50 protein-coding genes (2 of these 50 running past the window's edge) are annotated in these 57,671 nt (G+C 32.8%); 17 read left to right on the top strand and 33 right to left on the bottom strand.

Annotated features, from left to right (window positions below; genetic code table 11):
- Positions 1 to 469, bottom strand: partial view of a MotA/TolQ/ExbB proton channel family protein gene (locus LPB248_RS13750; RefSeq protein WP_177211948.1) — the 5' portion only. 356 nt of this gene lie to the left of the window's left edge; only the first 469 of its 825 coding nucleotides appear in the window; the start codon lies at positions 467 to 469; the stop codon falls past the left edge of the window.
- A gap of 381 nt (positions 470 to 850) precedes the next feature.
- Between LPB248_RS13750 and LPB248_RS13745 the strand changes: the two genes are divergently transcribed.
- Positions 851 to 2,368, top strand: coding sequence for a helicase HerA-like domain-containing protein (locus LPB248_RS13745; protein WP_177211947.1), 1,518 nt, complete (start codon positions 851 to 853; stop codon positions 2,366 to 2,368).
- 91 nt (positions 2,369 to 2,459) lie between these two features.
- On the opposite strand, the gene LPB248_RS13740 is transcribed toward LPB248_RS13745, so the two are convergent.
- Entirely contained in the window at positions 2,460 to 3,803 is a 1,344-nt protein-coding gene (locus LPB248_RS13740; RefSeq protein ID WP_177211946.1) for an FAD-dependent oxidoreductase, read from the bottom strand.
- Between the two features lie 216 nt (positions 3,804 to 4,019).
- Between LPB248_RS13740 and LPB248_RS13735 the strand changes: the two genes are divergently transcribed.
- Positions 4,020 to 4,613 carry a GNAT family N-acetyltransferase gene (locus LPB248_RS13735; RefSeq protein WP_177211945.1) on the top strand — a complete coding sequence of 198 codons (594 nt, stop codon included), beginning with the start codon at positions 4,020 to 4,022 and terminating at the stop codon, positions 4,611 to 4,613.
- Positions 4,614 to 4,676: 63 nt separating this feature from the next.
- Here LPB248_RS13735 and LPB248_RS13730 read toward each other — a convergent pair whose 3' ends face one another.
- Positions 4,677 to 6,161 (bottom strand): DUF1254 domain-containing protein, encoded by a 1,485-nt coding sequence (locus tag LPB248_RS13730; RefSeq protein WP_177211944.1) that lies wholly within the window; start codon positions 6,159 to 6,161, stop codon positions 4,677 to 4,679.
- A 195-nt stretch (positions 6,162 to 6,356) separates the two neighbouring features.
- Between LPB248_RS13730 and LPB248_RS13725 the strand changes: the two genes are divergently transcribed.
- The 4 genes from LPB248_RS13725 (at position 6,357) to LPB248_RS13710 (ending at position 11,113) form a co-directional block, all read left to right on the top strand.
- The gene (locus LPB248_RS13725) at positions 6,357 to 7,151 is read left to right on the top strand and encodes a helix-turn-helix transcriptional regulator (RefSeq protein ID WP_177211943.1); all 795 of its coding nucleotides are present in this window, start codon (positions 6,357 to 6,359) and stop codon (positions 7,149 to 7,151) included.
- A gap of 76 nt (positions 7,152 to 7,227) precedes the next feature.
- Complete coding sequence (locus LPB248_RS13720) at positions 7,228 to 8,736, top strand: serine hydrolase (protein WP_177211942.1); 1,509 nt, start codon at positions 7,228 to 7,230, stop codon at positions 8,734 to 8,736.
- Between the two features lie 323 nt (positions 8,737 to 9,059).
- Entirely contained in the window at positions 9,060 to 10,508 is a 1,449-nt protein-coding gene (locus LPB248_RS13715) for a serine hydrolase (protein WP_177211941.1), read from the top strand.
- A 161-nt stretch (positions 10,509 to 10,669) separates the two neighbouring features.
- Entirely contained in the window at positions 10,670 to 11,113 is a 444-nt protein-coding gene (locus LPB248_RS13710) for a hypothetical protein (RefSeq protein ID WP_177211940.1), read from the top strand.
- A 99-nt stretch (positions 11,114 to 11,212) separates the two neighbouring features.
- Here LPB248_RS13710 and LPB248_RS13705 read toward each other — a convergent pair whose 3' ends face one another.
- Complete coding sequence (locus LPB248_RS13705; RefSeq protein WP_177211939.1) at positions 11,213 to 13,603, bottom strand: penicillin acylase family protein; 2,391 nt, start codon at positions 13,601 to 13,603, stop codon at positions 11,213 to 11,215.
- A 108-nt stretch (positions 13,604 to 13,711) separates the two neighbouring features.
- On the opposite strand from LPB248_RS13705, the gene LPB248_RS13700 reads away from it, so the two are divergent.
- Together LPB248_RS13700 and LPB248_RS13695 are read left to right on the top strand one after the other, a co-directional pair.
- The gene (locus tag LPB248_RS13700; RefSeq protein WP_177211938.1) at positions 13,712 to 15,268 is read left to right on the top strand and encodes a hypothetical protein; all 1,557 of its coding nucleotides are present in this window, start codon (positions 13,712 to 13,714) and stop codon (positions 15,266 to 15,268) included.
- Positions 15,269 to 15,467: 199 nt separating this feature from the next.
- Positions 15,468 to 17,264 (top strand): hypothetical protein, encoded by a 1,797-nt coding sequence (locus LPB248_RS13695; RefSeq protein WP_177211937.1) that lies wholly within the window; start codon positions 15,468 to 15,470, stop codon positions 17,262 to 17,264.
- Between the two features lie 56 nt (positions 17,265 to 17,320).
- Here the strand turns inward: LPB248_RS13695 and LPB248_RS13690 are convergent, their stop codons facing one another.
- From LPB248_RS13690 to LPB248_RS13590, 21 genes are all read right to left on the bottom strand, one after another.
- Complete coding sequence (locus LPB248_RS13690; RefSeq protein ID WP_177211936.1) at positions 17,321 to 17,749, bottom strand: YMGG-like glycine zipper-containing protein; 429 nt, start codon at positions 17,747 to 17,749, stop codon at positions 17,321 to 17,323.
- Positions 17,750 to 18,106: 357 nt separating this feature from the next.
- Entirely contained in the window at positions 18,107 to 19,381 is a 1,275-nt protein-coding gene (gene kynU / locus LPB248_RS13685) for a kynureninase (protein ID WP_177211935.1), read from the bottom strand.
- Between the two features lie 343 nt (positions 19,382 to 19,724).
- Positions 19,725 to 20,774: a tRNA preQ1(34) S-adenosylmethionine ribosyltransferase-isomerase QueA gene (gene queA, locus LPB248_RS13680; RefSeq protein WP_177211934.1), complete on the bottom strand. Its 1,050-nt coding sequence runs from the start codon at positions 20,772 to 20,774 to the stop codon at positions 19,725 to 19,727.
- Between the two features lie 405 nt (positions 20,775 to 21,179).
- Positions 21,180 to 22,409, bottom strand: coding sequence for a 3-phosphoshikimate 1-carboxyvinyltransferase (aroA, locus tag LPB248_RS13675; protein ID WP_177211933.1), 1,230 nt, complete (start codon positions 22,407 to 22,409; stop codon positions 21,180 to 21,182).
- A 99-nt stretch (positions 22,410 to 22,508) separates the two neighbouring features.
- Entirely contained in the window at positions 22,509 to 22,835 is a 327-nt protein-coding gene (locus LPB248_RS13670) for a nucleotide pyrophosphohydrolase (RefSeq protein ID WP_012022600.1), read from the bottom strand.
- 3 nt (positions 22,836 to 22,838) lie between these two features.
- Positions 22,839 to 24,827, bottom strand: coding sequence for a DUF3857 domain-containing protein (locus LPB248_RS13665; protein ID WP_177211932.1), 1,989 nt, complete (start codon positions 24,825 to 24,827; stop codon positions 22,839 to 22,841).
- A 7-nt stretch (positions 24,828 to 24,834) separates the two neighbouring features.
- Positions 24,835 to 26,847: a DUF3857 domain-containing protein gene (locus LPB248_RS13660; RefSeq protein ID WP_177211931.1), complete on the bottom strand. Its 2,013-nt coding sequence runs from the start codon at positions 26,845 to 26,847 to the stop codon at positions 24,835 to 24,837.
- 34 nt (positions 26,848 to 26,881) lie between these two features.
- Entirely contained in the window at positions 26,882 to 28,789 is a 1,908-nt protein-coding gene (locus LPB248_RS13655) for a DUF3857 domain-containing protein (RefSeq protein ID WP_177211930.1), read from the bottom strand.
- Between the two features lie 65 nt (positions 28,790 to 28,854).
- Positions 28,855 to 29,307 carry a D-aminoacyl-tRNA deacylase gene (gene dtd / locus LPB248_RS13650; RefSeq protein WP_177211929.1) on the bottom strand — a complete coding sequence of 151 codons (453 nt, stop codon included), beginning with the start codon at positions 29,305 to 29,307 and terminating at the stop codon, positions 28,855 to 28,857.
- 156 nt (positions 29,308 to 29,463) lie between these two features.
- On the bottom strand, positions 29,464 to 30,441 hold the full coding sequence (gene rsgA, locus LPB248_RS13645; RefSeq protein WP_177211928.1) for a ribosome small subunit-dependent GTPase A: 978 nt from the start codon (positions 30,439 to 30,441) through the stop codon (positions 29,464 to 29,466).
- A 265-nt stretch (positions 30,442 to 30,706) separates the two neighbouring features.
- Complete coding sequence (locus tag LPB248_RS13640; protein WP_177211927.1) at positions 30,707 to 31,789, bottom strand: bifunctional 3-deoxy-7-phosphoheptulonate synthase/chorismate mutase type II; 1,083 nt, start codon at positions 31,787 to 31,789, stop codon at positions 30,707 to 30,709.
- A gap of 12 nt (positions 31,790 to 31,801) precedes the next feature.
- Positions 31,802 to 32,659: a prephenate dehydrogenase gene (locus LPB248_RS13635; protein ID WP_177211926.1), complete on the bottom strand. Its 858-nt coding sequence runs from the start codon at positions 32,657 to 32,659 to the stop codon at positions 31,802 to 31,804.
- A 43-nt stretch (positions 32,660 to 32,702) separates the two neighbouring features.
- The gene (locus LPB248_RS13630; RefSeq protein WP_177211925.1) at positions 32,703 to 33,848 is read right to left on the bottom strand and encodes a pyridoxal phosphate-dependent aminotransferase; all 1,146 of its coding nucleotides are present in this window, start codon (positions 33,846 to 33,848) and stop codon (positions 32,703 to 32,705) included.
- A gap of 171 nt (positions 33,849 to 34,019) precedes the next feature.
- Entirely contained in the window at positions 34,020 to 34,859 is an 840-nt protein-coding gene (locus tag LPB248_RS13625) for a prephenate dehydratase (RefSeq protein ID WP_177211924.1), read from the bottom strand.
- A gap of 540 nt (positions 34,860 to 35,399) precedes the next feature.
- Complete coding sequence (locus LPB248_RS13620; RefSeq protein ID WP_177211923.1) at positions 35,400 to 36,569, bottom strand: DUF1501 domain-containing protein; 1,170 nt, start codon at positions 36,567 to 36,569, stop codon at positions 35,400 to 35,402.
- A 12-nt stretch (positions 36,570 to 36,581) separates the two neighbouring features.
- Positions 36,582 to 37,979, bottom strand: a complete 1,398-nt coding sequence (locus tag LPB248_RS13615; RefSeq protein WP_177211922.1) for a DUF1800 domain-containing protein — start codon at positions 37,977 to 37,979, stop codon at positions 36,582 to 36,584.
- 148 nt (positions 37,980 to 38,127) lie between these two features.
- Positions 38,128 to 39,573, bottom strand: coding sequence for a hypothetical protein (locus LPB248_RS13610; RefSeq protein ID WP_177211921.1), 1,446 nt, complete (start codon positions 39,571 to 39,573; stop codon positions 38,128 to 38,130).
- A 101-nt stretch (positions 39,574 to 39,674) separates the two neighbouring features.
- Positions 39,675 to 42,068 (bottom strand): ribonucleoside-diphosphate reductase subunit alpha, encoded by a 2,394-nt coding sequence (locus LPB248_RS13605; RefSeq protein ID WP_177211920.1) that lies wholly within the window; start codon positions 42,066 to 42,068, stop codon positions 39,675 to 39,677.
- A 262-nt stretch (positions 42,069 to 42,330) separates the two neighbouring features.
- Positions 42,331 to 43,308, bottom strand: a complete 978-nt coding sequence (locus LPB248_RS13600; protein WP_109190762.1) for a ribonucleotide-diphosphate reductase subunit beta — start codon at positions 43,306 to 43,308, stop codon at positions 42,331 to 42,333.
- 337 nt (positions 43,309 to 43,645) lie between these two features.
- Positions 43,646 to 44,215 carry a DUF3109 family protein gene (locus LPB248_RS13595; RefSeq protein WP_177211919.1) on the bottom strand — a complete coding sequence of 190 codons (570 nt, stop codon included), beginning with the start codon at positions 44,213 to 44,215 and terminating at the stop codon, positions 43,646 to 43,648.
- An 86-nt stretch (positions 44,216 to 44,301) separates the two neighbouring features.
- Positions 44,302 to 45,084, bottom strand: coding sequence for a DUF4412 domain-containing protein (locus LPB248_RS13590; protein ID WP_177211918.1), 783 nt, complete (start codon positions 45,082 to 45,084; stop codon positions 44,302 to 44,304).
- A gap of 291 nt (positions 45,085 to 45,375) precedes the next feature.
- On the opposite strand from LPB248_RS13590, the gene LPB248_RS13585 reads away from it, so the two are divergent.
- The 3 genes from LPB248_RS13585 (at position 45,376) to LPB248_RS13575 (ending at position 46,872) form a co-directional block, all read left to right on the top strand.
- Positions 45,376 to 45,954 carry a MarC family protein gene (locus LPB248_RS13585; RefSeq protein WP_008465051.1) on the top strand — a complete coding sequence of 193 codons (579 nt, stop codon included), beginning with the start codon at positions 45,376 to 45,378 and terminating at the stop codon, positions 45,952 to 45,954.
- A gap of 107 nt (positions 45,955 to 46,061) precedes the next feature.
- The gene (locus tag LPB248_RS13580) at positions 46,062 to 46,265 is read left to right on the top strand and encodes a hypothetical protein (protein WP_095928256.1); all 204 of its coding nucleotides are present in this window, start codon (positions 46,062 to 46,064) and stop codon (positions 46,263 to 46,265) included.
- 1 nt (position 46,266) lies between these two features.
- Complete coding sequence (locus LPB248_RS13575; protein WP_177212548.1) at positions 46,267 to 46,872, top strand: FAD-dependent oxidoreductase; 606 nt, start codon at positions 46,267 to 46,269, stop codon at positions 46,870 to 46,872.
- A 101-nt stretch (positions 46,873 to 46,973) separates the two neighbouring features.
- Here the strand turns inward: LPB248_RS13575 and LPB248_RS13570 are convergent, their stop codons facing one another.
- The 5 genes from LPB248_RS13570 to LPB248_RS13550 all read right to left on the bottom strand — a co-directional run bounded on the left by LPB248_RS13570 (position 46,974) and on the right by LPB248_RS13550 (position 50,426).
- On the bottom strand, positions 46,974 to 47,291 hold the full coding sequence (locus LPB248_RS13570) for a hypothetical protein (protein WP_177211917.1): 318 nt from the start codon (positions 47,289 to 47,291) through the stop codon (positions 46,974 to 46,976).
- Positions 47,292 to 47,434: 143 nt separating this feature from the next.
- Complete coding sequence (locus LPB248_RS13565; RefSeq protein ID WP_177211916.1) at positions 47,435 to 47,800, bottom strand: nuclear transport factor 2 family protein; 366 nt, start codon at positions 47,798 to 47,800, stop codon at positions 47,435 to 47,437.
- A 17-nt stretch (positions 47,801 to 47,817) separates the two neighbouring features.
- Positions 47,818 to 49,395, bottom strand: a complete 1,578-nt coding sequence (locus tag LPB248_RS13560; protein WP_177211915.1) for a S41 family peptidase — start codon at positions 49,393 to 49,395, stop codon at positions 47,818 to 47,820.
- Positions 49,395 to 49,826, bottom strand: coding sequence for a deoxycytidylate deaminase (locus LPB248_RS13555; protein ID WP_012022621.1), 432 nt, complete (start codon positions 49,824 to 49,826; stop codon positions 49,395 to 49,397). Before LPB248_RS13555 ends, LPB248_RS13560 begins: the two co-directional genes overlap by 1 nt.
- A gap of 6 nt (positions 49,827 to 49,832) precedes the next feature.
- Positions 49,833 to 50,426 carry a HupE/UreJ family protein gene (locus LPB248_RS13550; RefSeq protein WP_177211914.1) on the bottom strand — a complete coding sequence of 198 codons (594 nt, stop codon included), beginning with the start codon at positions 50,424 to 50,426 and terminating at the stop codon, positions 49,833 to 49,835.
- A gap of 168 nt (positions 50,427 to 50,594) precedes the next feature.
- On the opposite strand from LPB248_RS13550, the gene LPB248_RS13545 reads away from it, so the two are divergent.
- Positions 50,595 to 51,026, top strand: a complete 432-nt coding sequence (locus tag LPB248_RS13545; RefSeq protein ID WP_177211913.1) for a TerB family tellurite resistance protein — start codon at positions 50,595 to 50,597, stop codon at positions 51,024 to 51,026.
- 114 nt (positions 51,027 to 51,140) lie between these two features.
- On the opposite strand, the gene LPB248_RS13540 is transcribed toward LPB248_RS13545, so the two are convergent.
- Positions 51,141 to 51,554, bottom strand: coding sequence for a BACON domain-containing protein (locus LPB248_RS13540; RefSeq protein ID WP_177211912.1), 414 nt, complete (start codon positions 51,552 to 51,554; stop codon positions 51,141 to 51,143).
- A gap of 231 nt (positions 51,555 to 51,785) precedes the next feature.
- Positions 51,786 to 52,790, bottom strand: coding sequence for a class 1 fructose-bisphosphatase (fbp, locus tag LPB248_RS13535; protein ID WP_177211911.1), 1,005 nt, complete (start codon positions 52,788 to 52,790; stop codon positions 51,786 to 51,788).
- A gap of 171 nt (positions 52,791 to 52,961) precedes the next feature.
- Here fbp and LPB248_RS13530 point away from each other — a divergent pair, with 171 nt between their 5' ends.
- The gene (locus LPB248_RS13530; protein WP_177211910.1) at positions 52,962 to 53,450 is read left to right on the top strand and encodes a GNAT family N-acetyltransferase; all 489 of its coding nucleotides are present in this window, start codon (positions 52,962 to 52,964) and stop codon (positions 53,448 to 53,450) included.
- Between the two features lie 154 nt (positions 53,451 to 53,604).
- Entirely contained in the window at positions 53,605 to 54,864 is a 1,260-nt protein-coding gene (locus tag LPB248_RS13525; RefSeq protein ID WP_177211909.1) for an aspartate kinase, read from the top strand.
- A gap of 347 nt (positions 54,865 to 55,211) precedes the next feature.
- Here LPB248_RS13525 and LPB248_RS13520 read toward each other — a convergent pair whose 3' ends face one another.
- Positions 55,212 to 55,565, bottom strand: a complete 354-nt coding sequence (locus tag LPB248_RS13520; protein WP_091135489.1) for a helix-turn-helix domain-containing protein — start codon at positions 55,563 to 55,565, stop codon at positions 55,212 to 55,214.
- A gap of 158 nt (positions 55,566 to 55,723) precedes the next feature.
- Between LPB248_RS13520 and LPB248_RS13515 the strand changes: the two genes are divergently transcribed.
- From LPB248_RS13515 to LPB248_RS13505, 3 genes are all read left to right on the top strand, one after another.
- Positions 55,724 to 55,987 carry a hypothetical protein gene (locus tag LPB248_RS13515; protein ID WP_177211908.1) on the top strand — a complete coding sequence of 88 codons (264 nt, stop codon included), beginning with the start codon at positions 55,724 to 55,726 and terminating at the stop codon, positions 55,985 to 55,987.
- Between the two features lie 508 nt (positions 55,988 to 56,495).
- Positions 56,496 to 57,131 (top strand): hypothetical protein, encoded by a 636-nt coding sequence (locus LPB248_RS13510; RefSeq protein ID WP_177211907.1) that lies wholly within the window; start codon positions 56,496 to 56,498, stop codon positions 57,129 to 57,131.
- A 165-nt stretch (positions 57,132 to 57,296) separates the two neighbouring features.
- On the top strand, positions 57,297 to 57,671 hold the 5' portion of the coding sequence (locus LPB248_RS13505; protein ID WP_177211906.1) for a TlpA family protein disulfide reductase. It continues 147 nt past the right edge of the window; the window shows 375 of its 522 coding nt (coding positions 1–375); it begins with the start codon at positions 57,297 to 57,299; the stop codon falls past the right edge of the window.

The raw sequence follows: 57,671 nt of genomic DNA, 5'->3' as shown, positions 1-57,671 counted from the left end.
GGATTACTTCTGAAGCTTCTTCGCTGTTGAATCCTTCTTTTTTAACATCTTGGTATTTTACCAAAGCAGATTTAATTGCGTTTGCAACTGAACCTTGTTGTTTGTCACATGAAGCGATAGCAGCCTCGATGTTTCCTTCTTTAATACTACCTTGAACGCTTTTCATGAATTTGTCAAGGTTAGTTTTTCCTGCAGCTTTACCGATAACAATAAATCTTTCAATAGAAAAAACAACAACCATTAAAAACATACCTAATAATACTGGTACGATGAAACCTCCTTTATATACTTGTCCTAATGTATTGATTGGATGTCCTGTTTCTGGATTACCTCCTTCGAAGTTCGCAGCATCTCCCATGATTACTTTCCAAATAAACACCCCTACTAAGATACACGCTACAATAATGATTCCTGTGATCATTCCTCCGCCATTTGAAGTGCTTTCTTTTTTAACTTTAACGTTTGCCATTTTTTTTAATTTTAATAGTTTTAAATAATTTTTATTTTTTAGTTATATTTAACTTGTAGAGGAGCAAATTTATACGTTTAGTTTAAATAAAAAAACTTTTTTTAATTTAATTGACCGAAATTTAACTTCAAATTAAAAAATATCTCATTAAATTGCCGGTATCATTTTTTAGATAAAACAAAAAAAAGGACGATAATTAGAAAAATTACAACGTTTTAGTAAATATTCAAAGATTCCTTTGATATCTTCTTAAAAAGCTGCGAATTTTTTTTTTATTAAATTTTCAATCAAAAAAAGCTTTTTCTTACTAAAAAAAACCACATAAAAAGTACCCAAAAACAAAGCAATACTCATATAACAATCTAAATTACAAATAAAAACATGAATAAAAAAGAGAATTTTATTGCAGATATAACTACAGGGTATTCTTCGAAGGGAGATAGCATTATACTTGGAGGGGCAATGCTTGACGGTGAGCCAATTGCGGAAGCACATGTCAAAATTCCTCTAAAAACTTTAAACCGACACGGACTAATTGCCGGCGCAACCGGAACAGGAAAAACCAAAACAATTCAGGTTTTTTCTGAGCAACTTTCTAATGCAGGAATTCCTGTATTAATGATGGACATTAAAGGTGATTTTAGCGGTATAGCCAAAGAAGGTAAAGAAGAAGGTTTTATCACAGAGCGTCATGCCAAAATAAACATACCTTATAATGTAGCCGCATTTCCTGTCGAGTTGATGTCTTTATCAAAACAAAACGGAGTTCGTCTGCGTGCTACTGTTTCTGAGTTTGGACCTGTTTTATTCTCGCGTATTTTAGATCTGAATGATACACAGGCTGGAGTTGTAGCGGTTATCTTTAAATATTGTGATGATAACAAGATGCCTCTGCTTGATTTAAAAGACATAAAAAAAGTAATCAATTATATTACAGAAGAAGGCAAAGATGAAATTGCTGCTAGTTATGGCAAAATCTCAACTGCAACAACTGGAACTATCCTTAGAAAGATTATAGAGCTGGAACAGCAAGGAGGTGATTTGTTTTTTGGCGAATTGTCTTTTGAAACGGATGATTTAATGCGAATTGACGAAAACGGAAAAGGTTACGTTAATATCATTCGCTTGACGGATATTCAGGATAAACCTAAATTATTCTCGACTTTTATGTTAAGTCTTTTGGCTGAAATTTACCAGAAGATGCCAGAAAAAGGAGATGCAGACCAACCTGAATTAGTCATTTTTATTGATGAAGCGCATTTAATTTTCAATGAAGCCAGCAAAGCCTTATTAGAACAAATTGAAACGATTGTAAAATTAATTCGTTCTAAAGGTGTTGGGATTTATTTTGTAACACAAAACCCAATGGATGTTCCAAGCGGTGTTTTGGCCCAATTGGGATTAAAGATCCAACACGCTTTGAGAGCTTTCACTGCAAATGATCGCCAGGCTATTAAAAAAACAGCAGACAACTACCCTACTTCTCCTTATTATAAAACGGATGAATTATTAACGAGTTTAGGAATTGGAGAAGCTTTGGTTACGGCGCTTAACGAAAAAGGAATTCCAACTCCTCTTGTGGCCACGATGATGCGTGCACCAATGAGTAGAATGGATGTTTTATCTCAAACTGAAATTGACGAAATAAACGGTAAATCGAAACTAGTTAAAAAATATGCTGAAGAAATCGATCGTGAAAGTGCTTTTGAAATCTTAACCAAAAAATTATCGGATGCAGCAGAAGTCGCTGCCCAACAAGAAGAACAAGCTCCTGCCAAATCATCAAAAGCAGGACCGAGTACAACAGAAGTTGTTACAAAATCTGTTTTGAAAGTTGTAACAAGCGCTACTTTTATAAGGGGTGTTTTTGGTGTGCTAACCAAAATCTTCAAAAAATAAAAAAATGAAACCATATAAGCGATATAAGTCAATATAATACTTTGTGTAAAGATTTTAAATGAACTTATATCGCTTATATGGTTTAAAAATTCTATCTATTTTCTAACAATTCCAGAATCTTATTTTCTACTTCAGGTGTGTTCCATATATTTTCGATATTATCGAGTTTTAAAACCTCTTCCATAATCGCATTTTGATAATCTCCGATTGCTAAAGCTTCGGCATACGGACGGTCACTAAAAGTAACACGGCTATAAAGCGGAATCCATTTATCTGGATGTTTGTCTGAAAAAACTTTTTCTATTTTCTTTTGCAGCAAGAATTTTTCATCTGCCGTTTTGGTGCTCATTTCTAAGAAATTTCGATATGAAAGCTCTGCAATGGCATCTGCATTTGGTTTTCTAGAGATCTGATATTCTGCAAATATTTTTTTCCAATCGTCTTGGTACTTTTCAATCATTTCACTCAAAACAGTGATATCTTCAAAACCAGCATTCATTCCTTGTCCGTAAAATGGAACAATCGCGTGACAGGCATCTCCAATCAAGGCAATTTTATTTTCGTAAGTCCACGGAAAACATTTCATGGTAACTAAAGTACTGGTTGGATTTTTAAAGAAATCATTTGCCAGTTCTGGAATTACTTCAATCGAGTCTGGGAAATTTTTCTCGAAGAAATCTTCGACCATTTTACGGTCTGTTAATGACTCAAACGAATTTTCTCCTTCGAAAGGCATAAACAAAGTACAAGTAAAACTCCCATCAAGATTTGGAAGTGCAATTAACATGTATTCGCCTCTTGGCCAAATATGAAATGAATTTTTATCTAATTTATGTGTTCCGTCTGAATTTGCTGGAATATTTAGTTCTTTATATCCCATATTCAAAAATTCCTGCGAATAATTAAACATGCTCTGACGCTGCATTCTGTGACGGATTCTAGAAAAAGCTCCATCGGCACCAAAAACCATATCAAATTTTCTTTCTTCCCACTCGCCTCTTTCGCTTTCACCAATATGAAGTGTCGCATCATTTAAAGTGACGTCCCAAACTTTCTGCTCAAAATGAAATTCGGCTCCAGCTTCTTCAGCAAGATCGATCATTTTTCTATTTAATTTTCCTCTTGAAATAGAATATATAGATTCGCCTTCCTGACCGTAATTCTGAAAATTTAATTTATCAACTAAGTGAATGGCACGTTTGTCCATCGGAATTGCGATTTCTCGAACCGAATCACCAACACCAACTGCATCTAAAGCTTTCCAGCCACGGTTGGACATTGCTAAATTAATAGAACGGCCAGAAAAATTTATTTTTCGGATGTCTGGACTGCGATCATAAACGTGAACGCTGTGTCCAGCTTTTTTAAGATAAATTGCCAGAAGCGACCCTACAAGTCCAGAACCAACTACAGCAATTTTTAATGATGTTTGCATCGAGGGAAAATCTAATATTGGGTCGTAAAAATAACTAATAATAATACATGAGCTGTAAAATAAATGAACAAATTGTTCGTAAATAGTGATTCACAAACATTATCCTGTTTTTTGGCGTTTCATAAATATAACAAATTGTTATTTTATTAAATTTATTTACAAAAATTAAACATTTAATTTCGTTATTAGATTTATACAATTAGTAAAACAGAAATTATGAACAGCGAAATTTTACAATCAGACATTATTTTAGAAAACGAGAAAGTGCTTTTGATTCCATTTGAAAGCGAAAGAAATATAGAACTCAAAGAAATCATTTTTGATGATGACATTTGGAAACATATGGGAATGTATGTTCGAAACGATCAGGATTTTGAAAACTATATTCAAAGTACGTTAAAACAGAAATCTGATGGAATTTGTTATCCGTTTTTGATTATTGATAAAGCTACAAACAAAGTAGCAGGAAGCACACGATACGGTTATTTAAATCATGCGAGTCAGAAATGTGAAATTGGATGGACTTGGTACGGAAAAGAGTTTCAAGGAACGGGATTAAATCAAGCATGTAAATTTGAATTGCTGAATTTTGGTTTCGAACAAATTCAATTTAGAAGAATTCAGTTTAGCGCAGATTTAGAAAACTTACGATCACAAAAAGCAATTGAAAAGCTAGGCGCTGTAAAAGAAGGTGTTTTTAGAAACAATTATGTCGATTCTGAAGGAAAAAGTAAAACTGATGTTTATTTTAGTATTATATCTGAGGAATGGTCGAAAACTAAAAAAGAATATTTCTCAGCGTTTCTTTAAAAAACAGAAGCCGATTTTAAAATCGGCTTCTGTTTGAATTAATTTACCTTTTAAAAGAAATACTTATTTTACTTCTTCAAAATCTCCAGGTTTCCAGCTTCCATCAAAAGCAGCTTTTTCAGGTCCATAGATACGTATATAAACAAACCAGCCTTTATTTGGAATTGTTTTTATCCATTGCCCTTCTTTGCCTGCAGGCATCTTTGGTCCAAAATACAAATCAACTGTTTTACCTCCTATTTTATCTTTAAGCTCAAACATAGAACGAAGCGCTGCCTTATTTTGGTCTGTAGCAATTTGGCTTCTAGTTTCGGCATCATAAACTGTAACCGACCAGAAAAGTTTTGCAGGTACAGGTGTAGGAAGTGTAAGTTTATAAGTCTTGCTTCCATCAACATATTTTCCTGTATTGTCTTTCAATCCTAACCAATATAAAGATCCTGAACCTTCTTGACGTCTAAACATAGCTGGAGAAGCACCAATTGCCTGGTAGAACCAAGTTTCTCTCGCATCTATATCAACATAATTCTCGGTATTAAAATCTCCATTTTCAGGACGAAGCCCAACCCATTCCCATTGGCGATCTTTCCAAACTATACGATCTGGACGACGATCGGCAAATGATTGCACACGCATTTGAGCATTAGCAATTTTTGCAGCTTTTGAAAGTATACTTTTCATACGCTCATCTGGCGTAAAAGGCTTTCCTTTTGCAATTCCAAGCACTGCCAATTCTCCATAATAATTGCGATATCCATCATAAGATGGTTCACGATCGATAATTTCTTTTAAAACTTCCCAATACTTAAAAGTTGTCTCATATTTTAACGGAGTGCTGTTTTGCGGTTTGTCAGTCAATTGAAGCCATGTTGGATCTTTCCAATCAGAAGTTTTATTAAACGGATAAACTTTTACTGTTGTCAAGCGTTCTAAGGCCCCTTTTACATCTCCGCCAACAGGAAGCGAACGCACACCAACAGTAAGATTATCAGATGAAGCGTGCCAAATGTAATACCCTGTTGATGGAATTGGCCCTTTGTAACCAAATGGAAGAATTAAGTGCTTGCCTCCTTTCCCTGCATCGGGGCCAGGAATTCCCATATCGGCAACCCAGCGCTGATTAACATCCATAGCAACAACAATAAGTGGACCTGTCGGAATTTCGACAACCATAGGACCTTTTGATAAATCTAAAACTACAGGTGCATAAGGTGTATCTGAATTTAATGTATATCCTATTTGACCTGGTTTTGTATCCAATGTTCCAAAAACGGAATTGGCTTTTACTCCTATTTCAAGATTTCCTAGACCAATTGCCGCGCCAGAAACTGTTGGATAGAAAAACTTATAGGTTTGTATCGCACGATTAAGATCGGCATCATCATATGCTTTTTGTATAGTTGCCTCTGTTGGATATCCGCCAACAAATTCATAGCCATCTACACTTGAAGAATCTGCAGAAACGCTTTCATTATTTACTACGGTTTCTTTCTTACAGGCTATTGCAAGAAGGAATAATGAAAACAAACAAGGAATGATTTTTTTCATAATAATTAGATTTAAACTTGAATTAGGGATAAAATTCCAATCAAATTTAAATCTAGTCCATACAATATTAGCTACTTACTATCTTCAAACAGGTTTCAAGTTATAAAATGAAACCTGTTTTTTATGGATACTCATTTTTGTTTCATTCTCTTTTTAGCCTAAATTTGAAATCAAATTGACAAATCAAACTTAAATATGCAGTTATACTCAGAACATTACGTAACTCAAAAAACGGAAAGATTTGTCAATAAAGTTTGGTGTCTAGATAATAGCATTGGCGAAAGCTTGATTGAAAACAAACTCGTTCTTCCAAACGGATGTTTCAATCTTGCTTTTATAACTGGAAATTCTATTGATGTTCATACAAGTAAGGCCAAATATGAAATGAACGAAGGCGTTTATTTTTGTTCGCAAATGACCAACAAAGTTTTGGTAAACATACATCCAAAAACTAAAGTTACAATTATTCAGCTTCATGCTTGGGCGCTTTCATTGTTTCCAAAATATGATTTAAGCGATTTCACAGATTCTATCATCAAAATTAATCCTGACGAACTGCCTTTTAAAATTAAGATTGATTCTGATTCTCATATTGTAGTAAATACAATAAACTCTTATTTTGAGGCATTATCTAATTCTCATTCTGAAAAAGATATAATTGAAAAAATCTGCGAAATCATAAAACTAAAAAACTTCGAAGTTTCGGTTTCAGATCTTAGCCAATCCTTAAATTCTTCTCAGCGTTTATTGCAAATAAAATTTAAAGTGGCGACTGGACTTACCATCAAAAAATACATTCAGATTTTAAAATTCAGAAAATCTGTAGATCAAATGCTAAATGCCAATTTAGAAAAATTAAGTCTTACAGAAATCGCACTTTATAACAAATACTTTGATCAATCCCATTTTATAAGAAAATTTAAAGATGTGACCAAAATGACTCCGAAAATGTTCAATCCTGATTTGTATTTTCTCTCAAAAAAAAGATAAATTTTCGCATTTGTACAATTTTGCGATTGTTGATTGATCTAATTTTGCCAAATCATCAATCAATAATCAATCACAAATGAAAATTAAATCATCCCTTTTTCAGTTAAAAATCCTTTTAATTGGAATCTTATTTATTCAAATCCAACTAGGATTTTCCCAAGAGGCTAAAAATTCTGCTTTATATAAAACCATTATGTCAAAAGACAGTCTTCTTTTCAACATTGGTTTTAATACCTGCGATATAAAACAATTTGAAAATCTTTATACTGAGGATTTTGAGTTTTATCATGACAAAGACAGTATTTCGGACAAGACAAGATTTCTAAAAACATTCCAAAACGGAATCTGTTCTCCAACAAGAAAATATAATTATCGAAGAGAATTAATAAACGGAAGCACAGAAATTTATCCTTTATATAAAAATGGTGTTTTATATGGCGCTATACAAATGGGAACGCATCGTTTTTATGAAAGCTCAGCCAGCAATACAGAACAGGCTGGAAGCTTTGCTAAGTTTACACATCTTTGGCTTTTAAAAAATAAAGACTGGAAATTAGCACGATCACTTAGTTATAATCACCAAATGACAAGTTCTATAGCTGGCATATCAAATCTTTTTGACAATAATCTGGAAACTGAAAAATGGCTAAAAGAAAATAATGTTCCCGCTCTAGGAATTGGAATTATTACAGATGGAAAACTAAAACAAATTAAAGTTTTTGGCGAACTTAAAAAAGGCGTTTCAGCACCTTACAATACCATTTGGAATGTCGCTTCGTTGACAAAACCCGTAACTGCTATTACTGTTCTGAAATTAGTAAGTGCCGGAAAATGGGATTTAGACGAACCGCTTTATAAATACTGGATTGATCCTGATATTGCAAAAGATCCATATTTAAAATTACTGACCACGAGAATTGTTTTGAGTCATCAAACAGGTTTTCCAAATTGGAGATCTTTTAACGAATCTAAAAAATTAGATTTCAAATTCAAACCTGGAACACAATACCAGTATTCTGGAGAAGGTTTTGAATATCTGCGAAAGGCGCTGGAGAAAAAATTTCATAAAACATTGGATCAACTGGCTTCAGAATTAGTTTTTGAACCATTAAAAATGAAGGATTCCCAATTAATTTGGAATGACAAAATTGATCTATCAAGATATGCAGATGGCTTTGATAATAAAGGAAATCTTTATGAACCAACAAAAAACAAAACCGCAAATGCCGCCGACGATTTATTGACGACAATTGAAGATTACGGCAATTTTTTATGTAGTGTTTTGAATAGTGATGGCTTAAGTAAAAAAGTTTCTGACGATATGAAATCGCATCAAATTGCTACCAAAAAAAATAAATATTTTGGTTTAGGCTTCGAAATTTACGATTTAGGAAACGGCAATTATGCCCTATCTCATGGTGGCGCAGACAAAGGTGTTCAGACCATTTTTATTTTACTTCCTAAAACAAAACAAGGTCTTGTAATATTTACCAATGTTGATGACGGCTATAAAATTTATGAAAATATTGTGGTGCATTACTTAGGAGAAAATGGCCAGAAAATAGTTGAGATCGAAACAAAATAATTCAGATTCAATTGGATATCAACTCAAATACAAAAACATGCTAAAGTTATTTATCCTTTTTTTATTATATATAAGTAAAGTTTTGACTGATTAATTGTGCTTAAAAATATTTGTTAGTTATGAGCATAGGCCTACTTTTAAAGTATTTGGTCTGTGCTCTGCTTTTTTATTTTGAAAAAAAAAATGAAAAAAGTAGGTCAATCTTGAAACCAAATCGCAAATCGATCGTCTAACATTTTAGGACATCTTTTTATTTCATTGAAGAAGTTTCAATCATCAATCAAAAACGAATTTCATTAATCTAAAACCATAATCAATCCATTATGAAAAAATCAATCAAACTTATTGCACTATTTGTCGCTTTTCAGCTTTCCTCATTTAGCGTTTTCGCTCAAGATAAAGCACAGCAAATTGAGCAGCTTTTAAGTAAGTATAACGAATACGGACAATTTAATGGTTCTGCTTTAGTAGCCGAAAACGGAAAAGTAATTTTCAAAAAAGGTTTTGGTTCTGCCAATATGGAGTGGAATATTCCCAATCAACCAGATACTAAATTCAGATTGGGATCCATAAGTAAACAATTTACTGCTCTATTAATTGTAAAGCTGGCAGAAGAAGGAAAAATAAAACTAGATGTTCCTATTACAACTTATCTTTCTGACTATCCGAAAGAAAACGGCGATAAAATTACTATTCATCATTTACTGACACATACGTCAGGTATTCCTAATTACACAAGCTCACCAAACTTTCTAAGAGACAAAGCAAAAAATCCTTATACGCCAGAAGCCTTTATAAAAACATTTTCTAGTCTGCCACTTGAATTTACTCCAGGCGAAAAATTCAATTACAGCAATTCGGGATATTTTTTATTGGGTTACATTATCGAAAAAATTACAGGCAAAACATATGAGCAGAATTTGCAAGAAACTATTTTCACGCCTTTAAAAATGGTAAATTCTGGTTACGATCATAGCGATGTGATTCTAAAAAACAGAGCAGCTGGTTATGAAAAAGAAGGCAAAAAAATTGTCAATGCCTCTTATATTGACATGAGCATTCCATATGCTGCTGGATCTTTATACTCTACTGTAGAAGATTTGTATTTATGGGATCAGGCACTTTATACTAATAAACTGCTTTCAGAAAAATCGATGGAATCTCTTTTCAAACCTTACATAAAAGCCTGGGATGGTTTTTATGGCTACGGATGGTCAACTTATGAGGTTCCAAACGGAGACAGCAAATTAACTGTTATTGAGCATGGTGGCGGTATTAACGGATTTAATACTGTTATCTCTCGTATTCCAAAAGATAAAATTCTTATCGTTTTATTGAATAATACTGGAGGAACTGTTTTGGGAGAAATGAACACAGCAATTCGTTCCATTTTATACAATCAGCCTTTTAATCAGCCAAAAAAATCTCTAGCTCTTGATCTATTAGATGTTTATAATGAAAAAGGCGCTGTTGCAGGAACAGAGACTTTTAAGAAGTTAAAAAACGATCCAACCTACGGAATTAAAGAAAGTGACATGAACAAAGTTGGGTATCAATTACTTCAAACTGGAAAAAAGAAAGAAGCTATTGAAGTTTTCAAAATCAATGTTGAGACTTTCCCAAAATCTGGAAATGCTTATGATAGTTTAGGCGAAGCATATTTGGCAGATGGAGACAAAAAACTAGCAATGGTCAACTATAAAAAATCTGTTGAATTGGATCCTACAAATGAAGGTGGAAAAAAAGTTCTGGAAGAGCTTTCTAAAAAATAAAGGCAAATAATTGTAAATTAATTTCTTAAAAAAACGACTCCGATAAAATAGCTCTAACAGTTATTCTATCGGAGTTTTTGTTACAACTTGGGACATACAAATTCGGTCAATTATTTTTTAAAAATACTATTTTAGCCTCACCCAAAATAATTGAATAACCTATGAAAAATTTGAAAAACTATCGTTTTCTAACTGTCTTGCTATGTCTTTTTATTTCTTCTAAATCTTTATCGCAAAGCAATCAGCCTTTAATGCCTAGCCAGCAGAACAAAATTATAATCGATAAAATTGTTGAAGCGACTCGTTACAAAAACTACGTTATTGATTTTTGCCTTTCAAAAATAAATGAAACTTCTGCAAAAGAAGGTTGGAATGACCAAAAGGCAATGGAAGTTACTCAAAGCATTAACTACAAAAACTTTAGAGATGCCATTTACAACAGTTTTGTAGTGTTTGACGAAGTTGAATTGGAAACTTTATTAAAAGCCTACGAAAAAGATCCTGCCTATCAAACACAAAATGTCATGACCAATAATAGGGTTCTTATTAATAATCTGAACATTTTTGCGAATGATATTGTTTTGGGGAAGTATATTTCTAAGTAAGGTTCAGAGGTGCAAAGCAACAAAGGTTCAAAGGTTTTCTAAATAGAAACCTTTGAACCTTTATTAGCATTTGAATCTACATGAAACTTAAACCAAAAACTACTTCTTAGGTTTTAAAATTAGTTTAGTTGAAGTCTTTATAATCTCTTCTTTGTTTAATTTCATTTTTCTGAACTTTCCTGCGTTGTACATTTCAGCTTGATCATCGTAGTGTTTACTAAACGGATTTCCTGATTGACCAGTTGGCAAAATACTCCAGCTGTTTTCTACATCGGAAAAATCGACAATTCTTCTAGTTGAAGGTCCGCCTTTGGTATAATATTTACCTTCATCGTTAAATCCGAAAAATAAATTATTGATTACTTCATTTGAACCTGGCGAATTAAATGGGCCAACATTAAACAATCCGCGAAGCGCTTTGACTTTTCCTAATGGATGTTCGTGTTCTACTGTATGTACTTTCCCCCAGTTCCATTCTGAAATGTTTTCTCCTAGCTGATTCTGCAAAGCAACAACAGCATCATGAAAAGATTTTGAAACAACATCTGTTCTGGTTTCTTTTATATTTTTTGTTTTGATGTTATCCCACCAAATCGAATTTTCATTTTTTATCTGATTGGCAATTACTTGTTTTCCAAGAGAAATACCCAAAAACAAATTGAAATTGTCTTTTCCCATTTCGTCTTCAAACGTATTTTTCAAATACAGATAAATCCATTTGTTGTAAATCGTTGGCGCAACATCCTCTAAATTGGTTGTTCCTTTCCAAGATCTTAAAACATTTATAACTTCTTTTTCTTTATTAGAAAGTGGTTTATTATCTAAACTTGCAATTAAGTTTTTAGTCGTTTCAACAGCAACATCAGAAGTATTATCATAAATCATTTTACTGATGGCTTCCTTATCCCAATCTGATTTTGCATTTAAAATTCCAGAAATTCTTTTAGCGCGATCTTCCGGTAGATAATATCCTGGATATAAATAACCATTATCTATTGCTTCTGGCTGATTATTGGCCGAATAAACATATCCCCATGCTGGATTTTCTGCTGACGGATTTTCTTCAAAATCTAAAAACTTCGTAATATCATCTTTTCCACTTGAACCGTCCAAAATCAAATGTGTATTAACACCTTCATTATGTCGGTACAATTTCCCGCTCGCCCACCAAGCAACGTTTCCTTTAGCATCGCCATACATAACGTTTAATCCTGGCGCTGCAATTAAAGAAACTGCCTTTTTAAATTCGGTTGTGTTTTTAGCATGCGAAAGTCCATAAGCCGCATCTAAGATTTGAATTGGCTCTCTTGTGTACGTCCAAGACATTGCAATAGGATTCTTCTTTCCTAAAAGATCTATAAAATCATTCATGACTGGTCCGTGACGAGTAATTTTAACTGTCAATACAACATCTGAAGAATCTTTTACTTTAATCGTTTTTTTTCTGATTTCGTATGTACTGAAACCTGTTGGTGTTTGATATTGAGAAGCATCATCTGCTTTATTTTTTTCTTGGTAAAAATCGATATCATCATTTTCAAACATCGTTAAACCATAAGCATAATCTCTGTTATGCGCCAAAAGCGGAAATGGAGTTCCAGCCAAATAACATCCGTACAATTCATGCTTTGGTGTAACTAAATGAGCTTCATACCAAGTTGCAGGCTGCGAAAATCCAATATGCGGATCATTAGCAAAAATAACTTTTCCCGTTTTTGATTTATGCGGTCCAACAACCCAACTATTACTTCCAACAAATGGAGGAATTGGAGACTGATCCAACATAGCAGTTATAGATTTTGAAATCTCGGTATATTCTTCAGTCTTCTCTTTAGAAATTCTAATTTTTGTATTATTAAATTCTCCATCAATACCTAAATCTTTCAAATAAGCAGCTCCATATTTATTTTTAATATCGGTCAATAACGGATCTGTTTTCTGCGCCATCGCAAAACTAAAAGACATATATCCAAAAATATTATAAACGTCTTTTATGGTAAATTTTTGCTTTTTTACACCAACCAAAGTAAATTCTATCGGCGTCACGCCTTCTTCCAAATACTGATTGATTCCATCCAGATAGGCTTGTGTCAGTTTATAACTTTCGCTGTTTTTATCCAATTTTGCAATGGCTTTTGCCGAAGCTTCTTCGATTCCGATTCCAGCAAAAAACTTATCATTTTTAAGCGCTACACCTCCAAAAATTTCAGATAAACGTCCTGGAGCAATTCGGCGTAACAATTCCATTTGCCATAATCTTTCCTGCGCATGTACGTAACCAAGTGCGGTCATAGCATCTTTTTCTGAATCTGCATAAATATGAGGCACTCCAAAATCATCAAAATAGACTGTGGTTTCTTTCTCGAGATTATTCAATTGTACAGAACCTTCATATTTCGGTTTTAGATGAAAAATGTAAGCGCATAAACCAATCGCAAGAATTACAACAAGAACCAATAATGTCAACAGGATTTTTTTAATTATTCTCATATTTTAAAAAAGGATGAAATTCGTAATAATGTAACTTTTCTTCAAAATCTTATAAGAGACAACAGTCTTTAAAAGTCTAAATTTATGTATTTAAAATTAATCCTATAAATGTCTGTATATAAAAAAATAGCGATTGTTATAATTTCTCTTCTTGCACTTGTAATTCTTGCCAATGTCGGGTTGAATTATTGGATCAAAAAACAGCTTCCAATCATCATTCACGAAAAAAACAAAACCGCATATAATATCAATTATGAAAAAATTGAAGTCTCTCTTTTTTCTCGAAATATTAATGCACAGACTTTACTTGTGAGTCCGAAAAACGAACCAAAGGACAGCAAAAATGGACTTTTTTCTAAAATTGAATCTATCACTATAAAACATTTTAACATTTGGGATTTGGCGTTTCGAGATATTATTCAGGCGGAAAGTATCATTATCAATAAACCGCGAATCATTTTATACAAAAAAGGCGAAAAACTCATCAATAATAGCAAAAGCATTGAAAAAGAAATTATTGATCCGTTTCGAAAAATTATTGCAGTTTCTAATATTTACCTCAACGACGGATCGGTTGATGTGGTCTCTTTAGATACAGATAAACCTATTTTTAGCATAAAAAAAATACTTTTAAAACTGGAAGGCATTTTAATTACCGATGCAACTTTAAAAGAAAAAATTCCGATTCAATATAAAAAATATGCTCTCGTTTGCGACAGTTTATTTTATAGACCAAATGGTTTTTATTACATCAATATTGGAAAAATAAGTACCGAAAAGAATTTTTTAAAGATTAATAATTTCTCAAATCTACCTCAATTTGAGCGTAGAGAATTTTTAAAGCGTCTTGAAAAAGAAAAAGACATTTACAATTTAAAATTTGATTCGGCTCAAGTCGCAAAAATGGACTGGGGTTTCAAAAATAATCAGTTTTATTTCAAAGCAAATTCGCTGATCATTCATCATTTTGATGCTAATATCTACCGTGGAAAAATGCTGAAAGACGATCCAAGCAAAAAATACCTTTACAATCATTTATTGCGAAATCTGAAATTTCCTCTTCAAGTTGATACACTTCAGGTTTTGAAATCGAAATTGGTTTATGAAGAAGAACTTGATTTTGCCAAAGGTCCAGGAGTTTTAACTTTCGATAAATTCAATTTGCAAGCAACTAATTTAAGAAGTGGTTTTGGTTTGAAAAAAACAGATGATGTGAAAATCAAAGTCAAATGCATTTTCATGAAAAATTCTCCTCTTGATGTCGATTGGAGTTTTAATGTTTTAGACAAAAGTGACGGATTTCATATTCAAGGCGTGATTTCAAATTTTGATGTTGGAGCCATGACAAGATTCACTAAACCTTATATCAACAGCACTTTTACCGGAACTTTCAATAAATACCGTTTTAATTTTTATGGAAACGACAACGGATCGAAAGGAAATGCTTCATTGGATTATGAAGATCTGAAAGTCAAATTATACCAAAAGAAAAATCCTGAAAAAGAAGCCAAACTCAAAACAGCAGTTGCTAATTTGTTAGTTAAAAACGATTCGAAAGAAAAACCCAAAACCGCCGAAGTCGAAGTAGAAAGACTTCAAGACAGATCGTTCTACAACCTTTTGTGGAGAAGCATTGCAGAATCCTTGAAGAAGATTTTGATTTAGAAGCTTTTTTTGGACCACGAATTGTAAAAATTGGCATTAATTTTTTATTCGCAGTGTGAAAAAAAGAAAAAATCGAGAAAATTTGTGCAATTCGTGGCAATCTTTTTGCAATATCCGCAATCCCTTTCAAACCTGACAATTATCAGGTTTTAGGACAATTTATTTTTCTTCATTTGTTCCTATTTTAATCCGAATACAAATGACAAAAAATAATCTGCATACTTTTCATATTCCAGTAATGGGACTTGCTTATACCATAGACAGTCCGATTCGAGTAGCGCAGTACGGAATTTCATCGGTTGTTGCTTTAGCAGACGATGATCTGATTGAAAAGATGCGTAATTTTTACAGCACAAAATTCAACATTCCTTACGAAGAAATTACTCAAAAATTTCACGACTATCGCGCTGAAAGAATTACCTCTTATTTAAATTTAGTCGATAAAATTGTAAAAGAGAAATTCGAAAACTTCAAAACAGAATTGGCAGAAAGCAAAACGACTTTAGAAAACTTTATGTCAATGCTGCCGAATACTTCTGATATTAAAAAGGGATTTCAGGCTTTATTAGATGACGGAATTGCTTTTAAAGAAAACATTCAAAATTACATTGAATCGCATCTTTTTCCAGGAGAAATCGATGTGAATATCATGACGAAACTAGACAAAGATAATTTTGTCAAAAATGAACAACTTCCAGTTGAGTTTAACGACGCACATGCTGCTTTAAGAGGTTTTGCCAATAGTAACTTGGAATCTTCTGTAGTTCTTTCTGCTGGAATGAATCCGAGATTGTTTGGTTATTTCGAAAACTTCAAAGATTTTTTTCCGAATGAAAACAACGAACTAAAAAAGAAAATTATCTTAAAAGTAAGTGATTTTAGATCGGCAATGATTCAAGGAAATTTCTTGGCGAAAAAAGGACTTTGGGTTTCAGAATATCGAATTGAATCGGGATTGAATTGCGGCGGACATGCCTTTGCAACTGACGGACTCTTATTGGGTACGATTTTAGAAGAATTCAAGCAAAAAAAAAATCAATTGATACAATCTGCCCACGAATTAATGATTAAAGCTTTACAGGCAAAAAATCAGCCTATTCCTGAAAATCCTTTAGAATTAAAAATTACGGTTCAAGGCGGTGTTGGAACTGCTGCAGAACATGAATTTTTATTGGACGAATATAAAGTTGATTCTGTAGGTTGGGGTTCGCCATTTTTATTAGTTCCCGAAGCAACATCTGTCGATAAAGAAACTCGCAATTTGTTGATGAATGCCAAAGAAGATGATTTTTATTTAAGCAATATTTCTCCTTTGGGAGTTCCTTTTAACACTTTGAAAGGAACTACAAACGAATTTTTAAAGCAAAAACGCATTCATGAAAATAAAGCAGGAAGCTCTTGTCCGAAGAAATTTCTAGCTTTAAGCAAAGAATACGACCCGCATGGAATTTGCACAGCTTCAAAAAAATATCAAGATATTAAACTAGAAGAATTAGAAGCAAAAAAGGATTCGATATCTAATGATGAATTTGAGAAGAGCAAAATCAAAATCACCGAAAAATCATGTTTATGTGTTGGTCTGGCGAATGCTTCTTATCTAGAAAACGATATTAAGATAAAAGGTCAGGCTCAAGGCGTAGTAATTTGCCCTGGACCAAACTTAGCTTATTTTGACCAAGAGGTTTCTTTAAAAGAAATGATCCAGCATATTTATCAAGGCAAATCGGTTATTAGAACAGACCGCCCGAACTTATTTATAAAAGAGCTTAAAATGTATGTTGAATATTTTAGAAATGAACTTCAGTCTATTTCTGGAGAACTTACAACAGCTCAGCTTAAAAAATGGACTACTTTTAAATCTAATCTGTTAGATGGAATTGAGTATTATAAAAATTTATTTGAATCGACGTCAGTCTTTAAGGGTCATCTTGATCAACTCGATTCTTGTAAATCAGAATTAGTTGGTATTAAAATTCCCGTTTCAGAGTTGGTTTAAAATTGAAAACCCCAAATTAAAATTTAATTTGGGGTTTGTTTTTATTTATAGAATAATTATTCCTTCTTCTTATTTTTACTATCAATAACAGCTCCTGTTCCAGTTCCTAATGCCGCTCCTGCTAAACCGCCAATAATAGCACCCTCGCCTTTTTTCTTACTGACAATTGCTCCTGTTGCGGCACCTACTCCAGCACCAATTACAGCTCCTTTAGCAGTTGCGCTCCAACCTTTCTTTTTAGCTGGTGCAGCTGTCGTTGTTGCGTCTTGCTGATGCACTACGACAACTTTTTCTTTTTGAGCTTCGATCTTTTCCTCGTTTAATTTCGCCATTTCAGTCTTCATCGAATCGATAACACGCTGTTTGTTAATTTCAACTTTCATTGAATCAATGCTGGCTTGCTTGGCTTTATTTACATCTTCTTTGTTCTGTTGTTGACAAGAAGTTAAAAATATCACGGTTAATAAAATATATAAGTCTTTCATGATTGTAAGTTTTAAAAAATTATACATTACAAAGTTCTTAATATCTGCTATAATGATTATTACAGAATTTTTTAGAAAGTTTATAAGATTTGAAGTTTTTGCTGTTTCTCGCTGCGTTTTATTTTTCAAGCTGAATAAAATTAATCTCGTAATCCCGATAGTTATCGGGATTACGAAGACGTAAAGTTTTATCCTCATTTTTTGTCATTTCGAGGAACGAGAAATCGCACTAGAAACTCTACAAAGATGGGCTACATACTTTGCGGAATAACTAGTGCGATTTCTCGTTCCTCGAAATGACAACAGCTCGATTAATTATTTTAAATAAAAAATTTCGTGTCTTTGCGAGATTATTTTTTACTTCCCTAAAATTCCTTTTTTCAAAATTTGTCCGAAGTCGTACATATCTTCATAAGAGCAATATAACGGAACTGGTGCTAGACGAATAACGTTTGGTTCGCGCCAATCTGTAATTACTCCGTTTTTCATTAAATAATCAAACAATGCTCTTCCTTCTCCGTGAAGGAAAACCGATAATTGAGAAGCTCTTTCTTCTGGATTTGATGGCGTAATAATTTCAAAAGTACTTTCTACTTCTTTATCGATTTCATGAAGAATAAATTCTAGATACGAAGTAATATGATCGCGTTTTTTGATTAAAGCATCCATTCCAACTTCAGCAAACATTTCTACTGAAGCTAAATATGGTGCTAGAGAAAGAACTGGAAGATTACTAATCTGCCATCCGTCTGCTCCGTGAACTGGATCAAAGTTTGGTTCCATTTTAAAACGACGCTCTTTGTTATGTCCCCACCATCCTGCAAATCTTGGCAAATCTGAATTATGATGTTTTTCATGAACAAAGCATCCAGAAGCATTTCCTGGGCCTGAATTCATATATTTATAACTGCACCAAGCAGCAAAATCTACATTCCAATCGTGAAGTTCTAGTTTGATATTTCCAGCTGCATGCGCTAAATCCCACCCTACTTTTGCTCCTGCTTTTTGTCCTGCAGCTGTAATGGTTTTAATATCAAAAACTTGTCCAGTGTAATAATTTACTCCTCCAATTAATACCAAAGCCAGTTCGTCACCAACTTCTTCAATCTTAGCCAAAACATCTTCTAAACGAATATTATGTTCTCCTTCTCTACGTTTAATTTCTACAATCGCATCTTCTGGTTTGTATCCGTGAAAATTCACCTGACTTTGAAACATATATTGATCTGATGGAAAAGCTTTTTCTTCACAGATAATTTTATAGCGTTTGCCTTTTGGCTGATAAAAAGAAACCATCAGCAAATGAAGATTTACTGTCAAAGTGTTCATAACCGTAACTTCAGACGGAAGTGCGCCCACAACTTTACTCAAAGGTTCTGCAAATCTTTCTTGATAATCCCACCAAGGTTTTTCGGCATAAAAATGACCTTCAACAGCCAATTCAGCCCAGTCATTCATTACTTCATCAATATAAGCTTTGGTACGTTTTGGCTGTAATCCTAAAGAGTTTCCCGTAAAATAAATTACTCGTTTATCATTTACTTTTGGAAAAATAAATTGATCTTGATAATGATTTAATGCGTCTTTCGAATCTAGCTCTCGTGCAAATTCGCGTGTATTTTGAAAAGTCATTGTGTTTTTGTTTTGGATGCTAAAATAACAAAAATTGTTTGTTTTGTTTCAGGTTTAAAGTTTCAAGTTGATATACTTTGTGTTTTTTTTAACCGCAAAGTTCGCAAGGATTTTTATCAAGGTCAACGTTTACAAACGCTAAGTTCGCAAAGCTTTGCGTTCTTTTGCATTTGGCAAGCACAGACTCAGTAAAAAGTCCTTGCGAACTTTGCGGTTAAATTTCACAACGAACTTCAAACTTAAAACCTGAAACCTGAAACTTGAAACTTGAAACCATTAAAAACCAAAAAACCCGACAGCTTCTTAAAAACTTGTCGGGTCTTCTATATAATATAAATTCTAATTAAAGAATTAACATCGCGTCTCCGTAAGAATAGAATTTGTATCCTTCTTTAATCGCTTCGTCGTATGCTTTTTTCATTAAATCGTGTCCACAGAAAGCAGAAATCATCATTAATAATGTTGATTTTGGTGTGTGGAAGTTTGTAATCATACAGTTTGCAATACTGAAATCGTGAGGAGGGAAAATAAATTTATTTGTCCATCCTTCGTATGGATTCAAAGTATTTGCAGAAGAAACAGAACTTTCAATTGCACGCATAGAAGTTGTTCCTACAGCACAGATACGTTTTTTCTTTGCTTTTCCTTCATTAACAATATCACAAGCTTCTTGAGTAATGATTAATTCCTCAGAATCCATTTTGTGTTTAGATAAATCTTCAACCTCAACTGGGTTAAAAGTTCCTAAACCAACGTGTAAAGTTACCTCAGCAAAGTTCACTCCTTTGATTTCTAATTTTTTCAAAAGGTGTTTTGAGAAGTGTAAACCAGCAGTTGGTGCTGCTACAGCTCCTTCTTCTTTTGCATAAATAGTTTGGTATCTTTCAGCATCTTCAGCAGTTACTTCTCTGTTGATGTATTTAGGAATTGGAGTTTCTCCAAGTTCAGTCAATTTATTTCTGAATTCTTCATAAGAACCATCGTATAAGAAACGTAATGTTCTACCACGAGAAGTTGTATTGTCAATTACCTCAGCAACTAACGAATCGTCATCACCAAAATAAAGTTTGTTACCAATACGGATTTTTCTAGCTGGATCAACTAAAACATCCCAAAGGCGTTGCTCAGAATTTAATTCTCTTAATAAGAAAACCTCAATTCTAGCTCCAGTTTTTTCTTTGTTTCCGTACAAACGCGCAGGGAAAACTTTTGTATTATTAAGAATTAAAACGTCTCCGTCATCAAAATAGTTGATCACGTCTTTAAACATTTTATGTTCGATAGTGTTTTTTTTACGGTCAATTACCATTAAACGAGATTCATCTCTATTTTCTGCTGGGAATTCAGCCAAAAGTTCTTTCGGTAAATTGAAATTGAAGTGTGATAATTTCATATTTGAGTTGTTGATTTTAGAGTGTAGCTTTTAGATTTGTTTATCTAAAAATTTAAATCGGTTGCAAATATACGATTGTGAGATAGACGTTGTCAAGTGTTTTGATGTTTATTTTCAAAAGTCCTTGATTTACTGCACTTTCAGATTGACTTAAAAAGCTATTCTTTAAGTCAATTTTAACTTTTTCGAACCATATAAGAAATATAAGTTCATTTAAAGCAAACCTATAATTTGGCTAAATCCGAAAAAAACATCTTTGAAAACCTCAGTTAAAGCTGAAGGCAATTCATTTACGAAAAAAAATATCTAAAATTCAACCATAAAAAAACCTCTGGTTGAAACCAGAGGCTATGTTTTATTATGCTTGAATTTAAATGAACTTATATTTCTTATATGGTTCAAAAACTACAATTCTGAGATTTGAAAGTTCAAGGCTTTTAAATCGTTCCAGAAATCTGGGTAAGATTTGGAAACTACTTCAGCATCATCAATAATAATTGGAACTTTAATTGCTAAAGGTGCAAAAGCCATTGCCATACGGTGATCGTTGTATGTCGCGATATGAATATCATGCTTAATATCTCCCGAACGCTCTAAAGTCAAACTGTCATTAGTAACAGAAATATTTGCTCCTAATTTAGTCAGTTCTATTTTTAGCGCTTCTAGTCGGTCTGTTTCTTTAATTTTTAAAGTATGAAGACCTGTCAAATGGCATCCAATTCCTAAACCTAAACAAGTTACTACAATTGTCTGAGCAATATCTGGCGTATTGTTTAATTCAAAATTTACATCTTGATAATTAAATCCTTCCACTTTCTCCAAAGTCATTTTGTTGTTTTGGAAAGTAGTTTTCACACCCATTTTTTCATAAAGAGAAACTAATTCTGAATCTCCCTGAAGGCTGTTTTCTTTGTAACTGCTTAAGGTTATTTTTGCAGCATCTGCCAAAGCCACAAGACTAAAGAAATAAGAAGCCGAACTCCAGTCAGATTCTACAACCATTTCTTTTGATTCAACAGTTTCTTTTGGATAAACTTTGATTACGTTTCCTTCAAAGCTTGTTTTAATATCTAAATCATTAAGCAAAGCCAAAGTCATTTTGATATACGGAATCGAAGTAATTTCTCCTTCTAAAGTCAGTTCTAAACCGTTGTCTAATTTTGAAGCCACTAATAAAAGTGCCGAAATATATTGGCTGCTCACATTTGCTGCCAAGTTTACTTTTGAAGCCGTAACTTTTTTTCCTCTAATTCGAATTGGCGGATATCCTTCTTCTTTTTCATAAGAAATCTCAACTCCCAATTGTCTTAAAGTATCAACTAAAATTTTGATCGGACGTTCCTGCATTCTGCTTGAACCTGTCAAAACTACTTCTCTACCTTCGTTAACCGAAAAATACGCAGTAAGAAAACGCATTGCTGTTCCTGCGTGGTGAATGTCTACAATTTCGTCATTTCCAGCAAGAGCCTTTTGCATTACTTCACTATCATCAGAATTGGAAGTATTGGCTAAAGTTATATTTGGGAATAATGCTTTTAATAACAATAAACGGTTCGTTTCACTTTTAGAACCGGTGATATTTAGTTGCGAATCATCAATGGTGAAAATTGAATTCGTGCTTAATTTTAAATTCATGATAGTAATTATGATTAGCGAATTACGAGTGTCTAAATTCGATCGCGCAATTTACCACTCCTTGCCCGTAAATCAAAATTCACCATTGATATTTCACAATTATTTCAATTTATCATTGTTTTTGTGACGATCTTTATCTCTAACCGATTTTAAGTCCATTTTTTTATCAAAAGCAGCCTGTAAATCTATTCCTGTCTGATTTGCCAAACACAGCACAACAAAAACAACATCTGCTAATTCTTCTCCTAAATCTTTGTTTTTATCGCTTTCTTTTTCAGATTGTTCTCCATAACGACGAGCAATGATTCTTGCCACTTCACCTACTTCCTCTGTAAGTTGTGCCATATTGGTTAATTCGTTAAAATAACGAACTCCATGTTCTTTTATCCAAGTATCAACATCCAGCTGTGCATTTTTCAAATCCATCTTCTATATTTTTTTAAGAATTATTTTTTCATTTTGGCTTACGATCATTTTCTGAAAAAACTCTTTTATCATTCCGTAATCCTCAGCTGCAAAAATACTATTGTTGATTTCTTTTTGACTTACAATTTGAATTTTGTTTTCCGTAACTGAAAAATTTAAGATAAAAGACATCTGTTTGTCTTCTGAAGTTATCTTTACCGGTTTTGGCATAGATTCTACAACATATCCTTCTGGAATCTGAATACTAAAGCTATACTTTTCCATGTTTTTATATCCGAAATAAACAGGCATTTGTCTTCTTTCTTGATTGAAAGGGTTTTTGCTTCGGGTAAAAAACAACAATGGATTGACAAAAATCTTTCCCTGAATAATATCTGAACGACTGCCCGAAGAAAAAGAAAAAGTTTCAATAACAGACTGATCTAAATTTGATTTCTGATTTTCTATTTTATAATTTGAAATATTCAGACCTCCTAAATTATTTTCAAATTTTTCAAGATAAGCGTCTTCCGTTTTGGCTTTGTTTTCCTCTCTAAAACTGTATGCATCATATTCTGTTCGCTGCACTCTACCTTGACCATTCATTTTTCCGTCAGGGTCAATTCTGACTATAAGACTGTAAATTTCTTTAGACTGTATTGCTGGATCTAATTCAATTTCTTGAGAATTTCCATCTTTCATAATTAATCTTCCCTTCCAATTTAAAACATTTAATGGCAAAATGTTAGGAGCTGTAAGTTTACGAGATGCATCTAAAAGAATTCTTTTACCGTCAATTTCGGCTGCCGCTATAACGTAATTGAATCCTGTTCTTGTGGGATAAACCGGAAGTCCATTTTGAATTGTACTTACTAAAACCGGATTTGCTTCTATACCAGCTGCGCGAAGCATATTTATCAGAATAAAATTGATTTCTGCAACATTTCCAGTTTGTTCTTTATAAGCTTTTTCAACTCCTTTTTCTGTATAACAACTATTAATTTCATTCCAGTTCATTCGATTTTTAACGTAAGTAAAAATCAGATTTAATCTTTCATTTTTATCTTCTACATTAGACAATAATTTATTCAGATCATCTGTAAATAAAGAACCTTGATTAAGCTGTTTTCCAAAACTTTCGTCTTTAAAAATAGTTTTGGCGACACCTTCCCAAGTTAAACTGTAATCTTTTACAGGTTGATCAGGAAGACGAACCCTTTCAAGTTCTTGCTGAATGCTTCCGCGATAATTTTCGAGATTATTAATATATGGTTCTTCTTTTAATGATGGAACATCTTTTCCTGTATAAAAAGTTTCAATTTGTTTATAGCTAAATGAGTTTGTCTGATTATAAGCGTTATCAAAATTCTGACTGGCATTTGTAAATTTAGATTCTGTTTCAAGCGGAATTCCTCCAATCAAAAGCGGTTTATAGATATAAAATTCTGGAATCTGTGTTTTATAATAAAAATAGTTAACAGGAATATCAAACTGAATATCGAAATCTGGAAATTTTATAAGGTTTTCAGATCTTAAAACATATTTGTATTCAATAATAGAACCCTCTTTCACATTTGGCAGAGTGATCGTTTTTTCTTTCCAATACTTATTAATCTTAGTTTTAAACTCTCCTTGATTATTTAGTTTGGTTTTTACAATATTTCCGTTCTCTAAATTATACGTCACTGCTTCCGAAAATTCTAAACGATCCTCATTTAACTTATCATAGCCGATATAAAAACGCACTTTCTGGTCGGCCCAACTTAAACCTTCTTTCTTATAAATTTTAATTTTTACCTCGCAGACATGATTGGCATAAAATCCAACTTCTTTGTTGTAACCGAAATAAGTCCTTCCTTTTTTAAACAAGATAGCAGCGGGTGCACTACTATCTTTAGGATGGACTTTCTCATTTAATTCTGCAATCGTTACTTTGCCCAATTCATAATTTTGAGCTTGAATGGTAATTGTACTCCCAAAAAAGGCGATACAAATTAGGAGAAATCTTGGCATAATATTTTTAAATACGTTTTAAAACGATTTTTTCTGTTTCTTTGGCTATCATTGTCTTATAATATTCCTTTAGCATTTCGTACTTTTCGGCAGAAACAATAGCCTCATTTATCTGATGTAAGATCGACAATTGCAAAGTATCTCCATTGGCTACAATATTAAATTTAAAAGCACCAAGATTATCTTCCATTGATACAGCAGCTGGAGCTGGCAATGTTTCTACTGCAAAACCTTCTGGAATTTTAATCGTAATATTATATTTATCGGCAAAAGGATAACTAAAATCAACTGGATATTCTCGCGTTTCCTGTTTAAAAGGATTTTTATCGTTGGTAAAAAACAACATCGGACTTACATATATTTTATCGCCAATTAGTTCGCACAAATTATTTCCTTTAAAAGAATAAGTTTCTATAATAGGAAGAAGTATCTCTTTTTCATTAGTTCTGGAGTAATCGCTAATTTCTATTTTATTATTTTTGTTTTCCAGCTTCTCTAAATATTCTTCTTCTTTTAAACTTTCAATATTGCTTCGGGTAATCATTGCATTATAATCCATTGATTGTCTTCTTGTTTTACCTACAATCATTCCTGTATTATCGATACTATAAGTTAGAAAAACATTATCAGCTGATGTCTTTTCTGGCATTAAATTAATTTCTTCTGATGAGCCGTCTTTTCTAATCAATCTTCCTGACCAATTCAAAACTCTTAGCGGTAAAATATTTGGAACCGAAAATTTTTCTGACGCATCTAGTAAAATATATCCGTTTGGCGTTTCAACCGCAGCAATTACATAATTGAATGCTGTTCTATTAGGAAACAAAGCAATACCATTTGATCGGGTACTTACTAAAACTGGATTGGCAATTAAACCCGAATAGCGAAGCATTGCTGTTAACATTAAGTTTATATCTGCAATATTTCCTGTTCTTTCTTTGTATGCTTTCTTCACTCCATTATCACAACCATAACCAACATAACTATTCCATTTTACGTTTGATTTTACATGATTTAATATAACTGCAATTTTCTCTTCAGGTGTGTTAACTCCTGTAAGTATTTTTTTTAAATCATCTTCAAAATAACCCGTTTTATTTAATTCAGGACCAAAATCTTCATATTCATAAATTGTTTTTACAACAGAATTCCAGTCTGTCGAATACTCTTTCATTGGACTATTAGGGAAATGTGTCAATGACAGTTCGTGCTGAACACTAGAAGTATAATTATCGATATTATTTACAAAACTCTCTTCTTTTAAAGCAGGAAAGTCTTGAGCCACGTAGGTAGTCTCTGTTTCTAAATAGTCTATTTTATCAGAATAAAATTCCGTTTGAGATACACGTCCTCCATTTCTTTCTTTTCCGTTGATTGTTATCGATCTCGAATTTTTTAATGTTGTTGCTTTTGGAAATATATATCCTTTCTGTCTAGGTTTAAAGACATAATACTCTGGATAAGCCACTTTTAACTCTGAATAATTTACAGGAATTGAGGTCTGAAAATCCCAATCACGAATAATACCAGCATTTGGACATTTGATTGTATAGCGAAATTCTATTACCGAGCCTTCTTTTACATTTGGCATTGCGATTTTCTTTTGCCCTCTGTATTTAGAAATAACTTCATCAAAAGTTCCGTCGCTTTTTAATTTAGTTTTTTCTATTTTACCATTAACTAAATTATATGTTATTGCATCTGCAAAAAATACGCGTTCTTTTAAGTTATTCGTATTATAGTACCAAACTTGCTGATTAGCCCACTCGTAACCTTCTTTTTTATAAATTTTAATGCGTGTTTCTACATCTGTCATCATATAAAAACCATCATTTTGGTCATACTCCATTCTAGAAATACCTTTTTTATAAAGGATTGCCGCTACAGCCGAAGTATCTTTTGGATGTACTTTCTGTTCAAGTTCTGCAACAGAAACTTTTCCGAGTTTAAATTCTTGCGAAATTATTTTTGGACCAAGTAATAAAATCGCACAAAGGCTAAATAGTTTAATAATTTTCATTGGTAATTTTTGATTGGTTTTGGGTTTATAATCGTTAGTTCTTGGTTAATATAATCTTAGCATTATCGTTTCTAGAAACTTGCTCCATAAACAAACGGTATTCATCATATTCTTTATTTGAATATTTTCCTTTGTTAAGGAACATAGACCTTTTATACGTTAACTTGTTATTGTCTTTTTTAATGATCTCGGTCTTGTATTCACCAAATTTTCCTTTTAACTCATAATTGGACGGAAGAAATTCGATACTGTATCCATCCGGAAGATTAATCTCTATTTCATCGGTATCCAAATAGCCACGCTGAATTTGAAATGGGTTTTTACGATTTCGAACCCGTTTTATATTTCCTGTACTCTGATTAAAGGCATCAACTACAAAAATCATTTTATTACCCGTCAGCGTTCCATAATTTGTTGCACTTAACTGAACATCCTCAGTAAAACGAATATTCTCTTTATCGTTGCTAAAAGTAATCTTACCCAATTTCAAATTATTGATATTCTCCCAGTAATCTTTATAATGCTCCTCTTTTTCATTTGGCTGCATGTTTTCTACTCGAGATTTAAGTGCGTATTGGCTTCCTTGTGATGCTATTTTTAATGTTCCTGAAAAATTCCCAGTTCCATCAATCGTATATGTTCCTTTACCATCTTGAATGTTTCCTTTATCATCGTAAATTTTGGTACGAACAATCTCTCCTCCTTCGGGTTTTACCACCAAAACATCACGATCGTCTGTAAAGATTCCTTGGTAACCAAAAGGATCATCTTGGCTTGTACATTCTAGCCAGATGTAATTATCTTTATTCGGAATCGCCAAAATCATGTGGTTTCCCTGCATCGAAACAAAATCAGACTGAATATCGGATTTATAGCGATCTCCGTATAAAATAGTGTTATACGAAGGAACGTCTACAGCCTGTAAAAGTGCTTTTGTATAATTAGACAATGCTTTGCAATCTCCATATCCTAGACGATCAACATCAGTTGCAAGCATAGGTTTCCAACCACCAATACCAACTGCAATGTTTACATATCGGGATTTTTTCTGTACATAATCATAAATGATTTTAGCTTTCTTTACAGGATCTTTTTCATCACCAACAAGAGCTTTAATTTTGGCTTTGGTTTCTTCAGTTAAAACTGTGGTTCCAGTTAAGATTTTATCACCATACCATTTGCCAAATGCTTCCCAAGTAGTAGCATTTCCATCAACTCCTTCCAAGTGGAAGTTTTCTAATCCCATCATAACTTTAGGAAAAAGATCTGACGGAGAGGGACTAAGATCTTCTTGTTTTTGAGCAACAATGTTTGTTGCTAAATAACTTAAATTGGTGTCGGTATCGGCTGTTTTTTTTATGTTGAAACTATCAAATCGGAACTCTTTTTTCTTAAATCCCAATCCTTTTGGAAAAGTAACATTCAAAATACATTTTTCTACACTTTCGTAGTAATTACCGATAAAATACCATTGCGGAATAAATGCTGTATTTGACGTTTCTGTTTCGCATGTAAAAGCAATTGTAAAAGGATATGAAATTGGAGTATAATCTAAGTAAACTACTCGATTATCTGAAAAAAGAGTACTTCCGCTTACGGCGCTTTGATCTTTAAAATCTTTCCTTTTGATTTTCTTTATTTCATTTCCTAAAGCGTCATAAACAATTGCTTCAATATTTTTTATTGATGTTGTTTTATCATAATGACTAAAAGCGTCAATGTCTTTCAATCCTTTTTCGTTTAAAACAGAAACGACCCTTTGCATTTTAATGTTCATGCTTCTTTGTGAAGCAATGACAATATCCATCCGGTCTAAACGAAGAACAGCGTTGGCATTTTGCGTTAAACTATCAGGAATAGAAAATATAGGGTAAATGCTCTTTTGAGCAGAAGAATTCGCAATATATAAGAAAAAAAATAATGCGCAAAAAAGGTTTTTCATTAGTAGGGATTTTCGTCAAATATATATTATTTTCAGAAATCCTTAACAAATGTTTAATAATATTTTTACTCCCTGTTTTTGCTGTCTATTACAATCGTAACAGGACCGTCATTTAGAAGATTAACTTTCATATCGGCACCAAAAATTCCAGTTTGAACTTTCTTACCAAACTCTTTTTCAATTGCTTGAACAAAGTTTTCATACATTGGAATTGCAAAATCTGGTTTTGCTGCTTTTATATAAGATGGACGATTTCCTTTTTTAGTGGATGCGTGAAGCGTAAATTGACTTACAACAATAATATCGCCGTCAATATCTTGCACTGAGCAGTTCATAACGTCATTTTCGTCTCCAAAAATTCTCATTTTTATGATTTTCCCAGCAAGCCAATCAATATCTTCCTGAGTATCGGCTTCTTCTATTCCGACTAAAACTAATAAACCTTTTTTTATGTCGGCTGTTTTTTTATTATCAATTTTTACTGATGCTTCTGAAACTCTTTGAATTACAACTTTCATTTTTATTTTGATCTAATGCAGCCTAATTTATTAGCCACAGATTACACGAATTAAACAGATTTTAAATTCTGACGTTAGATGCACTGCTGTGCATCTCTACAAATTGGATTGGAATTTGGAATATATCCCAGAGCATTGGGATTGGAATTTCATATTTTACTTTCTTGTTTCATCACTCGCTGCACGATCTTCACCATAAGTATCGGTACGATAATGTTCGTCGTCACCTTCAAGGATTTTAAGATAACTGTTGTAGCGTGACCATGCAATTTCGTCTTTTTCTAAAGCTGCTTTTATGGCACAATGCGGTTCTTCTTTGTGTAAACAATTGTTAAACTTGCATTGATCTTTTAATTTGAAGAATTCAGGAAAATAACCGCTGATTTCTGATGGTTCCATATCCACAATTCCGAAACCTTTAATTCCTGGCGTATCGATAATTCTAGCATCAAAAGACAAATCATACATTTCGGCAAAAGTTGTAGTATGCTGACCTTGTTTGCTTTGTTCTGAAATTACCGAGGTTTTCAAATGAAGACTAGGTTCCATAGCATTTACCAAAGTTGATTTTCCAACACCTGAATGCCCAGAAAACATACTTACTTTTCCAACCATCATTTCTTTTAGCTTATCAACACCTTTATTTTCTGTTGATGAAATTCGGAGACACTTATATCCAATTTCAGTGTAAATATGCTGTAAATAAAGCTGATCGTCTAATGTTTGATCATTTAAAGTATCGATTTTATTAAAAATAAGAATCGCTTCAATTCCGTACGCTTCGGCTGTAACCAAAAAACGGTCGATAAAGCTTGTAGTTGTTGGCGGATTATCAATGGTAATCAGTAAAAAAACCTGATCGATATTGGAAGCAATAATATGAATCTGCTTGGATAAATTAACCGATTTACGAACGATATAGTTTTTTCGTTCATGAATATTATGAATCGTTCCGGTAACGGCATCCGAAGTTTCATCTAATTCATAATCGACAATATCGCCTACAGCAATAGGATTGGTACTTTTGATACCTTTTATTCTGAATTTCCCTTTCATACGGCATTCCACAAAATCTCCTTGTTCAGATTTTACGGTGTACCAGCTTCCTGTAGATTTGTATACGGTTCCTGTCATTCTTTTATTTTAGATTTCTGATTTTAGATTTTAGATTAAAACCTAAATCTTTTGCAAAGATAAATGAATAATTTAAACCATATAAGTTATATAAGTGAATATAAATAGCCACATCTTAAAACAAAAAAAATCCCATCACTTTTTTCAAAGCAACAGGGATTTTTAAAAAACAATCTAATTTTAAATGCGTGATATAATTAAACTCAACAACAAAGCTTTAAAAAAACTTAAATTATCTTATATCACTTATATGGTTTCGAAAAAATTATGCGTTGAAAATTTTCTCTTGGTGACCAATACTTTCTTGGTGGATTGCTTTGAACATTCTCAAAACGAATTCTTCAGTAAGACCTTTTTTCTCACCTTCCAAAATCATTTTTCCTAAGATTTCGTTCCAACGGTTGTTTTGAAGAATTGCAACGTTAGCATCTTTTTTCACCTGACCAATTTCGTCAGCTACTTTCATACGTTTTCCTAACAATTCTAATAAGTTAGCATCTAAAACGTCGATGTTAGCTCTTAGTTTTTTCATTTTTTGGCTATACTCATCTGTAGTATCATCTGTTTTTCTGATAGTCAAATCTTTAATGATTTGTTTCAAAGCCTCAGGAGTCACTTGCTGAGCAGCATCAGACCAAGCATTATCTGGATCGATGTGCGTTTCGATAATCATACCATCGTAATTCAAGTCTAAAGCCTCTTGAGTTACTTCGAAAATCATTTTACGATCTCCTGTAATGTGAGATGGATCGATGATTAATGGCAAATCAGGGAATTTATTTTGTAATTCGATAGCAATCTGCCATTCTGGAATGTTTCTGTATTTTGTTTTTTCGTAAGTAGAGAAACCTCTGTGAATAACACCTAATTTCTCGATACCTGCCATGTGTAAACGCTCAACACCACCTAACCATAAAGCTAAATCTGGATTTACTGGGTTTTTAACCAAAACAATTTTATCAGTTCCTTTTAATGTATCAGCAATTTCTTGAACTGCAAAAGGGTTTGCCGTTGTACGTGCACCAACCCATAATATGTCGATATCGTGTTCCAAAGCTAGTTTACAGTGAGCTGCAGTTGCAACTTCAGTACCCATTAATAAACCAGTTTCAGCTTTAGCTTTTTGCAACCATTTTAATCCAATTTCACCAACACCTTCAAATCCTCCTGGACGAGTTCTTGGTTTCCAGATTCCAGCTCTGAATACACTTACTTTTGAATCTTTCAATTCGTGAGCGATTTTCAAAACCTGATCTTCAGTTTCTGCACTACAAGGTCCAGCTATCACAAGTGGGTGATTTAAATTGAAATCTTCTAACCACTTTCTCATTTCTTTTTTATTTTCCATCGTTTTTATAGTTTACTTTTTTATAGTTATTCCGTTTAATATTTCTCTAATTTTATTTACACTTTCCATTTCTTCAAAAATGGCGTTGTAATTGTCGTCTGCCAACAAATCTCTAAACTGAGTCAAATTTGCAATATAACCTTCTAAGGTTTCCAGAACGTATTCTTTGTTTTGTTTAAAAATGGGTGTCCACATTGCGGGTGAACTTTTTGCTAGACGAACAGTACTTTCAAATCCACTTCCCGCCATATCAAAAATATCCTGTTCGTCTTTTTCTTTTATCATTACTGTTTTTCCGAGCATAAACGAACTAATGTGCGATAAATGCGAAACATAAGCAATGTGTTTGTCGTGCGAAACGGGGTCCATATATCGAATTCTCATTCCTATTTCGCTGAAAAGCTGTAACGCTTTTTCCTGCAATTTGAAAGCGGTTTTTTCCACTTCACAAATAATGTTTGTTTTTCCTTTAAACAAACCTTTTATTGCTGCTGAAGGTCCAGAAAACTCTGTTCCTGCAATTGGATGCGTGGCAATAAAATTTCTTCTTTTCGGATGATTGGCCACCACATCGCAAATTGGCTTTTTGGTTGATCCTACTTCAAAAACAATTGTCTTGTCTCCAACTGCATCCAGAACTTTAGGCAAAACTGTTAGTGCAACATCTACCGGAACCGAAACGATTACAAAATCTGCTTTTTGTAAATCTTCGAAGCTTCCCGCTTCATCAATAACTCCAAGATCAATTGCTTCCTGCAAATGTTTTTCGTTATTGTCGATTCCGAAAATACCCGCATCTGGATGTTTGTCTTTGATGTCTAACACCATCGAACCACCTATTAATCCTATTCCTATTACGTATACTTTCATATCTTTTTAATTCCAAGTTTTAAAAAAGTCTTGGCTCTTGATTCTAAAATCGATCAATCGCTTCTTGTACTTTTTCTTCTTTTACACACAATGAGAATCTGATATAACCTTCGCCGTTACTTCCGAAAATGGTTCCCGGTGTGATGAAGATATGTTTCTCATATAATATTTCGTCAATGAACTTCTCTGCTGATTCAATTCCTTCTGGCAATTTTGCCCAAACAAAAAGACCAACTCCTTCTTTATATACTTTACAGTTTAGCTTTTCAGCTAATTTCTCCGTTAATTCTCTACGGCGTCTGTAAATTTTGTTTTGATCTTCAAACCAAGATTTATCACATTTCAAAGCTGCAATTGCACCTTTTTGAATTCCATAATACATCCCGCTGTCCATGTTGCTTTTTACTTTTAAGACCGCATCGATAATTTCAGGATTTCCTAAAACCATCCCTACTCTCCAGCCTGCCATGTTGAATGTTTTACTTAAAGAGTTTAATTCTAAAGCCACCTCTTTTGCCCCTTCAACTTGCAATAAACTCATCGGATTATCATTCAAAACAAAACTATACGGATTGTCGTTGATCAATAATATGTTGTGTTTTTTAGCAAAAGCAACCAATTTTTTAAATAATGCTAAACTTCCTCTAGCTCCTGTCGGCATGTGCGGATATCCCAGCCACATAATTTTTACTTTCGAAAGATCCAATTTTTCTAAAGCTTCAAAATCTGGTTCCCATCCGTTTTCTTCTTTTAAATCATAATAAACCGGAACTGCCTGAACCAAATTGGTTACCGAAGTATACGTCGGATAACCCGGATTCGGAATTAAAACGTGATCGCCTTCATTTAAAAATGCTAACGAAATGTGCATAATTCCTTCTTTTGAACCCATTAGAGGTAAAATCTCATTATTTGGATTCACTTCAACACCAAACTGATCACGATAAAAATCTGCCATCGCCTGCCTCATTTCTGGTAATCCCTGATAGCTTTGATAACCATGCCCGTTTTCGTCTTGAATTGCTGCAGCGACTGCTTCAATTACTGCTTTTGACGGACTCAAATCAGGGCTTCCAATTCCCATGTTGATGATCGATTTTCCTTCAGACATCAATTGACGAACTTCTCTTAGTTTTGATGAGAAGTAGTATTCTTCAACTGTGTCTAATCGTTTTGCTGTTGTAATCATTGTTTTTAATTTTTGCTATATGCTTTAAGCCTTAGGCTTTATGCTTTTTCTTTTTTTGATCTGCCACCCTGAGCGAAGTCGAAGGGCTTTCCAATTGAAACATAGGCTTCGACTCCGCTCAACCTGACAATCTAAAATCTTATTTGGTTAATCTTCAATCTAAAATCAACTTTATGACTCAGTCAAAGGTTTTGTATTCTTATATTCTCCCAACACTTTAAAATATTCTGCCATTATGTTTAATAACGCTTTGGCTTTTGCAAAATCTTCGTATTTCTCGAATGTTACGTCTACGAAGAATGAATATTTCCAAGGTGTTTCAATTTTTGGAAGCGACTGGATTTTTGTCAAATTCAGTTTGCAATCGCTCATTACATTTAAAACTGCTGCTAAGCTTCCTCTTTTGTGATCTAATTCAAATTTCACAGAGGCTCTATTGATTTCGCTTTCTGGCAAAAATGAATTTTGCTTTTTGATGATTACGAAACGAGTCATATTGTTTTTAATCGTTTGAATCGATGATGCAATAATATCTAGATCGTACATTTCAGAAGCGGTTACACTTGCAATCGCTGCAATTCCAGTCAATTGTTTTTCCTGAATTCTTCTAGCTGTTTCAGCTGTATCTTTATCCTCAACCAATTTGATATTTGGATATTGTTTCAAGAAATCCATACACTGCAAAAGTGCCATTGGGTGTGAATGAACTTCTCTTATGTCGTCAATTTTCTGACCTTTTAAAGCCATTAAATTCTGCTGAATATTTAAATAATGCTCTCCAATGATGTGCAGATTGTTCTTGTCAATCAATGCATAATTTGGGATAATTGGCCCCGCAATTGAATTTTCGATCGCCATAACAGCCTGATCAGATTTTCCAGCAATAAGGCTATCGATCAATTCTTCAAAAGACAGACATTCATCAATATCCACATTTTCAGAGAAATACTCTTTTACAACCTGATGATGAAATGATCCTTTAATACCTTGTATTGCAATTTTCGTTGTCATATAGTCAAAAAAAAATCCTGATTTGCATCAGGATTGTATATTAGTTTTATTTGTCTTAAAATTTGATCTCAAATAACCATAGCACAATCCTCACTTCTACTAAAGAAGAAATAAAAAGAGTTGCTAAAATAAAAACGGTTACTTGCCATTTTGTTTGTGTTTTGTTTTAAATTCTCTGCGAATGTATAAATTATTTTTAGTGCACCAAAAAAAAGATTGCATTTTATGAAACAAAAAAGGATTTCTTAACAAATTTAGCAGGTTTTGTATGATAATATAAAAAAAACGGCTTAAAATGAGAATATTAAAACGAGATTCTGAGCTTCTAAGTTGCTGAGATGCTAAGTTTTTTTCGCCACGAATTAACGAATTAACGCAAATCATTGTGGTTGATTCATTCAAATTACACAGATTACTCTCGGTGTTTTTGTCATTTCGAGGAACGAGAAATCTCCACAAGAAGCTCGACCAAGATTGGCGATTTTGATTATGGAGTTACTTGCGAAGATTTCTCGTTCCTCGAAATGACAAGATTACTATTTATATAAACAGCCCCGAAACTGGTTTATTCAAAATTCCAATTTTTGAATAATCGAAGTTCATTTTCTCTTTTAATAAAGAAGCATACACACTTCTAAAATCAATTTCATATTTTAAATCGCCATTATCTAAGTTTGCCAGATTTGGATTTCTTCCTAAAATAGTTCCTTTATTATTTCCACCGATAATAAACATTGGAGCTGCGGTTCCATGATCTGTTCCGTTGCCATTGTCTTTTACTCGTCGCCCGAATTCTGAAAAAACTACAACTGTTACATTCTGCAATAACTGTGACTGCTTTAAATCAGAATAAAAACTATATAAAGAATCGTTTAAATCAGTTAATTTTCGTTCGTGGATCGAAAGCTGATTGTCATGTGTATCAAATCCGTTCAAGGATGTATAATATACTTTAGAATTAAGATTCCCTTTTATCAATCGCGCAATCCATTCGAGATTTTTGGATAATTCTGTTTTCGGATAACTGATTTCTGTTTTAGATTTTGCCAAAGCTTTCTGAATTTCATCTGAACCTTCAGTTACCGAATTGGCGATTTTACGAACAAAATCTAAATGCGGATTTTTGGATAAAGTCACATCTTCTTCTTTATCTGATTTTACTTTAAATCGGTTCGGATCTTTTACTGTTATAAAATTTGGCTCTACTCCTTTTAAAGCCAAATTATCAATCGAATCTAAATTGATTCCTGCGGTCGCTTGATGTCCGTTGCATTGCAAATCCAGAAATCTTCCAAGCCAGCCTTCATTTATATATTTATTAGAATCGGTTGCAGTCTGCCAAATTTCCTGACTTCTAAAATGGGAACGAATTGGTTCTGGATAACCCACATTCTGAATTACCGTTAAATCGCCATTTTGCTGCATTTGAGCGAAATCTTTCAACGAAGGATGAAAAGCCATTCCTTTATTTTTACTAATCACTAAATCTTTATTTAAAGCTATTTTGGTTCTATAGTCATAATATAAAGGATCATCATACGGAATAAAAGTATTCAAACCATCATTTCCGCCATTCAGCTGTACAAAAACAACGCATTGCTCTCCCACAATCAAATTGTTCTGAGAACCAAAAGCGTGTAAAAAATCAGGAAGCACAAGCAATCCGCCTGTAAAAGTTCCCGTCAATGTTAGAAAATTTCTTCTGTTCATGATTACTGCTTTTTAGATTAATTGATATTCGGGAAGTTTTGTGATATAATTAAAAAGTCTGACGACAGCAAATTCAGCGTGCGGATCTTTGGGATCAAAATCGTATTTCAGAAGATTTTCCATGTCTTTTTGCATCGATTCATTTACATCAAATAAAAGTCTATTCGATAATTGGGCAATAATGGTTTTATTATTTCCGCTGGAATCAAAATCAATTTTCACATCGATTTTTTCGAATTCTGCTTTTGGCGACTGAATTTGCCCGTCCATTGTGTTTAATATTTTTCTCGAAATTGTCCTTCCATTACAAAGTAAATCTGAAGTATTATTTCGCTGCAAATAAACCTGAGAAGTTAACCATGAATTTCCGCCATCCCAACCTTTTACATTCACCTGATTGTACAAATCCATTCCTTGCTGTCTCAAGAAAAGTGCAATCATAGCATTGTCAAAATCTTTAATTTCTAACTCATCAATAAGCTGAATAATATAAACCAATGGATCTTTGATTTTGTTTCCGGCATTTTCTTTCGCGTATTCTTCTGTGAAAATTTTGGTCAGCAAAGGTTCAATTTCAAAGTTTTTCTTTCGAAAGTAATCGCCATAATGAACCACCAAATCTTCTGGCGGATTATCATAAACAAACCATTTAAGAATTTTTCGCGTGATTAAATATGGAATGTTTTTCTGTTCAAAAATAATATCGACTAAGTCATCTGCTTTCCAGTTTCCGGTTTTCCCGAAATACGTTTTATCGCTGTTATCTTCTATATTTTTTCGATAAACTGCGCCATCATCACCATAATTTAACCCAGCCAAAGCCCGTGCGCCGTTCTTAATATCGCTTTCTGAATAATTCCCAATTCCGATTGTGAATAATTCCAATAATTCCCGACTTAGATTTTCGTTGAATTTGCCTTTTTTATTATCGACATTATCCAAATATTTAATCATCGCATTCGATTTTAGAATCTGCTTGGTTAATTCTTTAAAATTACCAAAAGCGTTTTCGCGCAAAATCATGTTGTGCTGATAAATCCAATAATTGACCTTTACTTTTTGAGTTGTCGACACGAAGTGATTGTGCCAGAAACAGACCATGTTTTCGCGAAGCGGAAATTCATCTGTGCGCATTTTATCAATCCACCACTTTCTGAATTCTATAGCCGAATAAACTTCTCTTTTGAGGACTTTCTTTTTAGCTACTGAATCAGCATCTTTAATGGATTGTTTTAATTCCTTTAGCTGAAGAAGTGTTTTAGGATCATCTTCTAAAAAAGCGGGGAGTTGTTTGTCAACTTTTGAAGCATAAGATTTTTTCAGAAATTTTTCAATTCCCAATTTCTCGATTTCATCGGCTTCTTTTCCTGAGAAGCCTAATCGTAAGGACCAAAGACTGCTTTTTTTCATCGTTCAGAAATTATTACAATAAGACTTGAATTTCTTTTAAAGGTTTAATTCTTTTAAAGATGCTAAGTCGCTGAGATTCTAAGGTGCTGAGTTTTGAAAAGTCTTTGGTAATAATTAGAACGGGGAATTTTTGGGGATATTGTTTACTTTATATTCTATAAAAAGAGCTTTCTCGAATTTCAAGTCCTAATTCATCGTAATAATTCTCCGTTTCCATTCTATATGCAGCGTGATTTTTTATATGACCTTTATAGTTGAAATATTTCAATATTAAAATTGAAACTAATAAATGAATTCTATCAGCATCAAGATTAAACTCTTTCATTTTAGTTTTTACTTCCAGACCTTTATAAGGGATTGATCCATGAAAAAAGAGATTTCTTGTTTTTAAAAGTTTAATTAAATTTTCTGGTAACTCAATTTGATAAAATTTATATGCTAATAAATACTTATCTGCATTAAATGGAGTATTTAAATAATCTATCTTCTTATTTAAAACCTCTATTTCTAAATCATTGAATTTGTCTTTGTTTTCGGAGATAATTAAACGAAAAGATTCTTTTAAAGCATTGAGCTCCGATGTGCTTTTAAGAGGTGTAAAAAACGTTTTGTTCTCTTTATGTATTAAAGAAACTATTGTTTCCATCGCTACGCTAAAAATACTACATCTAATTAAGGGAGATTTAATTCCGTTACCTTCAATAATCAAATCAACTGTTCTTTCAAGCTCTGGTTTTGATTTTAACTGGATTATAAATTCACTCATTTTATTCTCTGAAAAAAGCAAATCTGAAAGCTTTTGCTTTTCTATATAATCATCTGCAACATAACTTCTAAATTGATTTGGATTTATTATTTCATGATTGGAGATAATAGAATCATCTAAAGACTCATAATAACAACTATCTATTTTACTAAATTCCGAAGAGCTATATGCAAAAACATAACATTCTTTTTGATACCAATTTCCTGTTAGGAAAGCGATTGATTTTATAATTAATTCACTAACTTTTTTAAAGGAAGAAAAATCTAAATTATTCAAGCAATCAATTATTAAATAATTCTCATTATTCATTTTATGCCTATAAATATGATACACTACGTCATCAACTTCAATTTTAAATAATCCTAAACCATAATGAATTTTATCACAGACATAATCTGTTCCCAAAAATATTGTAGTTAAGTGTTCGATTTCTGTTTTTAAAATTAAACGAAATATTGAATGAGACTTTAGTGGAAACGATTCTGAATATATTTTAGATAACCTACCCTTTAATTCACTCGATGATACAAATCTTTTACCTTTCAAATAATTAACACTCCTTGAAGGCACTACAAACTTATTTTCCCTTGACTTAATTTTAAAATTTTCGTTGAAACCTAACTTTTTAAAAGTAACTTGATCATAAAATAATTCATCTTTTAGTTTTAGACTATATTCAATAAAATTATTATCCACTTCTTTGGAAAGTAAAAATTCACATGTATTTATAGCAAAGCAATCTTTGTGTTGAATAATAAATAATCCTTCTGAAAGGAAATTTTCTATTAGACAAATTTCATTTCTTATACTCTTTGTAATTTTTTCCATTATCTATCAATTATGTCAACTAAAAAAAAGCAGCTATCATTACAATAACTGCTTTTCCATATTTTAAAAATCTAAAATCTCAGATCTACAATCTAAAATCATTAAGACCCACACATTTCACAATCTTCAGGATCTGCTGCTTGTGCTTTTAAAAGCATCGCTTTGTAATCCTCAACGCTGATTGCTTCAGTTTCCTGAACTAATGACGGAGCTGTTTCTTCTTTTTTATCGTTGTTTAATGTGAATTTAATCGCATCTACAGCCGCTTTTGTTCTTAAGTAATACATTCCTGTTTTTAAACCAGATTGCCAAGCGTAGAAGTGCATTGAAGTCAGTTTAGAATAGTTAGCATCTTGCATGAACAAGTTTAGCGATTGAGACTGGTCAATAAAATATCCTCTTTGACGAGACATATCGATAATATCTTTCATCGACATTTCCCAAACGGTTTTGTAAAGATCTTTCAAATCTTGCGGAATTCTATCAATGTTTTGAACAGATCCGTTATGACGCATAATTTCTTGTTTCAAATCTTCGTTCCATAAACCTAGCTTCACTAAGTCTTCTAGTAAATGTTTGTTTACTACAATGAACTCTCCAGACAATACACGACGAGTGTAAATGTTTGATGTATAGGGTTCGAAAGCTTCGTTGTTTCCAAGAATTTGAGAAGTAGATGCTGTTGGCATTGGCGCTACTAATAAAGAGTTACGAACTCCGTGTTCCATAACTTCTTTTCTTAATGAAGCCCAGTCCCAACGACCAGATAATTCTTCATCTTTCATTCCCCACATGTTGTACTGGAATTCTCCTTGTGACATTGGCGAACCTTCGAAAGTAGAATACGGTCCTTCTTCTTTTGCCATTTCCATAGAAGCAGTTACAGCAGCGAAGTATAAAGTTTCGAAAATCTCTTGGTTTAATTTTTTAGCTTCATCACTTGTAAACGGCATACGCAACATGATGAAAGCATCTGCTAAACCTTGCACACCTAAACCAACTGGACGGTGGCGTAAGTTAGAATTTTCAGCTTCTTTTACTGGGTAATAGTTTCTGTCAATTACCTTATTCAAGTTACGAGTTACACGTTTTGTAACATTGTAAAGTGCTTGGTGATCAAATTGTCCATTATCAATAAACATTGGTAAAGAGATTGAAGCCAAGTTACAAACCGCGATTTCATCTTTAGAAGTAAACTCCATAATCTCTGTACACAAGTTGGAAGAACGAATTGTTCCTAAATTCTTGTGGTTCGATTTACGGTTTGCTGCATCTTTGTACAACATATATGGTGTTCCAGTCTCGATTTGAGATTCTAGAATTTTCTCCCATAATTCACGAGCGCGGATTGTTTTTCTTCCTTTTCCTTGAAATTCATAATCAGTGTATAAAGCTTCAAATTCATCTCCATAAACATCATATAATCCTGGACATTCGTTAGGACACATTAAAGTCCAAGTTGTATCTTCTTGAACACGTTTCATGAATAAATCTGAAGTCCACATTGCGAAGAATAAATCTCTCGCACGCATTTCTTCTTTTCCTGTATTTTTCTTTAAATCCAAGAAATCAAAGATATCTGCATGCCAAGTTTCGATGTAAATCGCAAAACTTCCTTTACGTTTTCCACCACCTTGATCTACGTAACGAGCTGTATCATTGAAAACTCTCAACATTGGAACAATTCCGTTTGAAGTTCCGTTTGTACCACGAATATAAGATCCAGTTGCACGAACATTATGAATAGAAAGTCCAATTCCTCCTGCTGATTGCGAGATTTTTGCTGTTTGTTTTAATGTATCGTAAATTCCGTCAATACTATCATCCTGCATTGCCAAAAGGAAACAAGAAGACATTTGAGGTTTTGGAGTTCCTGCATTGAACAACGTTGGCGTTGCATGCGTAAAGAACTTTTTAGACATTAAGTCGTAAGTTTCAATAACCGATTTTAAATCATCTAAGTGAATACCAACAGAAACACGCATTAACATGTGCTGTGGACGCTCTACGATTTTTCCGTTTATTTTAAGAAGATAAGAACGCTCTAAAGTTTTAAAACCAAAGTAATCGTAATTAAAATCTCTTGTATAAATAATATGAGAATCTAAAAAAGCAGCATTTTCTTGAATCACTTTGTAAACATCATCAGCAATTAACGGTGCATCTTGACCGTTTCTTGGGTTTACGTAGTGATACATATCTTTCATCGTTTCTGAGAAAGATTTTTTTGTATTAGAGTGTAAATTTGAAATTGCCACACGCGCCGCTAATTGTGCATAATCCGGATGGGCAATTGTCATAGATGCTGCAGTTTCTGCCGCAAGATTATCCAATTCAGAAGTCGAAACTCCGTCATACAATCCTTCGATAACTCTCATCGCTACCTTTACCGGATCTACAAGCTCATTTAAGCCGTAGCACAATTTTTTGATTCTTTCTGTAATCTTATCAAACATTACGGGCTCTCTGTGGCCATCTCTTTTTACTACATACATAAGCTTACCTTTTATAGTTATTGAAAAAATGAAAGTAACTAGAGAACGAACTCCAGCACCTAAACATTGCGTGTTTTTAAATTATTTTTTGAGAATTACCAAATTCTCAATAGTTACTCGTTTCAAATTCGAAAATCGAATTTAAATGCGTCAAAAATTGCTATTGAATCTGCGACTTGGGGAAAGAGATTCAACCTTAAAATATTCTTGTAATCTTTTTTTAGTATCTCTAGAAGATAGACACTAAAAGTATTTTTGTTGTCTAAAAATCTGCATCAAATGAAATTTTCTGAGCATCACTGTCTGTGTTCATCACACCAGATTTTTGATACTCTGCAACACGTTTTTCAAAGAAATTAGTTTTTCCTTGAAGAGAAATCATGTCCATGAAATCAAATGGATTCGCTGATCCGTAAACACGCTCGCAACCTAATTCTACTAAAAGTCTGTCAGCTACGAACTCTAGGTACTGTGTCATTAACCCTGCATTCATACCAATTAAACTTACCGGAAGAGATTCAGTTACAAACTGTCTTTCGATATCTAAGGCATCGACAATAATTTCTTTAATTCTTTCTTTTGGCACTTTATTTACCAAGTGATGATTGTGCAGGTGAACTGCAAAATCACAATGTACGCCTTCGTCACGAGAAATCAACTCATTAGAGAAAGTTAAACCGGGCATTAAACCACGTTTTTTCAACCAATAAATTGAACAGAAGGCTCCTGAAAAAAAGATTCCTTCAACTGCAGCAAAAGCAATAAGTCTTTCAGCAAATGAATCTGACTCGATCCATTTTAAAGCCCATTCTCCTTTTTTTGCAATAGCAGGGAATACCTCCAAAGCATTAAACAATTCTGTTTTTTCTGCTTCGTCTTTTACATAAGTATCAATCAATAAAGAATATGTTTCACTATGAATGTTTTCCATCATAATTTGGAAGCCATAGAAAAACTTTGCTTCAGCATATTGAACTTCGTTTACAAAGTTCTCAGCAAGATTTTCATTTACGATTCCGTCAGAAGCAGCAAAGAATGCTAAGATATGTTTAATAAAATATCTTTCGTCGTCATTCAATTTATTATTCCAGTCTGTCAAATCTTGGTGTAAGTCAATTTCTTCTGCAGTCCAAAAACTTGCTTCCATCTTCTTATACCACTCCCAAATATCATGATGTTTAATCGGAAAAATAACGAAGCGATTTTTATTTTCTTGTAATATTGGTTCGATTTGTGACATGACAGATTCTGTTAATTTTTTTATTGAATTTTTACACATTCAGTGCACTACAAAGATTGTCATTTAACGGCAAAAATAAAAGCCAAACTTATTCACAATCGGACGTAGTTTTTAACAAAGGCTAAAATTTGAAAAATTTTTCAGACAATAATTAATTTACTGCAAATGAATGATTTAAAAGCTATTTTACACTTCAAAAGCCCTGTAAAATATAGACTTTTTAGAATAAAAAGCAAGAAATTTTAAATAGTTTTAAAAAGTTTTTTTCGAGTCAAAAATTTATTTTTTTTGAATCAAAAGTTGTAGTCAAAAAGACTATAGTTTTTGCTGTGGGTTTTTATGAATTTTTGAGTTCTTCGGCTACTTTTTCTAGCTCCAAGTACCAGTCTTCGCCAAAACGTCTTATCAACGCTTCTTTTACGAATTTATAAACTGGAACTTCCAATTCTTTTCCTAACGAACAGGCATCATCACAAATATCCCATTTATCGTAATTGACTGCAGCAAATTCTGTGAAGTCTTTTACACGAATTGGATACAAATGACAAGAAACTGGTTTTTTCCAGTCAACGAGTCCTTGATTATAAGCTTGTTCAATTCCGCAAAGTGCGGTTTTTCCGTCAAAAATTACGTAAGCACAATCTTTATTATCAATAAGCGGAGTTTCGAGATCTCCGTCAGTTCCTTTCACCCAAGTTCCTTGAGCTTCGATTGCAGCAATTCCCTCTTTTCTTAAAAAAGGCTTTACTTTTGGATAGATTTCTTCTAAAATTTTTGTTTCGGCTTCGTTTAAGGGCGCGCCGGCATCTCCATCAACACAACAAGCTCCCTTGCACGCTGATAAATTACAAACAAATTCTTTTTCGAGGATGTCCTCTGATACTATGGTTTTTCCTAATTGAAACATTTTGCAAAGGTAACTAAAGATTCAGGAAATAAAAACACTCCTAAATATATGTTCTTAGTCTAAATAACCTGACTTACAAACTCATTTTACATAAATTTATAATCTGATTTATTAAATGTAAAAGCGCTCTTTTCTAAACTAACACATTTCAGCGTTGTCACTTTCTTGCTTTTTAGATCTTTCATAGTCATATCCATCAGCAGAGTGCGTTCTTCAGGCTTAAAGTAATTTACAAATTCATCTGGCACTTTCCAGCCTTTTTGATTTTTAAACATATCTCCAAAACTCACTTTTGCTTCGCTTGTGTAATAACAAATAATATCGTGTTCATCGTTTGTCATTTGTATTCCTTTACAATTGTATCCTAAAAAAGTTTTATTCGGTAATGTCTTAATGATGTATTTTGACTTTTCTCCTTCCTTTTTTGCCATTGACGAATAATCTGGCATTTTTGAAGCTGTAGCCATTTTGCTTTTACCGTCACCAAAACCTGTCACCGTTATACTATTCTTAGAATCCATTATCATCATCATATTCTGTCCTTTCCCCTGATCAATGTTCATTGCAAAATAAGAAGCGTTGGGCTCAAGAAAATAATTTGCATTCATTGCCTTGCCTTCATCCGTTTTAATTTCCATAATATATTTCCAGCTAAAAGAGTAAGAATCTGGAACTACCGAAGGATCAACTTTATTTTTTCCATAATTTAAAACAGCATTTTCCATACTTGCATTTTGATCAGCAGTTTTACTGCTATTTTGTGCTTTTTGTTCAGCCGCTTTTTTTATTTGCTGCCAGATTTGGGCTTGTGAACTATTGAACGAAAACAATAAACACAAGAGAACTATAACAAACATCATCTTTTTCATAACCTCCTCTTTTGAAATTACAACAAATTTACCAATTGAATTTCAGTAAGTTATACTTTTTAACGTTTGATTTCATGAACTTTATTAAGACAAGCATTCAAATAAATTAAGTTCAGAAACAAAACGTCTTTTTTTCTCCGAATCAATAATTTAAACACAATAATGTTATAAATATCACATTTTACACACATAATAGATGCTTTTATAACAAAAATACATTGTATCGAAAAAACACCTAACTTTATTAACTACTTTTGCAGCAGTTTTTTAAACCCTAAAAATCAAAGCGATATGTTAGAAATCGATTTTAAAGAAATCATTACCGTTAGTATGGTGCTTTTTGCAGTAATTGATATTGTTGGTTCAATTCCGATTATTGTGAATTTAAGAGCTAAAGTCGGACACATCGAATCTGAAAAAGCTTCTATTGTGGCCGGAGCCATCATGATTGTTTTTCTTTTTGTTGGAGAAGGTTTACTAAACTTAATTGGTATCGACGTTCATTCGTTTGCCGTTGCGGGATCGTTTGTTTTGTTCTTTTTAGCTTTAGAAATGATTTTAGGAATCAGAATTTATCGTGATGAAGAACCTGGGTCTGCTTCTATTGTACCACTGGCTTTTCCTCTAATCGCTGGAGCAGGAACGATGACCACTTTATTATCACTTCGATCTCAGTTTCATACAATCAACATTATCATTGCAATTGTATTGAATATTATATTGGTCTACATCGTTTTAAAGTCATCTAAAAAAATCGAAAATCTGTTGGGAGAGAACGGACTTGGAGTGGTTCGCAAAACATTTGGAGTAATACTTTTGGCGATTGCTGTTAAATTATTCGCTGCTAATGTTAAAGGTTTGTTTGTCTAAAATTTATTTTTATAAATTTACCCCGTAAAATTTCTAAAATACAACTTTAAGGCAATTTTCCTATAAAGTTTTACTTTATTATTTTTAGACAAAAACAAAACAACCTTATGAAAATTTTCACTTCAATCTTAGTGCTTTTGGCATTAGCTTTAATCGTTTTTAATATTACGCTATTAGACTTTCAAAACCCTTTCCAAGGAGATAGTATGGTAGCTTTTATTGGAATCGCCGCTTCATTTTGCGCTGTTTTGATTCTTTTGATTTTTAGGATTTCGAAAAGAATTGAAGAAAAAATGAATGATAACAGATAATATGTTTGATGTTTTAATTATCGGCGGAGGAGTATCTGGAATGTCATGTGCTCTAGTCTTAGGGTCCGCAAAAAACAAAACTTTTGTTACTGATAAAAAAATCGGAATTTTTACCCACCAGAAAAATTCTTCTTTACAAGAGGCAATATTTTATAACGCTTACGGAATTACATCAGGAAAATTAGGTTCTGAACTGCTTTCTGAAAGCATACAGGATTTAGCGACAACGTACCCGCACATTACTCAGATTCCAAATGAAAAAGTAATGAAAATTGAGGGCAGTTACCCAGAATTTACTGTCGTAACCAACAAAAATTCATACCAAACAAAAAATATCGTGGTTGGAATTGGTTCTGCCAATACCTTCGACATAGAAGGCTTAATGCAATTTGTTGAACCTCACAAAAAAGCGCTTCCAGAAAAACAGCGAATTCAACTTAAAAATGAAGATCATAAAGTTGCTGATGGCATTTATGTAATCGGGACTTTAGCTGGCTGGAGAAGTCAGTTGGCAATTGCTGCCGGAAGTGGTGCAGCTGTAGCAACAGACATTCTTACTTTATGGAATAACGGCGTACAGACTCACGCTCACGATAGTATTCGATAAAATTATTAAACCATATAAGTGAATAAGTCCATTTAATCTATACACAAAGTATAATATGAACTTATATCACTTATATGGTTTATTTTTGAGTGACTGTTTTTTTATTTAACCGAAACGATTTGGGTTACTTTAATATGGTTTTCCTCTTCGGTTTTCCATTTTTCTCCTTTAACAGATACTACATCTCCAATTTTTAGTTGTTTGTAGTTTTGAGGCCCGCCTACGTTTACAATACTAATTGTTGCAAAGTATACTTCTTTGACGTCTGTTGTAATTTTGGCTGTGTAACCATCTTTACCAGCTTCTATACCATCAACCTTTCCTGAGACTACAGCATTTGTATCGTTTTTCATAGTGGCACAAGAGATTACAAAAGTCATTAAAAGCACTAGAAAACTTATTCTTTTTAGGTTTTTCATTTTTAAACATTTAAATGTGTAATAATCTTCAAGATTACTATTTTTTCTTTAGCTCCAGATTAAAAAGATTAGAAGGATTTTTTAAATCTGTGCTAATTCTCATCCCGATAGCTATTGGGAGTGACTGAATATTTTTATACAAGCTATGCCAGCTGAACACAGCTTCCTGCTATAACTTTCAAATTTTTTCCTATTTTTTTCCAGACTCTTATATACTTGAAAACTCCATTAATCGGATTTCCATCGTTAGCCCCATTTAATGCGACTGTAACAGTAACTACAGCCGAGTCACCAATTATATTAACGATTTGATCAGAACCTTCTAAAGAATCAATTTTAATCTTTCCAGAACGATAGGTCTGTAAATCGAAATCTTTAGTAATGGTTTGCCCGTCGGGCATATTAAACAATAAATCATCATGAAGAATGGTTTCCAAAGCCATAACATCCGATTTTTTAATTGCAGTTAGGAGTTCAATTTCTGCATTAACAACGGTTTCTATTTTCATGCTATAAAGATTTGAAGTTATTTCTTCGGATTCAGAATTGTTTTTATCATGGCATCTTCTTTTAAGATCACATCATAATAATACAATTCTCCATACAGCTGTCGGGCAAATTCAGCCGTAATATGACGGTTTACAAGTGCTTTTGTTTTATCTAATTTCAAATCCAGACCTGTCATCAAAATATAATTTTTGAATTTTTTGAAATATAGGTCTGAGTTTTTCATTTTAGCCAAAAAATCAGCAAAACTATCACCTGCAAAAGCATTTCTATTTTTATCCAATTCTTCGAAAACAAAATGACCAACAATTCCTGTTTGCAGCAAATAAGCAACATTTTCATTTCCGTGCTCTGCTTCCATTGGCACAAAAACATCTGGAACAATTCCGCCGCCGCCGTATACTATTTTACCTTTTGGAGTTTTAAATTTTAATGAATCGGCTACTTTTATGCTGTCTTTTGCATACAACTCTCCAGTAGCAATTCTAGATTCTGATTCTTTAAAATATTCTTCGTTTCCTTTTTTATATGGTTTCTGAATTGATCTTCCTGTTGGCGTGTAATAACGCGCTACAGTCAATCTTACAGCAGATCCGTCGTTAAAGTCCATTTCTCTCTGGACTAAACCTTTTCCAAAAGAACGACGTCCCACAATCGTTCCGCGGTCATTATCTTGGATTGCTCCCGCCAAAATTTCGCTTGCAGAAGCACTATTTTCATTAATTAAAACATACACTTTTCCAGTTTCAAAACTTCCTGCTTTTGTAGCATACGTTTTTTCAGTAGAGCCGTTTTTGCTTTTTGTGAAAACGATTAACTGTTTGTCTTTTAAAAACTCATCGGCGATAGCAATCGCTTCTTCCATGTAGCCACCGCCATTATCGCGAAGGTCAATTACAAGGGACTGAATTCCTTTTTGTTTTAATCTCGTTAAACCAGTTTTAAACTCATTAAAAGTGGTTTCTGCAAAACGATTAATTTTGATGTAACCAACATTATTTCCTAACAGCAAAGAAGCATCAACACTTTTGATAGGAATAATATCTCGTTTTACTTTAAATTTTAATTTCTTTTGTTCTGATTTTCTAAAAACAGTCAGCTCGATTTCTGAACCCTGAAGTCCTTTTAATTTGGAGAATAAACTATCTGAAGGTAATTTTCTACCGTACAATTTTGTTTTTCCAGCAAATAAAATACGATCGCCAGATTTTATTCCTGCTTTTGCTGAAGGTCCGTTTTCGACTGGTTTTATAATCGCAACCGAATCTTTATACATATAAAAATTGATTCCGATTCCAACGAAATCACCTTTCATGCTTTCGGCAACCTCAGCTTGTTCGCTTGGCGGAATATAAACTGAATGCGGGTCTAATTTAGAAAGTATATTATCGACTGTAAGATTTACAATCGAATCGGTATTGACACTATCAACATATTCGGTATTGATAAAATCAATAAGTTTATTAAGTTTGGTTTTAGAGTAATTTTTAGCCAAAAGCTGGTCGCTTGCAGGAGCATTCATAAGGCTACCGGCAATTGTTCCAAGAGCAAAAGTTGCTCCTATGACTATTGGCAAATATTTCGGATTAAATTTCATTACTCTTCTAAAACAGGAATATGTTCTACCTCTACGCCTGCTTTTATTAAAAATTGAATTCCAGAATCATCACGATATCCATCTTTGTACACCACTCTTTTTATTCCAGACTGATGTATTAATTTACTGCATTCTTTGCAAGGCGAAAGCGTGATATATAATGTTGCTCCTTCACAAGATTGCGTTGATCTTGCTACTTTCAGGATCGCATTTGCTTCGGCATGTAAAACATCCCAACGTGTTAATCCGTCTTCGTCTTCGCAACAATTTTCAAATCCAGATGGCGTTCCGTTGTAACCGTCAGAAATGATCATTCTGTCTTTTACAATAATAGCACCAACTTGTTTACGTTTACAGTAAGAAAGCAAACTCCACTCTTTTGCAATTCGCAGATATGCTTTATCGTATTTATTCAGTTTTTTTACTTCCATTTAAATTTATCTGTTCCAAATTGGGCTTTCAATAATCATCGGAATTACAACTCCAATAATAAAAGCCGACATTACAAGTGCCCAGTCGCGTTTTGAAAAACGGAAAACGGTCTGCACTATATATGAAATTACCAGAACAACAAAAACCACTACTAGCTGAGCAGCTTCTATTCCTAAGGCAAACTCTCCCAAAGGTAACAATTTTGAGGTCGCAGAACCTCCTAATATTGTTTTGAAATAATTAGAAAAACCAAGTCCATGAATAATTCCAAAGAATAAAGTTATGAAAAATACCAGATTTACGCCATCATTTTTTGAGGTCTTTCCGGCCGTAAACAAATGATAAAGAGCTGTTACCAGAATTGTAATCGGAATCAGGAATTCTACAACATCTACTTTTATGGCAATGATGCCGTAAACAGAAAGAATTAAAGCCAAAGTATGACCGATTGTAAAAATAGAAACCAATAAAAAAATTCTTTTCCAGTCTTTAAAAAGATACGGAACGGTTAAGGCGATTAAAAAAAGAACGTGATCGTAGGCATTGATATCTAAAACGTGTTTTAATCCTATTTGAAAATAAATCCAAAATTGTGACATAGGTGTAATGTAATTAAATAATTAGGGGTTGTAAACTTACGATTAATTTTCAAACTTAAATATTGAAGACACCAAATCCTTCAATAAAGAAAAGTTAAATTTTATGAGAATTTTAAAATCGATAATTTAAAAATAAGGCTATATTTGTTTTACAAAAACTTTACAATTATGTCATTTTCAGAATTATTTGATAGCGAATTCAAGCAAAGAAACAAAGGACACTTTTCTGCTATCGTTCGTGTAGCATTGGCTGATGGAGTTGTATATCCAGAAGAAAAAGCCTTTTTAGACAAACTTGCTTCTCGTTTAGAAATTACAGAATCGGAATACGAAGAAATTCTTAGCGATCCGTTAAAATATCCGATCAATCCACCTTATTCATATGTTCAACGTTTAGAGCGTTTATATGATTTGACAAGAATGGTTCATGTTGATCATCATCTTGAAGACAAACAAGAAGTATTATTGAAAAAAATAAGTGTTGCGCTAGGATTCACACCAAGCAACGTAGATTATATCATTGCAAAAGCATTGTCGTTAGTTGACAATAAAGTAGATGCAGATACTTTTATCTACGAAATGCAGCATATGCATAAATAGTTTTCAGTTTTCAGCCTCAGTTTATTTTGATGCCGAAAAAAGAAACTAAAACTCGCATTAAATTATAAACCCGACAAGTTTTTAAAAACTGTCGGGTTTGTTTTTTTAAGTCTTTTATTTTGATTGGGTAACACTTATACTCTCAAAATAATTTCCTGACTGCAATACTATATAAAGAAACCTTTCTGCACCCGTTGTGTTCTTAGTCATTGTAATAATCAAAGTGTTTCCATTTTTCTTTTCTACCTCAAAAACATCATTTTTAAAGATAAAATTTTCAGCATACAAATTTACAGCTCCTTTATCAATTCTTACTTTGTCTAATGCAAAGCCATTTACCCACCATGTTTTATATTCTGTAGTAATTATAACTGTGTTGGCCTCTGCGGTAAAAGAAGCTTCCTTTTTAGAAAGTTTAATCATATCTCCAGAAGGTCCCGTTGGAAGATCTTTAACCTCATCGTTACTACAGGCAACAAACAAAACTGAAAATATTCCGAACAGAATCATCAATAGTTTTTTCTTCATAATAATTTACTTTTTGGTTTTTGATTAGTTTTAAGGCGCTTACAAAAAATTAATCCATAATTTTTCATAAACATTTGGTTCTTTTTAAAGATTGACAAAACTAAAAATGGTTGCGTCTTTTTTTAATTATCTTAAAAATAAAACCCGACAGGTTTTAAAAACCTGTCGGGTTTACTATTTATAATCCAGACTGAAAACTGCGACTGTGACTGAACACTAAAAACTGATCACTCACTCAGCCGCCATAAACTCCTCAGCTTTTTCTACCATATTATAGCTTCCACAGAAGAAAGGCACTCTTTGATGCAATTCAGTTGGCTGGATTTCTAGAATTCTCCCAAAACCATCTGTTGCTTTTCCTCCTGCCTGTTCTGCTAGAAATGCCATTGGATTACATTCGTACAACAAACGTAATTTTCCTTTTGGTGCTTTTGAACTTGTTGGATAAATATAGATTCCGCCTTTAATCATATTTCGATGAAAATCGGCTACCAAACTTCCAATATACCTTGAAGTATACGGTCTGTCTCCTTCTTCTCGCTGGCAGTATTTAATGTAATTTTTTACTCCCTGCGGAAAATGAACATAATTCCCTTCGTTAACCGAATAAATATTTCCGTATTCTGGAAATTTCATGTTTGGATGCGAAAGATAAAATGTACCTATAGCCGGATTTAACGTAAATCCATTCACTCCATGTCCTGTAGTGTAAACCAGCATTGTAGAAGTTCCATAAATTACATAGCCTGCTGCAACTTGATTGATTCCCGGTTGTAAAAAATCCTCGCTAGTTACCGGAGTTCCTATTGGGGTTACTCTTCTGAAAACAGAAAAGATAGTTCCCACAGAAACATTTACATCAATGTTTGAAGATCCGTCTAGCGGATCCATTAAGATCACGTACTTATTATTATGACTGTTGTCGCTCCCCTGAACAGTAATAAAATCGTCGTTTTCTTCAGAAGCAATACCACAGACAATCTCACGGTTTATTAACGTCTGGATAAATACTTCGTTTGCATAGACATCTAATTTTTGCTGGTCTTCTCCTTGAATATTCTGTTCGCCTGCTGCGCCCACAATATCTACTAAACCCGCTTGGTTTACTTTATGATTGACCACTTTTGCTGCCAATCGAATAGAGTTGATAATTCGCGAGAGTTCTCCCGACGAATACTGAAATGCTTTTTGGTTCTCAATAATAAACTCTCCCAGTGTTTTATTGCGTTCTTCCATTTCTAAATCGTTATAGTTTTATTTTTAAGTCACAAATATCGCTTATTTTGTGAGAATGATTTAAAAATTATGTTGTTAGTTTGCTACTATTGTATATTTGCTAATAATCTGCAAAAAGCACTAGTTAAAACGAAGCTTTTTTAGATAATAAATAGTTAAAAATAGGAATATATGAATATTAGAAAAGGAAATCCTGAAGATATGAAATCGGTGTTAGGGCTTATTCAGGAGCTGGCTATATTCGAAAAAGAACCCGATGCGGTTGTCATTACAGAAGATGATTTGATACGTGACGGTTTTGGTGAAAAACCATTATTTAATGTTTTTGTAGCGGAGATTGAAAACGAAGAAAAACAGAAAGAAATTGTCGGAATAGCATTATATTACTATCGCTATTCTACTTGGAAAGGAAAGACAATTCATCTTGAAGATTTGATTGTAAAAGAAAAGATGCGTGGGACAGGTTTAGGTTCTGCCCTTTATGCTGAAATCATGAAACAAGGAAAAAGAGATAATGTTAGAAGAGTTGAATGGAATGTTTTAGCCTGGAATACACCGGCAGTTAATTTTTACAAGAATTCTGGCGCAAGAATTCTAGAAGACTGGCAAGTTGTGCAAATGGATGAAGCAGGCGTTAATTCATTCTTAGAAAAATTATAAAAAAAATATTTAGCCACAGATTATAAGGATTAAAAATGATTTTAAAGTCTTTGGCAATTCGCCACGAATTCACGAATTTTTGTTCGTAAAGATTAAAAAAAATAATTCGTGAATTCGTGGCGGAAAAAAAATCTAAAAATCTATTAATTAAAAAATGAGAGTATTTAAATTTGGAGGAGCATCGGTAAAAGATGCAGATGGAATTAAAAACGTATACGACGTTTTACAAAAAGTAGGTTACGAAGACGTAATTCTTGTAGTTTCGGCTATGGGAAAAACAACAAATGCTCTTGAAGTTGTAATCAAGAATTACTTTGAAAAATCGACAGAACTAAATGCTTCTGTTCAGGAAATTAAAAAATACCACAATCAGATCTTATTGGATTTGTTTGAAGATGAAAATCATCAAGTTTTCACTGCTGTAAATGCACAGTTTGACGAATTAGAGTACTTTTTAGCTCATAATAAATCTCCAAATTACAACTTTGTTTACGATCAGGTGGTAAGTTTTGGTGAATTGATTTCGACTAATATCTTGAGCCATTATATGAATTTCAGAGGAATTCAGACGCAATGGCTTGACGTTCGTAATTTCATTAAAACCAATGCCAACTACAGAGATGCAGAAGTTGACTGGGAAACTACACAGCAAAACATTAGTAAAAATGTTCCAAGAAAACAATTAAACATTACTCAAGGTTTCTTAGGTGCTGACGAAAATAATTTCACAACAACTTTGGGCCGTGAAGGTTCTGATTATACTGCTGGAATTTTTGCTTACTGCTTGAATGCTGAAAGTGTAACGATCTGGAAAGACGTTCCTGGAGTTATGAATGCCGATCCGCGTTATTTTGAAAATGCAAGTCTTTTAAACCAGATTTCATATCGTGAAGCTATCGAGTTGGCGTTTTACGGAGCAACGGTTATTCACCCAAAAACATTACAGCCGTTACAGAAGAAAGAAATTCCATTATACGTAAAATCGTTTATCAACCCATTATTAAAAGGAACTTGCGTTTCTAAAGGAGTTGATTTAGAACCACAATATCCATGTTTTATCGTAAAAAGAGAACAGCTTTTAATTTCGCTTTCATCAATTGATTTCTCTTTCATTATGGAAGAAAACATTAGTGAGATTTTTGGTTTATTCCACGAATTCAAAATCAAAGTAAACTTAATTCAGAACTCTGCAATTAGTTTCTCTGTTTGTGTGGAAGATAAATTTGGAAATTTCCCAGAATTGAATGCGATTCTTTCTAAAAAATTCAAAGTAGAATACAGCGAAAATGTAACCTTATATACAATCCGTCACTTTACAGAAGAGGCAGCGCAGACTGTTGAAGCTAACAAAGAAGTTTTATTGAAACAAGTTAGCCGCGAAACTATGCAGATTGTAACTAAAGAATTAATCTAAATATTGCTTTATAAAAGGTAATTATTTAATTCAAAGATTATTGAAAAGGCTTCACTTAATCGTGAAGCCTTTTTTATTACGAAAGAATTTTCCTCACTTAATCTGTTTTTTGATTATATTTACTTTCTTTCTAATAAATATAAAAATGACCAAAAAGAGCTTTTTACTTGTTTTTATTATTCTTGGTTTATTATACATAGCAATATCTTTAAGTCCGTTGCTTACAAAAAACATTAAAGATATTTCATACTCCGATTTTAGATTAGTGATTGGTCCTTTTCTCTCTACAGTTGCAATTCTTATTACGTATACACAACTGAAAAGAAAAAAAAGTTAACTCCTTTTATTTAATTTTTACCTTTATTTAAGTGCTTTATAATGGTTTTCAAATCTTCAATTTGCAACTCATATTGCTTTATAATTTTTCTGTAAACTCCTAACATCGCAATTTCTGTTTGTCGTTCTGTATTCATTAGACTTTCATAAACAGAATCTCCTAATCCTTTCCTAACCAATTCTTCTGGAGATATTTCAAAAATCTGACATATTTTATTAAAATGGATAGCCCAAGATGTGCTCTCCCCACGTTCCATTCGCGCATAAGCCGATTGTGAAATTTGCAAATGATCTGCGGCCTCTTCTTGTGACATATTCTTTGATTTCCTCAAAACTTTTAGATTATCTCCTACAATTTTATTCATAATTAACAATTTAAAAAACAAATATAAACATAAGAATTATTTTACAATTATTCGAATTTAGGTTATTAATAACCGATTTTCGACTAAGGCTTTTTTCTTATACAAAATATATTTGTAATCATTAATAAATCAAATAGTAACCAATAAATTTTTAAACTATGAAAAAATTAGAATTAAATGAAATGGAAAATTTAAAAGGAGGCCAGGAAAAAAAAGCAGATGACCAAATGCACAAACCGCCACCAGAAGATGCTAGTGGATTATCACAAGAATGTATAATGGCTATAGGAGCTATGGCATTAGGCATAGCTGGCATTGGTCTCTTATCTGTTGGAACAGCTGGTTTAGGATCCGTTCTTGTTGCTTCTTTATCTGGTTTGTCAGGTGCAATTGGAATGAGTGCCTGTCATGGTCAATTATAAAATAACAAATTGAGATTATGAATAAATATCTGTCTTTTTTTTTAATTGTAACTACTCTATTTTCTATCATTTCCTTAATTTATGGAATATGCGTTGCGAAAACATTATATAGTATTGCAACGCCTCTTCTTTTTTTAATTTTTATAATTATATTTTTCTCTACAAATAGAACTAAGAAAAATTAAATAATACCAATGATGTTAGAAATAGAAAGTTTTGCTTTTAGTCTTTTTACAAGCTGACTTTTAAAAACTACTAATAACAAAATTAGTATGTTTCTTTAACCTCTTTGAAAGCGCAAAAACAACAAAATAATCTCATAAAAAAAGGAAAAAAGCAACTTTAAGTATTAGAAATACTTAAAGTTGCTTTTTAAGAAAACATAAGATATGGTCATAAATTTGTCATTATTTAATAGCTCTACATAAATGTATAGATTTTAAAAAAGGAACAAAATTTAGCATATGTTTTCTAAAAAAAATCATTTCTCAGAGCAAATCTTAATAATATGCATAAAAAGTCATTAATAATTTTTCTATTCCTCTCATTTGCCTTAATAACTCTTAGTGAAATCACAAAAATAATTTTAGAATTTGACAGTTTGTTATATAATTCATTAGCTGAAAAACTCACCTATAAACAATTAAATCAATATTTACAATTTCAAAAAAAATGGAAATGGATTACTTATTTATTCATTCCATTATTTATTCTAATTAAAACAAATATAATAACCATTATCTTATACTTAGGAACATACCTTTTGAATAAAAAGGAAGTAGCATACAAATCGATATGGACTATTGTTATTAAAGCCGAATTTATTTTTTTACTAGTTCCCATTTTTAAAATCTTATGGTTTTATTTTTTTCAACAGAATTACGATTTAAGTGATATTCAAAATTTTCACCCACTATCTGCTCTAAACATAGTTGGATATAAAAATTTAGAACCTTGGTTTATATATCCCTTTCAAGTTTTAAATCTATTTGAACTTTTCTATATCATTTACTTAAGCTTCCAAATTGGCAAATTAACCCATAAAAATGCAGATTATGGTCTAAAAATAGTTGGAATAAGTTATGTCCCTACTTTGTTTTTATGGGTTGCAATAGTGATGTTTTTTACACTTAATTACAGTTAAAATGTCAACATTAAAAAAAGTTCTTCTTCTTTTATCCTTTATAATGATTACATGGTATGTAATCAATTATTTCTTTTATAAGGCTGATCTAATTCAAGCCTTATTGGGAATCGTGCCCATGATTTTAATAATTATTACAACCCATTTGAAGGAAAATCAAGAAAAATGAGAAAATCACTTAAAAGTATTTTCATCTTATTATTTGCGAGTAGTTTTCTTTTTCTAGGCTATCAAATAATCTCTAGAATCAACTATAAAAAAGAAGTGCAGCAGAATATCAAAATCATTCCAGAATTCTCTTATTCAAATGTAAATGGCGAGAATTTTACCAATGAAAATCTTAGAGAAAATACGTCCCTAATCTTTATTTACTTCAACACAGATTGTGAATATTGTAATGAAGAAACCAAAATGATAGAGGAGAATATCAAAAGATTGAAAGACATTCAAATCATCTTTATATCATTTGAAAACATCAATAAAATAAAAAATTTTGCCCAAAATCACAAACTCGACCATTATGATAACATTCATTTTCTA

Origin of the sequence: Flavobacterium sp. LPB0248 (assembly GCF_013388355.1) — a bacterium.
Taxonomy (GTDB): domain Bacteria; phylum Bacteroidota; class Bacteroidia; order Flavobacteriales; family Flavobacteriaceae; genus Flavobacterium.
This window is presented reverse-complemented; position numbering and strand designations above follow the sequence as displayed.

Excerpts from the sequence above, each read along its gene's own strand:
- LPB248_RS13530 (WP_177211910.1), top strand. The coding sequence starts at position 52,962 with ATGAATATTAGAAAAGGAAATCCTGAAGATATGAAATCGGTGTTAGGG.
- LPB248_RS13720 (WP_177211942.1), top strand. The coding sequence starts at position 7,228 with ATGAAAATTAAATCATCCCTTTTTCAGTTAAAAATCCTTTTAATTGGA.
- LPB248_RS13665 (WP_177211932.1), bottom strand. The coding sequence starts at position 24,827 with ATGCCAAGATTTCTCCTAATTTGTATCGCCTTTTTTGGGAGTACAATT.
- LPB248_RS13550 (WP_177211914.1), bottom strand. The coding sequence starts at position 50,426 with ATGTCACAATTTTGGATTTATTTTCAAATAGGATTAAAACACGTTTTA.
- LPB248_RS13635 (WP_177211926.1), bottom strand. The coding sequence starts at position 32,659 with ATGAAAGTATACGTAATAGGAATAGGATTAATAGGTGGTTCGATGGTG.
- LPB248_RS13555 (WP_012022621.1), bottom strand. The coding sequence starts at position 49,826 with ATGGAAGTAAAAAAACTGAATAAATACGATAAAGCATATCTGCGAATT.
- LPB248_RS13545 (WP_177211913.1), top strand. The coding sequence starts at position 50,595 with ATGTCATTTTCAGAATTATTTGATAGCGAATTCAAGCAAAGAAACAAA.
- LPB248_RS13575 (WP_177212548.1), top strand. The coding sequence starts at position 46,267 with ATGTTTGATGTTTTAATTATCGGCGGAGGAGTATCTGGAATGTCATGT.
- LPB248_RS13540 (WP_177211912.1), bottom strand. The coding sequence starts at position 51,554 with ATGAAGAAAAAACTATTGATGATTCTGTTCGGAATATTTTCAGTTTTG.
- LPB248_RS13595 (WP_177211919.1), bottom strand. The coding sequence starts at position 44,215 with ATGTTTCAATTAGGAAAAACCATAGTATCAGAGGACATCCTCGAAAAA.
- LPB248_RS13600 (WP_109190762.1), bottom strand. The coding sequence starts at position 43,308 with ATGTCACAAATCGAACCAATATTACAAGAAAATAAAAATCGCTTCGTT.
- LPB248_RS13700 (WP_177211938.1), top strand. The coding sequence starts at position 13,712 with ATGTCTGTATATAAAAAAATAGCGATTGTTATAATTTCTCTTCTTGCA.
- LPB248_RS13510 (WP_177211907.1), top strand. The coding sequence starts at position 56,496 with ATGCATAAAAAGTCATTAATAATTTTTCTATTCCTCTCATTTGCCTTA.
- LPB248_RS13570 (WP_177211917.1), bottom strand. The coding sequence starts at position 47,291 with ATGAAAAACCTAAAAAGAATAAGTTTTCTAGTGCTTTTAATGACTTTT.
- dtd (WP_177211929.1), bottom strand. The coding sequence starts at position 29,307 with ATGAAAGTTGTAATTCAAAGAGTTTCAGAAGCATCAGTAAAAATTGAT.
- LPB248_RS13710 (WP_177211940.1), top strand. The coding sequence starts at position 10,670 with ATGAAAAATTTGAAAAACTATCGTTTTCTAACTGTCTTGCTATGTCTT.
- LPB248_RS13745 (WP_177211947.1), top strand. The coding sequence starts at position 851 with ATGAATAAAAAAGAGAATTTTATTGCAGATATAACTACAGGGTATTCT.
- LPB248_RS13625 (WP_177211924.1), bottom strand. The coding sequence starts at position 34,859 with ATGACAACGAAAATTGCAATACAAGGTATTAAAGGATCATTTCATCAT.
- LPB248_RS13715 (WP_177211941.1), top strand. The coding sequence starts at position 9,060 with ATGAAAAAATCAATCAAACTTATTGCACTATTTGTCGCTTTTCAGCTT.
- kynU (WP_177211935.1), bottom strand. The coding sequence starts at position 19,381 with ATGACTTTTCAAAATACACGCGAATTTGCACGAGAGCTAGATTCGAAA.
- LPB248_RS13655 (WP_177211930.1), bottom strand. The coding sequence starts at position 28,789 with ATGAAAAACCTTTTTTGCGCATTATTTTTTTTCTTATATATTGCGAAT.
- queA (WP_177211934.1), bottom strand. The coding sequence starts at position 20,774 with ATGAAATTATCACACTTCAATTTCAATTTACCGAAAGAACTTTTGGCT.
- LPB248_RS13695 (WP_177211937.1), top strand. The coding sequence starts at position 15,468 with ATGACAAAAAATAATCTGCATACTTTTCATATTCCAGTAATGGGACTT.
- rsgA (WP_177211928.1), bottom strand. The coding sequence starts at position 30,441 with ATGACAGGAACCGTATACAAATCTACAGGAAGCTGGTACACCGTAAAA.
- LPB248_RS13610 (WP_177211921.1), bottom strand. The coding sequence starts at position 39,573 with ATGGAAAAAATTACAAAGAGTATAAGAAATGAAATTTGTCTAATAGAA.
- LPB248_RS13670 (WP_012022600.1), bottom strand. The coding sequence starts at position 22,835 with ATGGATTTGAAAAATGCACAGCTGGATGTTGATACTTGGATAAAAGAA.
- LPB248_RS13640 (WP_177211927.1), bottom strand. The coding sequence starts at position 31,789 with ATGGAAAATAAAAAAGAAATGAGAAAGTGGTTAGAAGATTTCAATTTA.
- LPB248_RS13580 (WP_095928256.1), top strand. The coding sequence starts at position 46,062 with ATGAAAATTTTCACTTCAATCTTAGTGCTTTTGGCATTAGCTTTAATC.
- LPB248_RS13740 (WP_177211946.1), bottom strand. The coding sequence starts at position 3,803 with ATGCAAACATCATTAAAAATTGCTGTAGTTGGTTCTGGACTTGTAGGG.
- LPB248_RS13560 (WP_177211915.1), bottom strand. The coding sequence starts at position 49,395 with ATGAAATTTAATCCGAAATATTTGCCAATAGTCATAGGAGCAACTTTT.
- LPB248_RS13525 (WP_177211909.1), top strand. The coding sequence starts at position 53,605 with ATGAGAGTATTTAAATTTGGAGGAGCATCGGTAAAAGATGCAGATGGA.
- LPB248_RS13620 (WP_177211923.1), bottom strand. The coding sequence starts at position 36,569 with ATGAACAGAAGAAATTTTCTAACATTGACGGGAACTTTTACAGGCGGA.
- LPB248_RS13735 (WP_177211945.1), top strand. The coding sequence starts at position 4,020 with ATGAACAGCGAAATTTTACAATCAGACATTATTTTAGAAAACGAGAAA.
- LPB248_RS13690 (WP_177211936.1), bottom strand. The coding sequence starts at position 17,749 with ATGAAAGACTTATATATTTTATTAACCGTGATATTTTTAACTTCTTGT.
- LPB248_RS13660 (WP_177211931.1), bottom strand. The coding sequence starts at position 26,847 with ATGAAAATTATTAAACTATTTAGCCTTTGTGCGATTTTATTACTTGGT.
- LPB248_RS13605 (WP_177211920.1), bottom strand. The coding sequence starts at position 42,068 with ATGTATGTAGTAAAAAGAGATGGCCACAGAGAGCCCGTAATGTTTGAT.
- LPB248_RS13730 (WP_177211944.1), bottom strand. The coding sequence starts at position 6,161 with ATGAAAAAAATCATTCCTTGTTTGTTTTCATTATTCCTTCTTGCAATA.
- LPB248_RS13520 (WP_091135489.1), bottom strand. The coding sequence starts at position 55,565 with ATGAATAAAATTGTAGGAGATAATCTAAAAGTTTTGAGGAAATCAAAG.
- aroA (WP_177211933.1), bottom strand. The coding sequence starts at position 22,409 with ATGAATTTAAAATTAAGCACGAATTCAATTTTCACCATTGATGATTCG.
- LPB248_RS13725 (WP_177211943.1), top strand. The coding sequence starts at position 6,357 with ATGCAGTTATACTCAGAACATTACGTAACTCAAAAAACGGAAAGATTT.
- LPB248_RS13515 (WP_177211908.1), top strand. The coding sequence starts at position 55,724 with ATGAAAAAATTAGAATTAAATGAAATGGAAAATTTAAAAGGAGGCCAG.
- LPB248_RS13585 (WP_008465051.1), top strand. The coding sequence starts at position 45,376 with ATGTTAGAAATCGATTTTAAAGAAATCATTACCGTTAGTATGGTGCTT.
- LPB248_RS13590 (WP_177211918.1), bottom strand. The coding sequence starts at position 45,084 with ATGAAAAAGATGATGTTTGTTATAGTTCTCTTGTGTTTATTGTTTTCG.
- LPB248_RS13565 (WP_177211916.1), bottom strand. The coding sequence starts at position 47,800 with ATGAAAATAGAAACCGTTGTTAATGCAGAAATTGAACTCCTAACTGCA.
- LPB248_RS13630 (WP_177211925.1), bottom strand. The coding sequence starts at position 33,848 with ATGATTACAACAGCAAAACGATTAGACACAGTTGAAGAATACTACTTC.
- LPB248_RS13615 (WP_177211922.1), bottom strand. The coding sequence starts at position 37,979 with ATGAAAAAAAGCAGTCTTTGGTCCTTACGATTAGGCTTCTCAGGAAAA.
- LPB248_RS13705 (WP_177211939.1), bottom strand. The coding sequence starts at position 13,603 with ATGAGAATAATTAAAAAAATCCTGTTGACATTATTGGTTCTTGTTGTA.
- fbp (WP_177211911.1), bottom strand. The coding sequence starts at position 52,790 with ATGGAAGAACGCAATAAAACACTGGGAGAGTTTATTATTGAGAACCAA.